This window comes from Chitinophaga sp. (assembly GCF_039596135.1).
Classification (GTDB): Bacteria; Bacteroidota; Bacteroidia; order Chitinophagales; family Chitinophagaceae; genus Chitinophaga.
Map to the genome: position 1 here is coordinate 1 of NZ_JBCNKH010000020.1, position 57,671 is coordinate 57,671.

Consider the following 57,671-nt stretch of genomic DNA (forward strand, 5'->3'; position numbering starts at 1 on the left):
GATTGCGCCCACCCTCGGGTTCCAATCATACGTATATCCCATCCTCGTCCATGGATAGTGCGCGCCTCCCGGCGCCAGCGGCTGAAAATAAGAAGATATAATATACCCGTTGAACCACGCCTTATACTCCTCCGACACACCTGCTGACAACACCGGACTCGCATGTGTCGTCGTCACATCCGGACTACCCGCAGGACGATACAGCTTCCCCGCAGGCACCCATACCTGTGCTATATATTTATTGCCATTCACCGGCGGTAATCCCAGCATCTGACTCAAACGTAACAACGTATCTGACGTAGGTGAAAAAGTATTCCCCAATCTGTACTTCATCTGGTTGGGTATAAAAAGCCACATCTCGCCCCAACTATTATTAATCGAATCTCCGGGAGGGAAACTATTAGGATACTTCATAAAAGTCGCCATCAGCAAATACTGCTGTCCGTTAATAGTTTTCCATTGTAATACCGGGTTGCCGGTGGTAATGGCCTGCAGCGTGTCGATTGTTTTGGTGGTGTCTGCAATCATCGCCTGGTTAATGGACCGGTTATATACTTTGTCCAGCGGCTCATTGCTACCATAACTATTCCGTGTGGTTTTACAGGCAATGGCCAATACAGCGATAAACATCAAATAGCGAAAGGTTTTCATATCAGGGGGTGTTTTGACAAAGTTAACATCCCTGAAATAGAATTGTTCACCCTGCCACATGTACATGTGGGCCAATAAGTTATGTACTACTATTAAAAAAGGCTGTCGTACCCGACAGCCCTTTTCTTTAGGATAAATATTTTAATATCGCAATCATATCCTCATCACCCAATCCCTCCTTCACAGCTCCATTCAGTGCCTCACTCAATGTCACGCCTGCCGGCGTATCCATTCCCTGCTCCCTCGCCAGCCTTATATCCTTCGCCAACAACTTCAGCGCAAACGCAGGTGCGTAATTCTCATTGATGATCCCTGGGGTCTTTATCCTGGTAATACCACTGCCTACTCCTCCTTCATTGATCAATGGCAACAATTTGTCAGGCCCTATACCATGTTTTTGCGCAAAGATCACTGCCTCTGCCAACCCCTGTACCGTAATACCCAAAAACGCATTGATAGCCAGTTTAGCATAGTTACCCGCACCATTGTCGCCCAGCAACGTAGCCGACTTACCCAAACTATCAAATACCGGCTTCGCCCTTTCAAAATCTGCCTCGGCACCACCCACTAAGATAATCAGCTGACGGTCTTCCGCTGGTTTTACACTACCCGATACAGGTGCATCCAGGTAACCAATCCCTTTCTCTTTGATACGGGCCGCCATTGCCTTCGTAGTATCCGGAGACACCGTACTCATATCAATCGCCAGCAATCCGGAAGGTAACGGCACCGCCAGGAACTGATCCCAGATCTCCTGCAATGCTGCATCGTCAGATACCATCGTGATCACACAATCTACATCCTTTACAAGTTCCGCAGGGGTAGCAACCACCTTCACACCTGTTTCTTTTGCAAATTCTTCGGCTTTAGATATAGTGCGGTTATATACCTGCACATCAAAGCCTGCCTTTACCAGGTTCCTCACCATAGGTTTCCCCATGTTGCCGAGTCCTGCCCATCCTATTTTCATAATTCCAGTTTAAAAAAATTGCCGCAAAAGTTTGCGGCATTAAGTTACTGAGCAATTTTCAATGCGGAAATATTTTCTTCTGGCAACTGATACACATTTCCTTTAAACCGATGCATTAAATTAGCCAGTTCAGCTACCACTGCATCTTTTATGTTGTTAAAACACTCCACGTTTCCCTCCTTCGCTTTTTCCAGTACAAAGTAAAATTGCTTTAAATTTCTAAAAGCCTGCAATAAGATCATTGAGACGTAAGGATCCCTGCCCTGGTGTAAATTGGAGATTTGCTTTGCGGTGAGTAGTGATGCTGCTTCCATTAACATCAACCGCAGATCGAAACAACTGTTCGTATCGCGATAATTTTCTGCCGCTATTCGCTCCTTTATCTGCTGTAACTCAATCATGGCATACACGTATAAAAAACAGCATTAATCCAATTTTCAAACCAGCGCTTATTTAGATATAATATTAACCAAATAACAAAGATTCGCAAAAAATAAAGACAATATTATATAGTTAATGGAGTAAATTTTCCACAAACTGAGGGGCATAAAAAAACGCCTTTGCCCTGAAAGCAAAAGCGTTTTTTATAACGGTCGCTAATAAATATTATTTCAAATAAGAACGCAGGAACCACGCCCACTCCTCATGCTCTTTCAACACCCCGGTCAGGAAATCTGCTGAACCCGTATCCTTATACTCTTCCTCCACCTTCTCAATATTCTTACGCACTTCACGAATCACCGTTTCATGGTCATCCAGCAGGTTCTTAATCTGTGTTTTCTGGTCATTCGTATAATCCCCTTCCTGCAGATTAGCCAGTTTCAGATAATCTGCCAAACGGCCTTCGGCATAATGCCCAATCTTACGTACACGCTCCGCTACCTCATCAATCGTTTCTGCCAGCTCAGTGTACAGTCTTTCATACAACTTATGCAGCTCCATAAAACTAGGACTCTCAATATTCCAGTGGTAATTGCGGGTCTTCGCAAATAACACCTGTTCATCTGCCAGTAATTGATTCAAGATAAGGGCAACAGCTTTTGTGTTCTTTTCGCTGATTCCAATATTAGCTTTCATATGAAAATTGTTTATAATTTACTTAATCTTTAATTTTTCCAGCATTGCGGTAGACAAAGGATCTGCCGAAGGACCATAACCCGATACCAGTACCCCCTTTACCCCATTCGTAGATTCAATGGCGTATACCGCTGCCTCGTCCGAAGGATCCGTATTCCCCTCATACCTGTACACATCTACTATACTGAAATCATCCACATGAATCTTCCCCTGCGACGATACGATATAATTGTCCTCAAGATTAAAATCAACGGTAAAACCTCTTTTTCTCAAAGCGGCAATAGCATTGGAAACAGTATCGTAGTGCAATTGGTGTTCCATAAATTACATATTTAATAATAAAGTGAGCGAACAACCTTTCTTAGGAACAGGGGATATTATCAGACAGTACGCTATATTAAGCATTTTTGTCCAAATACAGAAGGCCGCTCCTTGACAGAAACGGCCAATTGTAATCAAGCTCCACTGTATGAATAAAGGAAGGAATGAACATTTTTTTAATCAAACAAAGCTAACTCCCTTACCACCTGCTGTCAATTGACAAAACATATTATCTGTTGTACTTTTCGTGGGTCCACCCTAATTTCTTATCTTTATTTACCACCCCACCAATAAATCCATCTCTTTTATTACCTTCCAAATCCCTCAAAGATGGAAACACCCTACATCGACCTCCATTGCCATCCTGCTTTGAAACCCTTTGGCAAGAGCTTTAGCGTATCGCCTACCCGCAGGAACAGCCCCGATTCTTCAAAACCCAATAGCCTTTGGTATTATGATCCCCCCTCATTGACCGATAAGCTACTGAACTACATCGGGGGACTGACTAAATTCTCACAAGCCAATGCCACTGCCCTCGGTTATGGCAATGTCCTCATTGTATGTACGTCCCTGTATCCACTGGAAAAATGGTTTGTGAACAACAAACTCGGCTCCGGCAGCCTCTCTGACGTAATCAATGATTTTGCCCTCGGCATCGGCAAAGAACGTATCAATTTCATTCAGCAGATCACCGACTACTATGCCGACCTGGAAGATGAATATGACTTTTACCGCCAGTTACACAACACCGTGATCCAGGGCAAATACCGCTATGTACTCGTAAAAAACTACACCGACATCGAATACTGGCAATCCCTCAACGACGGTATCACCACCATTTGCTTTCTGCTTACTATCGAAGGACTACATACACTCAATACAGGATTGGAAACTGATCCCAATCCTGACGAAGTACTCGCCCACGCCGCCAAATTGAAACAATGGGAATTCAAACCCTTCTTTGTCACCTTCGCTCATCACTTCTGGAACCACCTGTGCGGGCACGCCAAAAGCCTTAGTGGTATTATTGCTGACGCCACCGACCAAAGTAAAGGACTCAATACCGGCTTCACTGATTTAGGATGGGAAGTACTCAAAACCTTGTTAGACAACTCAGACAACAAACGCATACTCATCGACATCAAACATATGAGTGCACGCTCCCGTAGTGAATATATCAACTACTTAAAATCAGGAAACGAACGCATCCCCCTCATCATGAGCCATGCCGCCGCCAATGGCCTGCGCTCTATGAACGAACCTGTAGTAGACATCCTGGAAACAGGGTATAAATTACTACAGGAAGACATCAACTTCTACGACGATGAAATATACTACCTCGCACAGACCGACGGCATCATCGGCCTACAACTCGATGAACGCCGCATAGCCAGCACTGCCACACTACACGACACACCTCATTCCTTATTCCGGAATAAAATCATGCATTACCGCTCTGCGCTACTCTGGAACCAGGTACAGCACATTGCAGAACTACTCAATGCCCGTGGTCTGTTCGCGTGGAACAATATCGCTATCGGTAGTGACTTCGATGGTATCATCAATCCATTAAATGCATTCTGGACAGCAGAAGAAATTCCTTTTCTCGCAGACTATCTTGAAAGACATGCGTATAATTATATGCAGGGCAGGGGTCGCACAGTGTTACAAACTTACAATCAGATTTCTCCACACGAAATCATTACCCGCATTTTTTCAGATAATGCACTGCGATTTATAAAGACTTATTTTTAATAAAATCCCCCTTAGACCGGTTAAGAAACACAAGGTTTAATCTTAACCGGCAACTTTTTTTTAGTGTAAAAAAGCCCTTTTAATTTACCGCAACAATTCCATCCTTCACCGACAAAACTCGCTTCCCATCACGATTGTAGATACATTTACATAAGCGACCAACGCAAATATTTAATTAAACATCGTGCCATGGAAAGAAAAATCTTCTTAAAAAACACCCTCGCTGCTTTAGGTTTAGCAGCCGTTGCCCCACTGGCAGTATCGTCCTGCGGAAAGGATACCGATACAACCACCAGTACAGACGGCACTACCACCGACAGTACCTCCACTGGTAGTACCACTACCTCCTGCACTGTTACTGACACTGAAACAGCAGGACCATATCCTACCAAAAGCCCATCTTCCTATGTAAGAAGTAACATTGTTGATGGACAATCCGGTGTGCCACTCACCGTGAAAATCACCATCGCCAACACCAATAACAGTTGTGCTGCACTCTCCGGTGCACTGGTAGATATATGGCATTGTACCGCTGTAGGCTACTACTCTGAATATGTAGTAAACCCCGGTGGTGGCTATTCCAGCGTAGACTATACCTCTTCTCACTTTCTGAGAGGACGACAGACAACCAACTCCAGCGGATTAGTTACTTTCACAAGTATCTTCCCAGGCTGGTATTCAAGCAGGGCGCCACACATTCATGTGCATGTGTACAATAGCAGCGGTACCTCTCTGCTCATCACACAGATTGCTTTCCCAACTGATGTATGTAACACGGTATACACCACTGCTACTGACTACAAAGATCACGGTACCCAGGACACCGCAAATTCAGCTGATTCAGTATTTAAAGACTCCCTGGATAGTGAACTCGCTACCGTAACAGGTAGTGTATCGGCCGGCTATACACTGACGCACACTATCTACGTTGCAGCATAAATTCATAGTGAGGGTCGCTACACCAGCGGCCCTCATAACTACAGTAACAATGAAGACCATTCGCCTCATATATCGCAAACTCATCGATGCATCCAGCACCAAACCATGGGACCAGCTACTGTTCGAAGGTTCATGGTATGAATACCTGCTGCAGGCACAAACATTCAATCCTGAAAAGAAATACAACACTTTCGCTGAACTCATGGCCAATGTACCAAATGCAGACCGGATTCACTTTCTCGTTACACCTGCAATCATTGGCTACCTCAAACAACTGAATGGCAAAGTACCTGATATCACCAACAGCATTGGCAAAACATTTTTACCATTCAGAAATTTCAAGTTCGAAATCGTCAACTCCGATATCACAAATAAGAACAAACACCAGGTAGCTGTGAACTTCATTTCCGAACCACTCATCTGGCACGATACCATCGGCAATCAGCTGCTGGTCACTATTAACAACGAACCGGAGAATGGTGAAACACTCACAGAGATGTTCACCCTGCAACCATTCCTGAGCATTTATTCTATTCAATCATGATACCACAATCAAAAGGAAAAATGTACCTGTCTGATGAACGCGGCTACAACGAAATGCCGTGGTTCCGTACATACAATACATTCAACTTCGGCAGGTATTTCAATGAACACAAACAACCATTTGGTGCACTGTATGTACTGAACGAAGATGTATTGGCTGGTGGCAAAGGCTTTCGTATGGAAGTAGAAACCCCTTCTGATATTATCCTGCTACCAATAGTGGGTACCATCACGTTCTCTACTGACGGTGGGCATAGAGGTCTGCTGGAAGCCGGTCAGGTACAGGTCTTACACCTCACACCCGGTCATGCATTCGAAGTACGTAATCCATACGAAAATGACTTAGTGAAGTTCCTGCAACTGTGGATCAAAACCCCGGTGGCAACGTCAGCTACATTGACCACTTTCGATCTCAGCCACAAAGATCAGCTGAACACATTAGTCAGTAACGACACCTATACATTGTCTATTGGAAAATTCAATGGCAGGGCAGAAGGCGTATATCAACTAAAAGATAAGCAGAAAGGTGTATTCGTATTTAATATAGAAGGGGCTTTTGAAGTGCAGTACAGGTTGCTGCATAATGGCGATGGCCTGGGATTGTGGGAAGTAGAGGAGGTAGAAATGGAGGCATTATCCAGCGATGCCATCATTCTACTGCTGGAAATCGCTATGTAAAAAAAGCCCCGGGTAATCAGTCCGGGGCCGCATTTTCATCACTCTTCCAATTTACCATCTTTAATAAGGAGGCCTTGTTTACGCATACCTATTTCCTACCCTATAGCATTAGAAGAATGTTATCACTAAGATAAAATATTGTTTATCACTGACTGATGATGCGGATCAGCAGGGACTGTGATAGTCGTAAGGTGCTAAAAAAATATATATACGAAACCCATGAATAGTGTTCTGGCAGGACTAGCAGGCATATCATGGAGTATCTGGTATGCAAAATAGCTCGCGAATAAACCTACACTCAAAATAGCAATAATGTCACCATGAAAGCGCGCGCGGGTATTATATTTTGGCACAGTCGTACCATCAGGCATTCTCCTGAAAGCAGTGACCAGGTAAAGTCCAATTGCAAAGGCTGCAAATGTGTGTATGAAAGCCATCAAATATCCACCAATGATCAGCGCAAGACCGGCCTTTTTCATTACTTTCAATTCCTGTACCCTTTCTTCCTCCATCACCTTCAGGTCTGAAGTGTTCAATGAAATACCTCTTTCCGCCAATAGTTTCTTTGCAAGCGCATAATCAAATTCCCCCCACTCATCCTTCTTCTTCACTAAGTCCAGCAATTCCTGGTCTGTAAACGACAACAGGTAATAGTCATCCTCTACCTCCAGTGTATTGAGGTCTACTGCAGCTTCCAGTACTGCATTGGCAGCCAGAAATTTGTCTTGCGGGATTTTGACGAAATATTGCTGGTTATTCAAAACACCAACGAATACAGTGTCGTAGGTGGCCTGACGTTCGTCCATAGAATTAGGGATGCCGTTTTTCGATAATAAGGCCTGCATAGCAACAGCCTCTTCACGTGACTCGAAAATCCGGTAGGTTTGATACGCTGTCATAGTACAGCAAAAATAATACTTTATTTTAATTGATCCTTTCCCGCTCTTCCTTTGCACCACTCTCCTTATGGCTCTGCTTCCCTCCACCAAATGCCCTGAAATAAGTGAGTTTCATCACAGGAAAATAACTGGACTCCGCACTATACACCACATTTGTTTTTAAATCATGCGCTTCTTCCGTCAACTTGCCAAAAGAAAACGGAATATGCATGTTGGCCAATATATCTTCCACCGCAAATTGTAAAGTACCCTTACCGATCTCTTTTTTCACGCCCACATTCGCTTCCCAAAAACTACCCACCTTCTTGGACCCATCATAAGAAGGGCCCCAATAAAAACCAGACAATTCCCCTGACCATCCCTTTTGAAACTTAAACTGCTCACTGAAATTCAAACTCCCCGTAAAGTACCCTTTCTCCGCCGGCTTACGTGTATAAACCAGTTTAAACTGCCGGTAAGCCGCCAGCAAGCTGTAATTCATACTCCACCAGTCAGTCACCTGCACCGGTATACTCGCCTGAAACACCAGGTTATTTTGCCACAACATATTCTGCGAAGACACAATCAACACAGTACTATCCGGCGTCTCAGTCATCTGCCAGCGCACTATAGGATGATCATCCCTGCTGGCCAGGAGCGAAAATGAATACCCTTTATAATTGTAACCTATTTTAAAAATATTCGTAATCGTAGGTATCAATGAAGGATTACCCGATGCATAAGAATTAGGTCCTGTATAAGATTTAAAAGAAGCCAGGTCTGTATAAGCGGGCCTGGTGATACGCTTATTATAAGTCAGAAACAATTCATGCCCACCGGGAAATGATTTATTAAAAGCAATGGCCGGAAACAATTTTCCCATCTTGCGCTCAGTGGTCAACCGTGTATCAGCATATTCATACCTGCTGCCTACAGTCAGTGCTGTAGCGGAATCCATCTGCCATTTAAGAGAAGCATACCCGGCCCCGATCACTTCTCTCATCACACCATCATCTGCTGCATCCTTTCCGGTTACATATTCACCTTCTACCAGGCTCTTAATACCCGATGCGCTCTGGGTACGATTATAACTACCCTTCACACCCGCTTCAAATTTCAATTTATCATTGAGCTGCTTTTTATAATCCAGCGTCATCACACCTACCTGTATCAAAGTATGTGCATAACCTTCCTGTACAGGTGCAAACAAGGTATCATTATTCCCTATCTCTTCTCCTTTTAAATTTACAAATGAATTCAGGGCTTTGCTGGGGCGGTCCATAGTATATCGCAGGTAATCCAGACTTAGATTCAGGTGCTTTCCCTCCACATAGAAATCAGCAATCATATTTTTCCATTTCATGTATTCATTTACATCTACATGATTGTATAATATAGAATCCGGCAATACATTGAACATCCCACTATTGATATTATGAAAATGCGTATGACTATATCCATATAGCAGGCTAGCCCCCATATGCCTGGAATCAAATCCCACCCGGGCTGTATGACTGTTTTCCACAGGCTGCATCACACCTGTTACATCAGAATAGGTCAGCCCGCCATACAAAGGTTCCTGAGCAGTACCAACGGCATGCCAGTCTGCATTACTCCTGTTATGATTATAGCTGTAAGATCCATACCATTTGTTATATCCCATTTGCACACTTGTACCTGCTTTCTCACCCCAGCCATAACCAGCAGTGGCGCTGACACTTCCATTCAACCCTATACTACTATTCTTCTTTAAAACAATATTGATGATCCCCCCATCGCCCTCTGCATCATAGCTCACTCCCGGTGTAGTGAGCAGTTCAATCTTTTCCACATCATCGGCCCGCATGCCCCTCAGTAGTTCCACTACCTGTGTAACAGGCATACGCAATAGTTTCCCATTCAGCATTACCATTACACCACTCTTTCCATTCATGGAGATACTATTATTTCTATGATCAATGATGATACCCGGTGCACGTTCCAATACTTCCAATGCCGCGCTGCCTTTGGACAGTATGCTACTTTCCACATTCACTACCATCCCCTGTTCCTGTTGTTGATAAAGCGGCTTAGTACCACGCACCACTACTTCCCCCAACTGCCGACGACTGGTTTGCAATACCTGTACGCCTATATTTTTAGCCCCATTCAAAGGTATATGCAGCACCTCGTACCCAATAGCATTTACCCTGAGCACATACTGGCCCACCGGCACATCCGCGATCTGAAAACTGCCCTGTTCATCAGCGACTGCTCCCTTAAAAATACTGCTGTCTGCAGCTTTTAATAAAATGACATTTGCAAAAGGAACCGGCGCCCCTTGCACATCCTGTAGTTTGCCACTGACCTGCGCCACGGCTGGCGAGCAAATTGCGATGATATAGGAAATTAGAAAAAGGCGTTTCATAATGCATGTTTTCAACAAAAGAATTTAAATTCCTTTCCCTGGAAAAAAGCATATGACCACCCGTCGTAAATAATTGATGAAATACCCCACACCCGTTTATATACAACCAGGTGCATTTGACCATTTATCCGGGTCATTTCATATAATTATATCATCCACCACATAGTATTGTTGTAAATTAGGAACATGGAAAAACATTGGTTATTTCGTTACAAGCTCTACCACCTGCCATTCTGGGTCATGTATCACTATGCCTGGTGGGTAGTGTCTTATGGCGATCCGCTGAGAGCTGCCAATACTATCCTGTTCACACCTTCTGCCGTAGAATTTGCCTTCTATGTCGTGTTTCAGGCAGTAGCGGTGTACTTCAACCTGTATTACCTCATTCCTCAATTCCTCCAGAAAGGGAAATACCAGGCTTATATAGGCTACCTGTTGCTCACACTGGTGGCAGCCACCCTCTGTATAGTAGGTGGATATTATCTGATTCCAACCCCGGATGATCTCTGCTTCTTTGGATTTGTAGGCAAAGCCCTGCCAGGTACCATCGCAAGTATGACCCTGGCTATGAGTATCAAACTGGCCAAACACTGGATGCAGACAAAGGAACGTCAGCAATTATTAGAAAAAGAAAAACTGGAAACAGAGCTGAGATTTCTGCGCAATCAGTTCAATCCACATTTCCTGTTCAATAGCATTAATTCTATTTTCTTCCTGATCCATAAAAACCCGGATGTTGCCAGCGCCTCACTGGCTAAATTCTCAGAGTTACTGCGCCACCAATTGTACGAATGCAATGATCACCACATTCCACTCGACAAAGAAATTTCCTTCCTGGAAAACTTTATAGAACTGGAAAAATTAAGGCAGAATAAAAGCACACGCATCCAGGTACATTTCACTAACAACCCTGTTTCGCATCTTTCTATTGCACCTTTTATACTGATGACATTTATTGAAAATGCCTTCAAGCATGTATCAGGTCAGGATGCTAACTGGATTAATATTCACCTGGAAACAGAAGGAGAACAATTGCTATTCACTGTCAGCAATAGCACAACTGACAAGGAATATAGTCAATATAGCGGCATAGGGTTGCAGAATGTAAAAAGAAGACTGGATCTGTTATATCCAGGCCAATATACGCTCATCATCATACCAAACACAGATAACTTCACCATCCAGCTACAGCTCAATGCTGACGCCTATAATGCAACGGAGACACTCCCACTTGCAATTTAAACGGCCTGTTTAGAAGCAGCACTAATATATCCCCATCCACAAATACAGGAATTACAGGACAAAGTGGCTGTTGCCGCCGGCCCGGTCGTATACGCAAAAGAGGGACCAACACCCACGAAAACCGCGCCTGCAAAAGTTTCTATTCAAGGAATGATCCCTTTTTACAGGGTAAGACCTGCCTTATAGTGTATGCCTGCAAAAGCAGTAATCTTTATCCCAAAGCCTGCTGCAGGCAACTCCCCCTCCTGAAAAAGACCGCTTTTGCCGAAGGCAGAAGCGGTTTTTTCGCAAAATCTATTATCTTGTTGACATTTAAAACCAACAAGATATGAGGGTATTGATGCTCCTGTTATGTTTAAACTGTTTTCAACTATCTGCGCAACAAAAGAACTTCCCCATCACCAGCTACGGTGCCAAAGGTGATGGCCATACCGACAACACCTCCGCTATCCAGGAAGCGATCGACAAAGCAGCTGCTGCCGGCGGCGGTACTGTAGTCGTACCAGCCGGTAAATTCGTAACCGGCGTCATCGCATTGAAATCCGGGGTTACCCTCCACCTGGCTCCCAACGCCTTCCTCCTCGCTACCACCAGCCGTAAAGACTATGGTCCTGACAAAGCATCTGCCCTGATCGTTGCAGACAACCAGCACAACATCGGTATCACCGGAAAAGGAACGATCGATGGACAGGGAGAACTATTGCTGAAAGACATTTTTGACATGCTGAAAAAGGGCACGCTGAAAGACAAAGAATGGCAGCGCTACAATGAATGGGGACAAATGCGACCTGAAGAAAACAACCGCCCCATGCTGATTGCCTTCAAAAATTGCCAGCATGTAACAGTAAAAAATGTCACTATTTTAAATGGCCTCTGCTGGATACAGGACTATCTGAGTTGTACAGACATGGTCTTCGACAGCATTAAAGTGATCAGCAATACCTTCCTGAATAATGACGGGATCGACCTGGTGGATTGTAAAAATGTAAAGCTCACCAACAGCAGCTTTGACGTAGCAGATGATGGTATCTGCCTGAAATCGCACGATACCGCGGGACTTTGTGAGAACATCTACATCGCCAATTGTAAAGTACGATCCAGCGCCAGCGGGTTCAAAATGGGCACTGCCTCCTGGGGTGGATTTAAAAACATTACTGTAAAAAATATCTATGTATACAACACCTTCCGTTCTGCAATCGCGATTGAGACAGTAGATGGTGGCATTGTGGAAAACATTGATATCAGCAATATCACAGCAAAAAATACCGGAAACGCGATCTTCCTTCGCCTGGGCAAGCGCCAGGCACGCCGTGAACCAGGTACCCTCAGCAAGGTGCGTATTGCCAATGTAAAGGCAGAAATACCGGCTACCAAACCAGATGCCGGGTATAATATGGAAGGGCCAAGGGAATTATTCGAGCACAATACCTTCCCGGCAGGTATCTATGGCATTCCCGGACACAATATCCAGGATGTAACTTTGGAAAATATAGATATTACCTATGCGGAAAAATCCAGGATGGCGGTCGCAAATATCAATGTAGATTCATTACACCATATTCCGGAGGCTATCAGCGACTATCCTGAATTCTCTATGTTCAGGGAATTGCCGGCATGGGGTTTTTATGTGAGGCATGCCGATGGCATTACTTTCAAAAATGTAAAACTGAGCTATACAGGAGCGGAGTTCCGTACAGCTTGCATATTTGATGATGTAAATGGATTGAAATTAGAGAAAGTGAAGATTAACAAAGCAGCTTCTAAGCCGCTGATCATATTAAATAATGTAAAGGACGCGGTATTGGATGACCCAACCCTGACCAAATACTAAAAAGAGGGCGTACACCCTCTTTTTTATATAATAAATTCCTGTAATCGTTGTCTCGTCACCGTCTGGTTCCCCCAATAAAAAGCATCTATCTCATTTAACCTGGCCATAGAAGCATCTGATTGCCCCGCCAGCCAACTCACAAATTCCTCTTTGGAGGGGAATACCTGCACCTTGTCGTCCATCATTCCATCCCACAAACCACCATAATAATAAGCCCCACCCCGGTATTCCAATCCCATGCCGCAATAATCCCGGTGCCCAAATCCAAAACTCATTGTCTGCAACCGATCCGCCACCTGTGCGGCCAGTTCCACCCCGTAGGTGTCTGTCCTGCTCTCCAACAGGCGCCGCCAGTTTTGCTGCTGGGCCTTCGCCTCCTGGTCCCGTTGCCTTTGCACCTGCTGCGTTTCCAGTTGAAGGCGACCCTTGCTTACCTGCTTATACACAAACTGGTCCATGACCAGGTCAGCTTGTACGATTAATCCCCCCAGTTCCGGCTCCTGAAATACATACTTAGATACCAGGGAGTTAAGTTTCTTATCTGTCGGCCATATCAACACCGGCTTTCCGTCAGTTCTGATCCCATTCATGGATAATAATGCCGGCGCCTGAAATCTGATACTTCCGCGAACACAATGATATTTCTCCAGTATTACCCGGAGCTGAAGGTCTATGGCTAATTGTAATTCTTCTCTGGACGTCATTAGGATAGCTTTACGAACTAGCCGACAATTTACATTTTCTCAAATTAAAATGATTATCAATCAGTTTTTCTTTTTATTAAGAAAATTTATAAACAAAAACGCTTCTACCCAAAGGCAGAAGCGTTTTTGTTTTATTTGTGGATGGCAGGAGTGACCATTTGTCAGTGACCATCCGGTTCAAAATCCAAGGAAACGGAGTTCATACAAAACCGCTTTCCGGTAGGTGGAGGACCATCGTCAAAAATGTGGCCTAAATGTGAGTTACACCTTGCACATTCCACTTCGATGCGTTGCATCCCGTAGGAGTTATCTTCTTTATAGATCACACTGTTAGGACGGTCTGCTTCAAAGAAACTTGGCCAACCGCAGCTGCTGGCGAACTTGGCGTTTGAGCGGAAGAGCTTATTCCCGCAAACGGCGCAGTAGTAAGTACCTTTGGTATCTGCATCCCAGTATTTACCGGTGAAAGCCCTTTCAGTAGCCTGTTCTCTGGCCACGGCATATAAATCCGCCGGCAGGATCTTCTTCCATTCGGCATTGCTAACGTTCAAATGGGTCGTGTCTGTGCGCGAGTAGTATGGGTTATGCATATCTGATTTGTTTTTACTTTGCTGAGCGCGGCCGGTACAACTGAAAAGCATACAGAGCAGCACACTCAGGTATAATGCGTTTCTCATTATTATAGTATTATACTTATAGTAACGAAATTCGGACCAAATAAGATTGCATGACATTTTAGCGAAAAAGCATTTTCACAAAAGTTTATGAAATGGGAAAAATTAAGGTTTCATAGAGCTGCCTCCCTTCATAATTGATCACCTTTACATTCAGTTTATCCTTTGCAACGGAAAAGTACATGAACCCATAATCTGCTGCCTGAAAACGGCTATAAGGCAATCCATCCTTTACAGGAGTAACTTCAGAACCGGCACCGGAGATGAGGTGATGGGTGACTCCATTGCTTTTCAGGTGTTGGAGAGAATGATCATGACCTGAAAGGTATATATTCACTTTATGCTTTTCTAAAGTTTCCTCCAGCACTTTACGAATACCCAACGTATCATAATTGGCAGTACGTGGGCCAGCAGTGTACATCGGATGATGACCTACTACTATCTTCCACCGCACATCTTTGTCAGCAGTAGCCAGGGTTTGGTTAATCCATTCCAGTTGTTTCTCCGGGTGCTGCCCTTTTACATGCGGCCCATATTCAGGGTTGTCATAGAACGCTGGCAGCATGGGGTTGGTATCTATAAAGAGTATCAATACCTTGCCGTCTTTGCCTAAAGAGAACTCTTTGGAATAATAACGTGCCGGCATCTTCCAGCGACGGCTGATGTTGGTGTATCGTACCTGGGCATCAGGGTCAGACTTATAATCATGATTGCCCAGGATCGGGTACCAGTCCCATTGAAGCGAAAAATCTGTATAGACGTTTTCAAAAGAATAGTGGAACAAAGGATCATGCTCACTAATGACCCCGGCGGGGTAGAAGTTATCACCTGTGGAAATAATAAACTGATTGGGGTGTTCGGTTGCCCACTTACCCATCTGGCGGGCTACGTGCAACTGATGATCGGCACCATTTCGGCCCCAGTCGCCAATAGCGAGGAATTGTAAAGGGTAGGGGTCTTCTGATCTGGTTGGTTCTGCGTAAGCGCTTAAAGACGAAAGCACTGAAGTACTTAATACACTAAAAGCTGTCTGTTTAAAAAACGTTCTTCTTTTCATACTAAAAATTTGCCGCAGGCCATATGGCCTGCGGCATTCACAAATCAATATCCTGTGTTCTGCACTAAATTTCCATTCAACACCATCTCAGTAGCCGGAATCGGGAACAATCTTCTGAAAGTACCTTCTCCTCCTGTCTTAAAACCCCACGCACCTTCCCACTTACCAAAACGGATCAGGTCATTCCTTCTCCAACCTTCCCACGCCAGCTCACGACCTCTCTCATCCAATATATCCTGCAGCGAGAGCGATGTCACTGTCGGTGCACTCACCCTGGCACGTACTTTATTAAACAACTCTACCGCTGTAGTAGTACTACCTCCATTCCGCAACAATGCTTCCGCCTGCATCAGGTATACATCCGCCAGTCGCAATACAGGAATATCATTATTCTGATAACGGCTCACGGCATTCGGATCAGGATAAAACTTGACAGACCTTGCACCACAGGAAACACCATTCACCTCTGCGCCCACATTCATCGTCGCTGCATCTGTCAATGTAATTTCACGGGTCAGGTTCAGCTGATAACTACCATTCTTTACCGCATTGCCTGCAAAATCATATTGCAGACCTGATAGCCAGGTAGTATCCCTCGCATCCCCTTCCAGGCTAAACAGATCAAAGAACTCTGGCGAAGTACACATGGCATTGCTAGGACTGAAATTAAGCCCATATTTGGCCTTCAATGTACTATGCAGGGTATAACGGGTAAAATAATTTCCCTGTGCTTTATTAGCATCAAATACCGCGACAAAGATGGTTTCATTGTTCGCTGTATTATCTGGTCTGAACAAATCCATATAACTCTTTTCCAGCGACAAACCTGATTCGCTCATAATCTTATTCCCATAAGTGATCGCATCATCATACCTTGCCGTACCGGTATAATATTCTGCATTCAGGTACAACTTCTGCAGCAATGCATAGGCCATCCACAAAGTAGGACGTCCATAATATTCCAGTGTCACAGTAGCAGGCGCACCCAATCCCGGCACCGCCGCCAGCAATTCACTTTCGATATAGTTAAATACTTCTGCGCGGGTAGACTGGGTAGGACTTTCTGTACTACCATAAGTGGTGATCGGCACATTGCCATACAGGTCCATCATATAAAAGTAAAACAATGCACGCATGGTACGGATCTCTGCCGTAAACTGGGTACGCAGTGCGCTGGAATCTGCTTTAGACAACAGGTTCAATACCCTGTTACACTCAGAGACACCACTATATCCCCAGTTCCATGGTGCATCCAGGTCAGAAGATGTCCAGGTATGTTTGTGCAGCTTGATGTAACTGCCATTGTCATAATAGCTACCATTCCTGTTTGGAATCATCGCCTCATCAGTAGACAATTCAATCACTCTCCAGAAGTCAACCGCAAAGGACTGACTTGACATCTTTTGGTATACAGAACCAGTCGCCGCCACATAGCCTTGCTGTGTATTTGGAATAGTGGTCAGTTGTGATTCAACAGGCACATCCAGGTTGGTACATCCTGCTGCTGCCATCAGCAGCGTGGCGGAAATAGCGATATATAATAATGCTTTCATTCTTCAGTGTAATTTTAAAATGTAACATTCAATCCCAGCAGGAACGTACGGGTTTTAGGATAGTAACTACGGTTGTCAATACCAGGTGTCTGACCAGACACATTGATTTCCGGATCTATACCTTTGTACTTTGTGATGATGAACAGGTTATTGCCTGTAGCATACACCCGCAGCTGATAGTTCTTCTTAGTAGCAAATGAATACCCCAATGTCGCATTGTCCAGTCGCAGGTAAGAACCACTCTCTACATAACGGCTGGAGATAAAATGATCCTTATCGTCCTTGATAGATTCAGATAATGTGCTTACGGGCACATTGGTGGTATTGGCATAAATAGGTGCATTCATATCAGCACGGGTGGCATTCAGGATCTGGTTGCCATATACCCCGCGTACAAAGATGTTGAGGTCAAACTGGCCATAGCGGAAGGTATTGTTCCAGCCATAGATTAACTTAGGTTGTGCAGAACCAGTGACACGGAAATTGGTAAAAGCAGTACTATCTGTAGAAACCGTACCATCTGCAGCTACGAAAGTAGACTTACCATCTGCATTCTTCCCTGCATACTGCAGGGTATAGAAAGACCCTAATGGCTTTCCTGCTTTAATGACCTGGTAACCACTTATACCCGATTGTCCACGGGCACTGAATGCAGCCGTGTAAAACTGCGATGCACTAAACAGGTCGTTGGAGATAGAAGTAATTTTATTCACATTGTGTGCAAGGGTCACAGACGATGTCCAGCTGAACTTACCCGTCCTTACAGGTGTAGTGCTCAGCGCCAGTTCAATACCCTTATTACTCATGGCGCCTACATTTGCCGTCATGGTGCTGTAAGGATATTGTGTGGTAGATACGGTGTAATCACCAATCAGATCAGTGGTGCGCTTATCGTACACATCCACACTACCACTCAGTTTGTTATTGAACAATACGAAATCCACACCTACGTTCATGGTAGCAGTACGCTCCCATTTCAGATCGGGGTTATCATTCTGTATAGGCGTCAGGGAATTGATCCATTCACCATTGTAATAGAAGTAAGAAGAACCACTACCATAAATCAAACGGGAAGTATAGGCATTGAAACCGGTAGAGTTGCCCACCACACCATAACCAGCACGCACCTTCAGTACATTCACAAAATTCACGCCCTTCATAAAGCGTTCATTGTGGATATTCCAACCCACAGATGCAGAGGGGAAATATCCCCAGCGATTATTCGTACCAAATGCAGAAGAACCATCACGACGCAAAGACCCCTGGAACAGGAAGCGACCATCATAATCATAAAAGGCCCTGCCGTAAAAAGAAATCAATCTTAAGGTAGATACATAGATATCTCCATAATTCACAGTGGTACCATTTCCTTGACCCAGGTTATTCCACTTCAGGTCATCAGATACAAAGTCATAACCACTCACCTGGTAACCATCGCCATTACGATCTTCCTGCCAGCTATAACCACCCAGCAATTTAATGCCGTGCTTATCGAATCTTCTTTCATAAGTAGCAAATGATTCCAGTACTTTTTTAGTATTTGACACATTGGTACGCTGCGCATATCCTGTATACTCCTGTGCCAGCATAGAAGAACTGTTATAATACAGATCTGTATCATTGCGCTGTTTCTGATAAGAAACAGACGTCGTAAAGTCCAGTCCTTTCAGGATATTCACAGTCGCAATACCATTTACCAACAGGATATTTGACTTACTGTGAATGGTATTATCATTGATCAATGCCACCGGGTTGTAATAGCCACCGGTACCAGTGGTACGGGTTCTGTCTTCATAATAACTACCATCAGCATTTTTTACGGGTACAGTAGGCATATAAGTCAGCATGTTGCTTAGCACCTGGCTGGGAATCTGTTTACCATTAGTAATACTGTTGGTCACATTCATATCCAGTTTCAGGCGATCGTTAAAAGCGCGGTGCTGCACATTGGTACGAATCACCAGGCGATCCATAGCAGAGCCCTTGATAATACCTTCATTGTTCAGGTAGTTCACACTCACGCCATAAGTAGAGTGCTGATTGCTACCGCTAAAAGCCAGATTATGATTGTGAGAGAAACCGGTACGGGTTACTTCTTTCTGCCAGTCAGTATTGCTCACACCATCATCATTGATCGCATCGATCGCCACATTATTTGCAGCCAGGTAAGAACGCAGCTGGGGAGCAGAAGCCATTTTAATGGTATTGGAAATTCTTTCTACCGCACCATAGGTACTATAAGAAAGGTGTGACTGACCGGCGCGCACCTTGCGGGTAGTAATGATGATTACACCATTTGCCGCGCGGGAACCGTAAATAGAAGTAGACACCGCATCTTTTAATACTTCCATGCTTTCAATATCGCCGGGAGCTACACTATAAATAGATGCACCCGGTACACCATCAATCACATAAAAGGGTTCATAGGCATCTGTGCCCGATCTGAAAGAAGATGGACCACGCAAAATCACCGCTGCATTTTCATTTGGGTTGCCACTTCTTGAAATATTTAAGCCTGCTACTTTACCTTGCAGCATCTGCACGGGATCGCTATATACACCTACGTTGAAATCTTCTTTCTTCACAGTGGTCACCGCACCCACCATTTCGCTACGGCTTCTGCTACCATAACCAATTACCACTACGTCGCTGAGCTGACCATTGTTTTCCTGCATCTTGAATGCTAGAGACAACTGGTCATTGGGCTTCACGCTATAGCGTTCGCTTACATGCGTGGTATAGCCAATGTAACTCGCTTTGATCACATACCCGGTATCAGCAGGTACTTTTGAAAAGCGGAATAATCCAATAGAATCTGTGCGCGTTACTTTGGAAAATGAAGAAGCATTACGGGTCAGGATGACGGTAGCACCGGGCAGGGGTTCTCCCTTTTCCGTTCTGATCAAACCTTTGATGTCCCCCGTTTGGGCAAAAACTTTTAAATGCAGCAATACGGCAAATAAGAGCAGCACCGCATGTTGCGGAAACGATCTTTTTCCTCTAAATGTCATGTTATTCTGTATTTATGTATGATCCTGTTATCGGGTGATGTTGTACCCTGTAGCTGTTTTTTCGAGTTTTAATCCATTCACCAGTGTAATGACAGAGAGCAAATCTTCTACACTGTCAGTGTCGGCATATGTACCGGAGAATTTCATATTCTTCAACTGTTGCTCGTCGAAGGTGATACTGGTATGATAATAACTTTGTAAAGTAAGGAACACATTTTTCAGTGGTTCCTGGTGAAACACTTGTCCCCTGGTCTCATTAGCGGCAATTGCTGCAGGTGCGGTTTTCAGTGCAGGCAGCTTGTTATCAGTTACAACCGCTTTCTCCTGCCGAGTGTTAAATACCAGTTGCTGTCCGGGCTGCAGGTATACTGGTTTAAAAGTGGTGCTGGCCTTTTTCACCACTACTTTACCAGTGATCAGCTGTACGTGTACTTCGCCTTTTAAAGCAGTAATACGGAAGGATGTACCCAATGCAGTCGTGGTCAGTCCGCCGGCTTCCACAGTAAAGGGCCTGTCTTTATCTTTCGCTACATCAAAGAAGGCCTTACCTTCCAGGTTGATATAACGTTGCCGACGATCGAAGTGTAATACATGCGATAATTTACTACCTGAAGAGAGTACGACTGTAGTACCATCCTCCAGCTGGTAAGTCTGATCATGTTTTTTGTCGTTACTGATCACAGTATACCTGGTGGTAGTTGTGTCTGCCAGGGTAGCCTGTAAGCGCTGTTGTTGCTGCTGTGGTTTCCACAGGAGCACGCTTCCGCCTATTATTCCTATGATAGCAGCTGCAGCAGCTATTCTGCGGAAATAATAGATTTTCGGTTTACGCTTTGTGTGTTGAGAAATGTATTGCCACATGGCCGCATCTGTTTCTTCAGGGATGCGTTGCCGGGCGACAAAATCCTCCCACTCAGGTGTGCTGATCAGGTCTTCCGGGTGTTCAGCAAACCACGCAGCGAGCATTTCCGCTTCTTCCGGACTACAATTGTTGGTAATAAAACGTGCAACCTGTTCGCTGGTGATCTTCATTTGAACTGTTTCTAACTACTATTCGTTTGTAAAATGGGAATACCCTGGCGCTTAATAATTTGTTAACATTAGGAGGAAGAGAATGAGTGCTTTGCGCAGCACACTCAGTATCCGGGAGATATGGTATTCAACTGTTTTTGGGGAAATAGACAACTGTTGTGCTATTTCATTATAGGTCTTTCCTTCCTCCCGGCTCAGGCGAAATACGAGCTGGCCCTGTTCCGGCATAGCACTGAGGATTTTTTCAATCGCGATGCGGGTTTCGCGTGCCTGGTACTGGTTATTGACACTATCTTCAGATTCGCTGGTTTCCACGACGCCCATGCGTTTTTTCTCGACAGCTAGTTTGCGCAACTCATCGATCATGAGTGAACGGGCAATGCGGAAAATCTGTACATCTATATTAATAACAGGATTGAGGGTGTCGCGGTGGGTCCAGACCTTTACAAAGGTCTTTTGTACAACTTCCTGTGCCAGGTACGCTGATTTCGTCCTGCCCAGCAGGAGGTAATACAGCTTATCCTTATACTCTTCATAAACAGACGCAAAGGCTTTTTCATTACCCTCCCTAATGTCTGCTACGGTATAACGTTGGCACATAGTGATGGAAAGGAGTTTTAGAAAAAGCAAAAGTATAAAAAGAAGTAGCGCGGGTATATTAAGGTAATATTATCAAATTTTAGAGGTAGCCACCGTGTAGCTTTTGTCTCACCTCTTCAGGGATCGGATTGCCAGCTAATGAAAAGAGTCCCTTCTTCTTATTATAAATGTCAGGATGAACGAAAGTAATCTGGTTATTGCCAAAATAAAACATACCGCCTTTTACATCTTTGAGAAATGCAGGTAATGCCGTCAGACAATTATCAGATGCAGTAAAAGAGACAAACTGAGGGATGGTAATGGCCTCAGGCAGTGAACTTATTTTATTATTCCTGGCATTGCACTCCACCATCACAGGTGAAAATAAAGCAGGATCTAGTTCCCTCAATTGGTTATAGCTGATGTCGAGTTTGACAATGTGCATCTTTCCTTTGCTGAATTGCAGACTGGAAAGCTGGTTATTGGAGAGGTTTACATACCCCCATCTGGTTTCATATGGATATGCCGCTATAGTAGTCAATTCATTATGCTGCATCTCTACAGATTCCAGTTCAAGTTTGAACAGAGAATAGGGAAACTCTTTAATTTTATTATTCCTCAGATCAATCTTTTTCAATGCAGGAAAAACATCCAGCCGGTCCGGCATTGCTGAAAGGTCATTTTCGGAAATGGCTAATTTAACCAGCTGTTGCATATGAAAGATACCAGCAGGGAAACCGGTGATATTATTACTTCTTAGAATCAGTTCTTTTAAACCAGTCAGGTTTTGCAATCCCTGCCAATGGGTTGAATGAACATCTAATAAAATTAATTCCTCCAGGTTGACCAGTTTATCAAGGGTATCAGCGGGCAGGTATGACTTACCATAAATGCCGAGGCGTTTTAATTTTGTCAGTTTACCGATGGATGCCGGCAATGAAACCCTGTCGATTTTTTCTAATTTATATGCCTCTTTAAAATGGAAACTAATATGTAGTTTTTCCAGTGAGCTAAGTGAGCCGATATTTTCCGGGATATGGTGATCATAGCTAATGCTATACAAATCCAGTGTAGTGAGGTAGGGCAGCCTGTTGCATACCTTCTCAATATTTACCTTTGTATAACTGAACACCCAGTGATTAAACCGGGAGAACAATGCCACCGCAGGATGCAGATCATCACAACTAGTAAATGATAATTTAAAAGTATGCGCTTTACTTTGTGAAATAGTAAGCGCCATCAGCATAAAAATTTCCCTGTCTATATCCGGGTGTGTTGCTATCTGCTGTAACTTTTCACTATCTACGGTAAAGTGGTTCAATAGTGCATTACCAAACTTTCTGGCATGAGAGAAAAAGGCTTTCGGTGCAATTCTGGAAAATTCTCCTCTCGCCCATATGCGAACATTCCTGTCAGGGTGTGTACGCATCACTGCTGCCAATGCAGAATGCACCGCCTTACTGGTATAGGTGACATAGGCAATATCAAAAACTCCTGTAATCCATTTTTGAAGAATATCCAACTCCTGCTCCTGTGTATAAGCATCAGCCAGCAACATTTTCTTCTCAAATAAATGGTCGATGGTGATCACCGGCACCTTATTGAGTAAAAATCGTACAGCCTCATCAAAACGCGTTCTGGCACTGATAACGGCGATTACATCTTTCTCATGAATATCTCTTGTATAAGAAACCTTCATATCCCGAAAATGCCAGGTCCGGAAATTGGTATATTGTGTTTTGATTAGCCTTACCTCGCGCAGTGGCATGATTAAATTCGGCAGCCATCTGTTCAACTCTGCCATGAGCTGATAGTCCAGTGCAAATAATATCTGCAGGTCCAGGTCTGTCAAATCCAATCCTTTCACCTTTTCTCTGAACAGGTCTAAGCGGTTATTATCCCAGTTTTCCAGGTGCACATGTTTGGTCAATGCAACAGCAAACCAGCAATCATGAATCCATTTTTCAGAAAAGAATGTCAGGGTGTCCAGCTTGTCGAACGCAATCATGTTAGCCGCAGAAATGGAGATCTTGTTGTACTGGTAAGCGGTATTTAAATTCAATCGTTTCAATGCAGGGAGCGCATTCACGATATCAGCGACCAGATCGATCTGGTTCGGGGATGAATAGATATCTTCGAATTTAATATCCAGTTCTGCCAGGTTGGGAAAATCAATCAGGGTATGTGCGGTAATAGGGGTAGTAGAGGCATATACTTTTAAATAGGTAAGGGCGGGGAGCAGACCTAAGCTTCTTAAAATTTTATCAGCATCCAGTCCGGGTTTATAGATGTAGATCTTTTCTACTTGTTTGAAGGCAGAGAGGTCAGACAAATCAGTATCGGCCTCGATGAAGAGTGTGTCCAGCATAGGTTAAAAATTTAAGGGAGTTCCAGCGGACTGAAACTCCCAACTATTTATCGCGTTAATTTTACAGTACCCTGTTCCCGCACGACTTTTCCATAATAATCATTCCCCACTGCCATCCAGATATAAATCCCTTCCGGTACTTTCTTTCCTTTACTATTCGTACCATCCCACGCTACTTCACCTTTCTTTGATTTCTGGTACACCTGGTTGCCCATACTATCTAAAATATCAAATGAAGTAATTGTCTTTATTGTCTTTGCATACACCTGCAACAGGTCGTTCTGTTTATCTCCATTCGGCGAAAACTCTTCCTGCACCATAAACGCTTTTGGATTCGCCACACTCACTCTCAGCGTATCGGTAGTGATACAACCATTCATCTGCGTCATCTTAATATAATAAGTCTCCGGTGCTTTCAGTATAGCTTTGGGGTCACTCACCTTTGTATCCGTCAGACCATTATTCGGCATCCACTCATAAGTCGCCGCTTCCAGCTTTCTAGCATTCAGCTGCACTGGTTTCCCGGGCTCTGCTTTTACAGCCGGTAGGGCCTTTGCTGCCATTGGTTCCTTAATCGTCACATCATGAATACTCGTTCCACCCATTGATGGACAAGCCTGCGGCGTAGCCGTCAGCACCACGGTGTACGTGCCTACTTTGGCATAGGTAAAGCTCGCACTGTTATTCTCACTACTCTGCCCATCGCCGCTATGCCAGTTATAATCTATTGGCCCTGTAGCCTTCGTTTTGTTGGTAAAATAAACAGAAGTACCTGTACACCCACTGGCATAAGCAAAATCTACTACCGGTGGCAATACCTGTGTCATGGTCACAATATTCGAAGTATTGGAACATCCATTCACATCCACTGCTATTGCTTTGTAATCTCCGGGTGCTGTTACATCCAGCGAGCTTCCTTTTCCAATAATAGAGTCATTCCGCATCCATGTATATGCATATTTTCCTGACGCACTCAAAGGTAATGGCTTCGTTCCGCACACTACAGTTCCTTTATCTGCTTTGATCGACGCTGCCGGCAATTTATTCACTGTCAGCAGCCCATTCACATAAGTAATATCATAATTCTCTGCAGCTGCCCCCGATGGTATCAACGTATTTGTGGCATCTGCTCTCACTGTGGGGAGACTGGTCAATACACTATCTGACTCATCGTACACCCAGCCTTTATAGCTCACTGTAAAGGTTGGATCTGGCATACCATAGCATTTTGTAAAGCTTTGCGCTGTGATGGTCAATGGCGCCTTGTCAATTATCAGTTTCTCTACTGTACTATCGGTAATAATATCTACTTCCCCCGCCTTCATGATCTGTACCATCCATTTGTGATCTTCCTGGTATACCCTTGCAACACTGGTATCTGAAGATGTCACCAGGATAGTATCGCTGAAATTCAATGAAAAGTCCGGATCCCCATATTTTTTCTGGCCATATCCATTTAAACAAATGAAACACAATACAATGAGTAATCGATTCATATTAAAAATTGCTATACTTTGAAACAAAGATAGCACTCCGACTCATTTATCAAAAATGCCCCGCCAATTCAGCCCCTGTCTTGCCTGGCTAACGATGTACTCTTTTGTACCGTACCTTATAATTCCGTTCCCAGAACTTAAACCAGGCCTTATTTTTAGGATAACTTCTATGAGAAGTAGCATTATTACAAACAATCGCAACCAGCAATAATATCAATACCCCGGTCAGCACCGGACTTAATACATACAAATAGCCCAACGACTTTACCTTGGCAGTACCAATATTCGCGATCAGGGCAGTGGCCCCTCCTGGTGGATGCAAAGTTTTCGTAATCTGCATCATTACAATTGCGAGCGCCACAGACAATGCAGCTGTGAACCATATTTCTCCCGGCACCAGTTTATAAATCGTAACGCCTACGATCGCACTTATTACATGGCCACCGATCAGGTTACGGGGTTGTGCCAGCGGACTATTGATAATTCCGTATACCAATACTGCTGAGGCACCAAAGGAGCCAATTAAAAAGAGATTGTCAGAAGCTGGCAAAAAACTACTATTCAGCAAGCCAATAGCCCCTATTCCCAAAAATGCGCCTATGAATGTCCAGATATGTTCTTTAAGGTCGATCAGTGTTTCGTGGTAAATGATCAGACCGGCCCTGCGCATGTGCCGGCGTAATTTTCGATGTATCATTGCGCCGCAAAAATAATCATTTACTTTATTGTAATCAAGGTTTCAAACGTGAACGCATATCTCACATTTCTATGTGAGATCCCACACATGTATGTGATACTACTTTCAAATCAACAAACAGCTACAATCCTCTACCACGGCTACTTTAAAAAGACATGTCAGCATCGCAACATCCGGCAGCAAGTGCTCAGTAAAAAAAATTTAAACAATAATGAATCACAGCTTGTTTTTGTAGATGCGAAAGTATTTACCATTTTAAAAACACCCTAATCATGAGTACAGCAACCCTCAAAGCAAGCAAATGGAGTAAGACCTCTCCACTATCCGCCCTTGACGTTATTCGTATCGAATGCGGTATTGACGAAGAATTCAGAAAGAAATTTATTGCAGACCCAGCCGGCGTATTAAAAGCACATGGCATTGATGTACCAGCTGATGTAAAGATCAATGTAGTGCAGGATACACCCAGCACTTACAACATCACGATTCCTGCTTTCCGCGGAAATGATTTATCTGCTGCATCACTGAAATCAGCAGCAGCTGATAGCAGCGGCACTACATGGTGTACTACATGTACAGCTACATCACCAATCTGCATTGGTTCTGTAGCATCATTGACTTGTGCATAACGCCTTTACAAACCGGGTAGCAATACCCGGTCTTTTTTTTCCCCTTTATCCGAAAACCCATTATCATGAGTGCTGTTATTGAGCAAAAGGCAGTGTACGATCTTAGCCTTGCATCCCGTATCAATAGTGAACCCGTTATCCCTGAGCTAACTGAACCACTCTGCCAGCAGGCAGCTACTTTATTACAAAACCAGCTACAGTCAAAAGGAATAAATATCCAACCAGGTGTATTCAATAACCTGGTAGATTGGTATGGAAAGATAATTGCCAGGTTGACAAACAACCTGCTTATCCAGCGTTATTCCAGTTTCTTCCTGGCTGTATATCCCTTCTGGCGGCCAAAGAATACGGAACCAGGAGATTGTGAGCCAGGTGCCTCCAGGGAAAAACTGGATGAATACATTATATGGGAAAGTGAACAAAATCTATTCTCCGGCAATGAAAATTACCCGGAGTTAACCCGCCTGCTTACACTCACACAACAGAACTGGCTGACAGTTATTGATGAACTCTTTGACAGGCTACAACTACACCGCGCAGATGGCATACCTGCATTGGAGCAATTAACAGCGATTCATTTCGGAATTTCCGACCCGCATGATCACGGGAGAACAGCCGCGATATTAGAGTTTGAAGATGTGAAGATGGTGTATAAACCCCGTTCGCTGGATGGTGAATATGGATGGAATTATATACTGGATTACTTAATGGAGAAGGGATTAAATTATGATTTTTTCTTACCGGCGGTATTAAATTTCGATGGGTATGGATTCATGGAATTTGTAGAACCATCTACTTGTCATCACAATCATGAAATAGCTGGCTGTTATGAAAAGTATGGAGCCATCCTGGCCATTGCACATGCTTTTGGCACATACGATTTGCACCATGAAAATATCATCGTGCAGGGTGATAGTCCGGTGGTGATAGATGCTGAGCCATTATTCAGGTGCCTGCTCACGAATTCTGAAAGTGGTGAAAAACGTTTAAAACTGGACCGCAATATATCACTGGAAGATATTGAGTCCAGTGAATCTGTGATGGATATTGGCATGCTGCCACATACCATTTTGAGTCAGTTGGATAAGGATGGTAATAAACATGTGGAGTTTATATCAGGGGCCTTGCATGCATTCGGGAGCGAGCCGATGAAAGAGTTTGTATTTTGTGGAAGGGGATCTGATAATGTACAATTATTGGAGAAATGGTTTACTGCAGCTACCATTCCTAACCTACCTTCATTGAATGGGGAGCCGCAATTACCCAAAGATTATTTAGCGGAAATTGAAAAAGGGTTCCGTACGGCACACCAGTTTTTGTTAAAATACAGGCAGGAGATTTTGTATAAAGATAAATTGCTGGATCAGTTGCGCCAGTTGAACTTAAGGCTACTTTTAAGGCCAACGGTGCATTATGGACTGGTGTTTATACGCAGCATCAGTTTGCAATTGCTCAAATCATATGAGCAGCGTAAGCAAAAAATACTGGAAGACCTGAGAATCTTAGGCAGATTAAGGATAGATGCCATTGACAATATTGAAGTACAGGAAGCAGCAGGAATACTAAATGGTGATATTCCCCGTTTCGATGTACTGGCGGGTGGGTCGAGTGCTTATGATACTACACTGCTATACTCTCCTGTTGAGATGGCGAAACAACGGTTTGAGCGCATCAGTGAAAAAGAACTGGAACTGCAAATTGTAACCATTAAAGAAAAGATATCAGAGCGATCACAAAAAGGGCAACCTGCATTTGCGATCATCGAGTCGATTGTGAATGCAACGATCTGGAAGAATGATGTTCCATTCTGGGCGTATACAGCCTATGCACCAGGCTTTGGCTGCACCATGGTTCATGCTGATCCGGAGGCGCTGTATGATGGTGTGTTAGGTACAGCAGTAGCTATAGCAGAAGCAGGTAAATTAGCCAATAATCAATCGTGGATGGATCTTGCATTGAAAGCGATTCGTCCGCTTTCTACTCCCATCAGTGTAAACAGGGGTGGCGGTCTGGCCAGGGGGCTGGGTGGGGTAATCTACGGCATTCTCAGGATAGCAGAAGCCACGAATACCCCGGAAAACATTCAGCTCGCCAAATCAATTGCCATCAAATACTACAAAGCTGTATTTGCAAAAGAAGAGTTGGACGAGATACTGCATGGGCGTGCCGGGTTTCTGTTAGCGATGATCGCCTTGTATAAAAGGCAACCAGATGCCCTGCTGGAAACAATTATAGAAGAAACTGCGCAAACATTAATTAGCCGGTCTGTCTCTCATGCAAGGGGCACCTGCTGGAAAGTATTGGATGGGCATTCCTTACCCAATATCAGTCATGGTACTGCAGGCATGGCTATGGCACTGGCGCGCTGGTATGAATTGTCCGGCGATGTAAAGGCTAAAAATGTATTACTGGGCGCCATGGAATACGACAATTCATTCTGGGATGCTACAGAAAGCGGCTGGATAGATGCGCGGGTGGCAGGGCTACAGGAAGATCAGAAAACAACCTGGACATGGTGTAATGGTCGTAGTGGAGGTTTGCTGTCCCGGCTGGCTGTATCACAGGCCATAGGCACGCCATTCATTGATGATTATTCACATCATGCATTATGTGCCCCGCATACAGACATTTTACACGAAGCGGCACCGGGCTTATGTTGTGGCACAGCGGGGGCATTAGATACTTTGTTAAAGATCAATGAATATTATCCTTCCGAAAAATTGCAGGCACATATTGCGCAGGCGAGCCGTTTAATTACTTCACATACACCTGATAGTCATTATTCCAATTTAATGCCTGCATTGTTCACAGGTAGTGCCGGATTGGCTTTTGCAATGATGCGGGGGATGCATCCTGAGAGGGTGGAGTCTATGCTTTGGTTTGGGTAAGGTGATCGGGAGGATGAGGAATTACATTATTAAACACCAATATGAACAAGGCTGGGGAGCAAAACTAATTTCTCTCTTAGCGGCCGACTTGAAGAAGGCATTTCCTTCTGTCAAAGGGTTTTTTTCCAGAAATTTGCTGTACATGAAGCAATTTGCAGAGGTATACCCAATAGATATATTGCAGACTTACAACCAGCTGGAAGAGGAATTAAGTAAAGAGAATAGTTCATCTTACGATTGGAAAAACAAATTAATGTCAATTGAAAAACAGTCAGTTATAATTACGCAGCAGGTTGCTGCGCAATTAGGGAAGAAAATATTTTTACGATTACGACCTTCTCTAATTGTGCAACAGGTTGTTGCACAATTTGCATAATTCCTACTCCTATTCACACTCCCTCCAACCTAAATTTCTCAAATGCATCAATCAATAAGATATTCAATTGCTCTCAATAATTTTCACATCCCACGGCACTAAACTCACCGTGCTTTTTTGATTCACGGCCTTCCCTGACAACAAGTCTTTTCCTGTTTCAAAAGGATAAGTCAATGTTTGCTGAGTATCTGAGTAATTGAACAAATAATGGATGGTTCGGCCGGTTACATTCTTACCTGTCTTTGTAATTATCGGGAAATGTAGTTCATGTGCTACACCAGCTTCTTTTGCACAATTCTCCATGATCTTTTCGCACAAGGCATTGCCCGGCATAAATGCAATGTAAGTTGCAGTACCCTTACCATATTGATTACGTGTCACCGCTGCATATTGCCGCCATTGTGCATGGTCATAATACGCGAGTACTTTAGCTGTAATAGGTGTCACTAATTCCATCCAGTATTTGATCTCATTATCCTTTGCACCAAATGGATCACCTTTCAAACCTACATGCTCAGGCACTACAAACTGGCTGTAGTAATTACCAGTAACCACATTGATCACACCAGGCTGTGGCGTATAACGCACCTGCACATTTTCGTTAGAGAAGCCACTTTTGAATGTATAGACAATATGTCCGCCATTCTCAACATATTTATTAAGTCGTTGTAAAAGCTCGTCAGAAGCAGCATACAGCGCAGGCACCACAATCAGCTTATACTGATCCAGGTTTTGATTGGAAGGATCAATAAAATCAACCCCGATATTCATACGATACAATGCATCATAAAATGGACGCATAATATCATTATATTTTTCAGGGCCAAAACTAAAGGCATTGAAAGCAGTATTGGCTTCATTACTAAAGAATATAGCCACTTCGTTCTTTTTGCTAAGATGCTGCAAATCCTTACTAAGCCTGTCAAAATCTGCCCCGATCGTGATCGCTTCATTGTAAGTAGGATTAGGTGCAAAGTCATGACTCAACAACCCTTTCCAATAAGTCTCCGCACTATTATGAATAGAAGCCCAATGCCAGTAACTCACCATATCTGCACCACTGGCCAGATGACTGAACGCCTGTAACCTTAACTGACCCGGATAAGGTGTCCAGTTCGCAAAACCCTGTGCCTCTGTTTCCATCACAAGGTAATTCTGTCCCCCTTTCATAGAACGGGCCAGGTCGCCACCTAATGAAATCTCAACCCCTGTCAACTGCTGCTGACTGGGATGATAAATATCTATACCTGCAATATCCAATGCCCTGGCGGCAGCAAAGTGATCTACTTCGTCCTGTATACCATAAGAATACCCTTTCCAGCTCAGATCAAAGTTCTGTGTAATAAACTGATCCGGGCGTTTGTATTCTCTCACAATCTTCGCCTGCCATGCCAGGAACTCCGTCACCAGTCGCCGCTGGAACTTTGCAAACTCCGCCTTCACACTGGCATTTACAGAACCATTCACAGATGGAAAGTCATCCCACGAGCTAATACGGTTACTCCAATAGTTCAACCCAAAGGCATTATTCACACTATCAAGGGTGATGAACTTCTTTTGCAGGTATTCCACAAAAGCCTTTTGTACATTCGGACCTGCCGTATTATAGGCTTTCGTTTCGTTATCCACCTGGTACCCGATAATGGCAGGATGATCTTTCACATGCTCCATTATTTTCCGGATAATGCGCTCTGCATAATAGCGGTAATGTGGATTGGTAATATCCATATTCTGCCTGGCGCCAAACTGATTTTGGCCATACGGGGTAGTGGCCAGTACATCAGGATACTTCTTCACCAGCCATGCCGGTACAGCATAGGTAGGTGTACCAACGATCACACTGATGCCTGCTTTGTGCATGGCATCGAGTACCCGATCGATATGCGTAAAGTTGTACACGCTATCAGTAGGTTCTTCAGTGGCCCAGGTCGATTCTGCTATACGCACCACGTTGATATGTGCAGCCTTCATCATAGCAATATCCTTATCCAGCCGGTCGTAAGGCATATATTCATCATAATACGCTACGCCGTAGAGCAACTTATCCCTTACCTGTGCAAATGAAGTAATGGCAGAAATGCAACATGCAGTTAACAATAGTTTTTTCATAACACCAGCATTTAAAATTGAAGGACGCTTCCGAATCCCATCTTGGCGAAAAGTACAAGGCATAGGTCACAGACTTGCTTCACACCGAATCAATAATAAGGCATTTTAAGATAACTACAAATTCCGCTTAATATCCGAAACTGATCTTCGTCAGTATATTCATAAATTGAGACTGATCTTCGTCAGGATCTGCGTTGATGGGAAAAAGTACCTTTGCATGCCCGTCATGCCAACGGGACACACACATATGGACACAGAACTATTATCGCCTGCTGGCTCGTTTGAGGCCATGCAGGCTGCTATCAATGCCGGTGCAAACGCCATTTATTTTGGTGTAGAACAACTCAACATGCGCAGCCGATCCTCCGGCGGATTTACCATCAGTGACATTGCAGCAATAAGTGAACGTTGCCATGCAGCAGGCGTAAAATGTTATATTACGCTGAATACCGTGATGTATGAATATGACATGCAGCTACTGCAGGCGATACTGAAAGCAGTCAAAGAAAACAACGTGGATGCGGTGATTGCGTCTGACTTTGCCGTGATTCAGTCATGTGCTGTGATGGGCATTCCTTTGCACATTTCCACACAGGCGAATGTAAGTAACCTGGAATCGGTACAATTCTTCGCCCGCTTTGCTGATACGATTGTACTGGCGCGTGAACTAACCCTGAAGCAGATTGCTTTTATCTGTAACGAGATCAAACGTAAACAGATCAAAGGTCCTAACGGCGAACTGGTAAAGATTGAGATCTTTGTACATGGTGCCCTGTGCATGGCTATTTCTGGCAAATGCTATTTAAGTCTGCACAGCCAAAATGCTTCTGCCAATCGTGGTGCATGTTTGCAAAACTGCCGCCGCAAATATAAAGTATCAGATGCGGAAACAGGAGAGTCACTGGAAATAGACAATGAATACATTATGTCTCCGCAAGACCTGTGTACCATCAATATACTCGACGAGGTATTACAATCAGGAGTCACCGTACTGAAGATAGAAGGCCGCAGCAAAGGTGCGGATTATGTACATACCGTAACTACCTGTTATCGCGAAGCGATTACTGCTATACAGCAAGGCACTTACAATGCCACCATGATTGAAGACTGGATGGCGCGCTTGTCAACTGTGTATAACCGTGGGTTCTGGGAAGGCTACTACCTGGGCCGGGAAATGGGGCAGTGGACAAACAAGCCGGATTCAATCGCTACCGAAAAGAAAATTTATGCGGGTAAAGGTGTGCGTTTTTATCCCCAGATCAAAGTAGGGGAGTTCTTTATAGAGAAAGGTACCTTACAGCAGGGAGATGAATTGTTATTGACCGGTAATGCCTTTGGAATGGAGAAGATCAGTTTTGATACGGTACTGGTGAATGGTGAGAAAAAGGATAGGGCGGTAAAGGGCGATAGCATTACATTCCCGTTCCCACATAAGGTGACAACTACAGATAAATTATATAAACTAATAAATGCCTAAGATCATACATTATAGAGATAAATGTATCGGTTGCAGTATTTGTTTTGAGATGCAACCGGAGTTGTGGCGGATGAGCCGTAAAGACGGTAAAGCGGTGTTGCTGGGTGCAGAGGAGAAGCGGGAGACGCATGTACTGTTGGTGAATAACCTGCTCCTGCAGGAAGCAAAAAGTGTAGCAGAGGCTTGTCCTGTGAAAATTATCAAAGCAGTTGGTTGATCAGTATTGTCCTATCTGCACACTGGTTGGGTTTTTCAAATTTCCAGCTGTACCAGTCATTTTTAATCTGCCGGTTTTACTATCCCTTTTAAATACAACAATATTGCCGCTTACTACATTGGCGACGATCAAAAATCTACCTGCAGCATCTATAGTAAAATTCCTTGGATGCTGGCCATAAGTAGACTGGTAGCCGATAAAATGTAGTCTGCCATCTTTGGCAATAGCATAGATAGCAATATTGTTTTCCTTGCCGCGGTTGGCGGCATACAAAAAGCGTCCATCGGGTGATACATGAATATCAGAGCTCTCATAACCTGGTTTCTCATTCCCCTGGTGGGCGCTTATTCTTTGCATACTATCCAGTTTACCATTGTTATATTTATACACACTGATGTAACCGGCCATTTCTTCTGTACAATAGGCGAATTGCCCGTTGGGATGAAATGCAAGATGGCGGGGTCCACTACCAGGCACGGTATGATGGGTAACTATTCCAGATAGGTTTAATGGTTTATCTTTTGTACTATCAAAAGGATAACCTCTTATAATATCTGCTCCCAGATCAGGGAAATAAACATACCTGCCATCGCTGGAAAAGATCGCTGCGTGAACATGTGACTTGTCCTGTCTTTCGGGATCAATACTTTTTTCAGTATAACTGATATGCTGTACGGCAGGAGCGATGCTACCATCATTATTGATGGGATACACAGCCACACTGCCTTCTGTATAATTTGCATTGACCAGCCATTTCCCATTTGGATACACATTTACATACACCGGGTTTTCACCACCGCTGGGTTGGCTGTTGATAAAGGTGAGTGTCTTTTGAACCGGATCAAATGCAAATGCGCTCACGCTACCGGCACCGGGTGTTTTGCTTTCTGTACATGCATATAATACGCGCCCATTAGGCGAGAGTGTAATAAAAGATGGATTAGCAATACCTGTATAGCTAAGTACGGAATCCAACTTCCCTGTGGTCGTATCCAGCTGGAATACATAAATCCCTTTGGTATTCTTATCCCAATTGTACGAGCCGGTAAAGACGTAGGTATTTTGAGCAGCCAGGTTATTTGTTAAGAGAATGGCCAGTAGTAAGCATAAGTTTTTCATAATTGAAGGGCGTGTTAGTGCACACCCTTCAATTTACTATAAAAATCGCTCATCAAGTTCTCCCCACCAATTTTTAACTGGTAAGCGCTGGATATAGGACACTTCCCCCACTGAGTAATAGCATAATTTTCATCTAATATCCATTTTGTTCCAGATTTCGTTACCTTAGTACAAGCACGTTTGTTCGAATTCCATTATATCAGCATTTATTTTAGGGACAACTAACCAAAATCAACAGATCAGTAAAGGACATAATAGATTTAAAAACAAGATTGTCATTAAATCTTCCATATTTATGAAGACAGCCATAGACACCTAGAAGGTACTATCCATAGGATGTTTAAACAATTTTCAACCGGTTGCAGGGGCAACCGATATATTTAGTATTGTTCTCAAAGAAACCATTGCCTCAAAATATAATCTTTATAACCATGAAAAGCAGTACAATTCTGGCCGGGATCAAGTATGCCTTTTTCTTTCTATTTCTGTATACCGCTTTTAATAAGCTGATGGCTTATGATTACTACCTGTACGATCTCAAAAGATCACCGGTTTTAGGCAATTATGCAACCATCCTTGCCGTACTGGTACCCGCCGCAGAGTTGCTGGTAGCAGGACTCTTACTACCGGAAAAAACCACTAAAGGAGGTTTGCTGGGTTCATTAACCCTTATGGTACTCTTTACCTTTTATGTAGGATATGTAGTTTTTTTTGCTGCCACCAGGCCCTGTACCTGTGGCGGAATAATCCGTAATCTGACATGGCCACAGCATCTTGTTTTTAACCTTGTTTTTTTAATGCTTTCCATTGCAGGTCTCTATTTACAAGGCAAGTCTGAAACTTCAACATACAAGTATACGGGGGACGCCGAAAAACCTCTAGAGTAGGCACTATTATCCATCTTTAATTAATCCTTATGAAAAAGAAAAAGTTACTAATCGCATTGCTTCTTATGATCAGTGCTGCTGGCGCAGCTAAGGCTACCAAAGCGAGAGATTTTATTGGGTATATCAATTACGGCGGGGCCTACGTACAAGTTTATGTACCCTTCGACTGTCCATTTACAGGGTGGGGATGTACCTACACCTATTGGAACGGCGTTAGTTACCAGGTTTATCTTCAGTCCGGATTACAATTCTACCCGGTAAGGCCATAACCGAAAAATATCCAGGAACTGATTCAAAAAGTTCCTGGATATTAATATCCTTCATTCTGTAACAGGTTGGGAGCCCGTTTTATTTCTTCAGCAGGAATAGGCCACAACTGCTTTGTCGCATTCCAGCTTTCTCCACCCCTGTCAGCAGTTACAGTAGCCATTACGGAATTGACATTTCCAGTCCGTTTCAGGTCAAACCAGTAGTGACACTGTTCTGTAAACAACTCCACCTGCCGTTCCTTCAATATGGCATTTATTAAGGCATCCTTATCCAAATTACCGCCAGGCATTGCAGGCAGCCCCGCCCTGTGTTTAATCTTATTTAGATCTGCAAGTGCCTCGGATAATTTACCAAGATGTGCGCTACACTCAGCCCGTACCAGGTATATTTCAGCCAATCTGAATATCATTGAATACTCTTGCAGATCTTCACCAAAACTTATCTTAAACTTATATGGGTAATAATAGGTAACGGCTGAAGGCGAAGCACTCCGGTCTATATACGAACCTATCCAATGCTTCTTTCTCTGATCGCTATTCTCAAAAGATCTGAACAAAGACCTGCTTATGGCCTGCTGCTTCCCATTCTTTGGTGGTTGGTTTAATATAAATTCATTGCCCTCAGTAGTGTTGATCTTGCTAACATTGGGCGTACTGGCCATCAATTGCCAGATGGCTTCCTTGCTATTCTTTAAAAATACCTGGTCAAGTGGTACAAGTGTATAGGTCTCATTCATCGCAATGATGGCACTGGCCTGCTGTTCGGCCTCCTCATATCTTCCAAGGTAAAGATAAACCCTGGCTAACAATGCGGATACAGTAGCTTTATTAGGGCGGGTACGTTCATTACTAATCGTCTTACTATCAGTTCCTACATATTCGTCCCCAAGATCTTTTTGGGCTGCCAGCAAATCTGAAATAATTTGCTGATAAACTTCACTCATTGGAGCCCGGGAAAGTAATGCATTTACCTTAGCATCCGTCGTGGTAGGCACCGGTATATCCCCAAATAAATTCACCAGGTAAAAATACCAGTAAGCCCTGATAAAAAGCGCTTCAGCCATCAACTGCTTTCTTATAACCGTATCCAGGCTTCCAGAGTTGTAACATCCCCAATACACATCATTGGCATCACGAATGTATGAATAACAGGCATTCCACAAATTGGTTATGTACAGATTATTTGGAGAGATCTTGTTCCAATAAAGTTCCCATGCATTATCGTCCCAGGCCAGCTCCAATTCGTCGCTATAAAGTCCGGTAAAGCGAGCTAGTTTAGCAGGCGAAGCATCCTGACCAAACATAGCGCCATAAATATGATATAAGGACATCATGGCAGTCATATCATCTTCATAGGTTATCGTGGCTTCAACTTTTGAACCTGGACCACCCACGTCAAGAAATTTACGACATCCTGTACCCTCTAAAAACAAAAGTATTAAAATACAACATCGCATTTGGCGATAACTCATAGTTGCATAATTAAAATGATTACAAACTTATACGAAGTCCTAAAACAATAACCCGTTGCGGTGGTAGCCGGTAAGTAATATGAAAACGCTGGGTTTCAGGATCCATGCCTTTAAAGTGTGTCCAGGTAGCCAGGTTCTGTGCACTAAGGAAAAATCTTGCCGATTTAAGCCCCACATGTGCATTCCACGACTGGGGCAGGTCCCAGGAGATGAACACATTCTTAAGTCGTATAAATGAGGCATCAACAATACTGTTATCACTTTGCGTTTGTAAATTTGTGGCCTGTATTGCATTCATATCGCCCGCAGCATATCTCTGCACACTGGCTATATCTCCAACATTTTTCCACCTGGAATCATCAGACAAAGGTTGATTTCCTCCGGATGCGATGAACCTTCCCGGCATTTCCATGCTGGCAACGTAATATCCGGACTGCTTCACCAACTGAAGAAACATAGAAAATGTGAATCCCTTATAAGTAACTGTATTTCCCCACCCAGCATAAAATTTGGGGCCAATGAACCGGGGATATCTATCCTGCCCATCTATTTTCCCATCCTTATTTAAATCTGCAAATTCCGCAATTCCAGTAGCCGGATTGATTCCTTTAAACTGATAAACATACCGGATACTCAACGGTTGGCCAACAGCATAAATAGAAGAATATAGAGAAGACTCAATATTTGGATAGGATACTAACTTGTTATATGGAACAGTAAGATTAAAAGCGTTCTCCCACTGGAAGTTCTTTTTTTGAATTTGCTTTACGCCCAATTCCAATTCCAGTCCATTGTTCTGAATCACAGCGGGCAAATTTGCAGTAGTATATTTATATCCGGTCACAGCTGGCAAATCATATTTGACTAACTGGTTTTTTGTATGGTTCCGAAAATAATTTACGGCTATCGTATATTTTCTGTTGAACCGCAATTCAATACCTGCTGTCGATTTAATTAAAATTTCCCAATTGTATAGGTAATTGGTTAGCTGCGTACGTTCAAGCCCCTGAATTCCGCCATACCCTGTCGAAACTGTATAGGTATCATAAAATTGATAATCTGAAAACTGGTCATTGCCTGTTCTTCCAATGCTGCTGTAAATTTTCCCGAAGGTAAGAAAGGGGATATGCTGAAATACCGGCATTCTTGTAAAAAGCCATGCTATTGCTGCACTACCAAAATATTCAGTTCTCATCTTTTCGCTATACCTGCTGCTACCATCATTTCTACCGGTAAAATTCAGATAAAGCAAATCTTTGTAATTATAGCCTAAGCGGGCATAGACACCATTATAACGGTATAGGTTTTTATCTGTGCTGATACTCACATGGCCCGCCAGCGAAATATTGTCGGTAAGGGCATCGCTTTCAAAATCAGTGCCTACTATCATACTCTGATGCTGGTTGCTTTGCTGAAATGTAGTACCCATCAAAACATCAATGCAATGTGCATAATTTATTCTGAAGGTGTAATTGGCCTGGGGTTCCACAATCCAGGATTTAATAGCATTTACCCCCTCGCTATGCGAGCTGGTCGCTGAAAAAGTTCGTAAATCCGGGCTCATAGAACTGAGCGGAACTATTAAACACTCAGCCAGCTGTATATAGTTATACCCCAGGTTTGCACTGATTTTGAACCCGGGTAGCAATTCGTATGACAATTTGCAACTTCCCAGGAAGTGATTAAAAGCGGCACGATAACGCTGATGAAGTTCTCCATAAGGATTTTGAAATGTTGTATCCTCCCAGTTCAAATCTCCGGCGGCGGTGTATAAAGAAGGAGCATTGGGAGCGAGTAATATTTTAGATGTAATGTCGCTCACCGGAAGCCGGTTTTCATTATTCAGATAGTGTAAACCAATGTCCACATTTGCCCTTTTATCCTCAGAGGTATGAAGCAGGGTCATATCAGCAGATAATGTAGTGCTGGCAAAGTTGCCCGGGAACAATGCACTTTCGCGCCTATACACTCCACCAAGGCTAAACCGGGTTTGTGCATTCCCCGCAGTTAAACTGCCACTGGCATTTGTAATATTTGAATGCCCTCCAATAAATTTTTTCTGCCAGTCAGTATTTCTCGTGGTATCCCATTTCGTCAGGTCGTAATCACTACTATCTAGTTTCTGGTCGTCGTTGTTCAATGCCTGATGTCTCATTGCCAGGTACTGTTGTGTATTCATGAGTTTCAGTCCCCTGGTAATTCTTCCCTGCCCGGAATATACGGACATACTCAACGTTGATTTACCTGGAGTTGGCCTTTTAGTTCTGATCAGCACTACACCATTAGCACCCCTACAGCCATAAATAGCCGAAGCGTCTGCATCCTTTAAAACCTCTATACTTTCTATATCTTCAGGCTGAGGCAGTTGCATGGAGCTCAAATTGCCTGCTGCATTGGCCAGCTGGTTAAGTACTGACATCGTCAACGGAACACCATCTACAATATATAAGGGAGCAGTGCCATTAGATAAACTGTTTATGCCTTCTATACTGATATCTACAGCAGCACCGCTAACCCCGGATTCCTGGTTAATATTAACCCCCGTAATCCTGCCCGCTAATGCCTGTAACGGGTCACCAACAGGCTGCCGCTCAATTTCATCAGCAAACAGGGTTCCTACATTGCCTGTATTGACTTCCTTATTCACATTGTAGTAGCCCTTGTTGATATCAACGGGTCGCAATTGTTGCTCTTTTGAAGACAAAGTACAACGAAGAAAATTACGCTCATTGCATGTAAACTCCCTGGTCTTATAACCCATGTAGCTAATTGTAAACGTATCCTGCTTAGTCACCTTTAGGAGCAGAAATCGCCCTCCAATATCTGTAATATAGCCCTTCTCCCGACCTTTGATAAAAATGGTAGCCCCGGCTAGTGGCCTGTTTTCAGCATCTACAACAATACCTTTTAAGTCATGTACGGTAGCAGTTTTACCAGCAGGATCCTTGTATTTGATTTGCACATATTTGCCATTGATTTCGAACAAATAATTATCATTGAGGATCTTTTTTAAAACTATTTCTAATGGCATTGAAAAAACAGTCAGCGTAATTGGTCCTATTGTATTGGTAATACCGGCCTGAATGGTAAAATTGATACCTGTTTGATCGTGCAGGATTTGCGATATATCATGCAAGCTCTGTCCGTGCACATCCAGGTCAACCCGTTGGGCATTTAATCGATTACTACCTATTAGAAAAAACAAAAAAAGAAGTTGATAAAATTTCATATAGCGGGGGGATTGTTTCTTTACATAAAAAATCCCTCATCAACTTACTAGCCCAGCATGTGGCCATTTGTTAATGAGGGATGAAGGTGTAAGGAGAAAGAGGTACTATTCTACAGTAATGACATTATTATTCAATACTAATTTTACCCCGGTAGATTGCGTAATTTCTTTTAATAGATTCGGCAGCGTTTCGTACTTGCCATATACTGCATCGAGGGTAACAGCAGTCACCCGGCTGGAATCAATATCTACCTTATACCACCTACCTAGTTGTTTAAGTACATTTTTTAATGGAGTTTGATTAAAAACAAATGCTTCCTTCCAGGATGTAGCACTGCCAGGGTCTACCTCTTTCACTTCAAACCCCTTGGGGCCTAGTGTAGCCTGGAATCCTGGTTTTAATAATACTTCCTGGCTATGGCTGCCGGTAGTAGTTATCTTTACGGCACCTTCCAGCAGCGTAGTGCTGACAGGCTCACCATCATAACTGCTTATATTAAAATGAGTACCTAGTACCTGCACTTTTTGTCCCCTGCTATGAACAATAAAAGGTCGCTTTTTATCCGGGCTTACTTCAAAGTAGGCTTCGCCCTCGAGGAAGACTTCTCTTTGCTTTCCTGCAAAACTTCTGGCATACCTCAGACTACTTGCACCATTGAGATAAACTACCGTATTGTCAGGTAATGTTAATTTAAAATCGTTGTCCCGATGGCTGATGGTCGTATCCATGGTAGCAGCTATGGCAGCATTGTTGACTTTAGTAGGGGGCTTGTAGTATAACAGCACTCCTACTGCAATGGCTGCAGCAGCAACAGCAGCGGCTACAGAGCGGCCAATGATGCGGGTTTTATGCCTATGCACGGGCATCTGCTTTCCCCTTTCAGCAATCAGTCTTTCCCAATCATCAGACATTGCATGGACGTTCATTGAAAAGGGCTCTGCATAGTCCGTTTCTTTGACAACTTTATTGAACCAGGCGTTTACGAGTTCCTCTTCCTGCTCGGTGCATTGCTGGGCGGCATACCTGAAGAGTAAATTTTCTGCATCTTGTGGGGTCATCGTTGAGGTTTTTTGGTTGTTATTAGGATATGTAAATTAAGTCTGCTCCCGGTCCTTCTTGCTAACGAATGCCAGAATAGAACCATAGATCAGTTTTGACGCATGCTTTAATAACTCAATAAGATCACGGCCAGTTAAGCTTCCGGGGTGGATTAAAATAATGCTGCTGATTATAATAAGGAGGCCGGGAAGTAAGGTCATGATAAAAATGTAGTGGTACCAGTTAAACTGCCCATTTACCATCATGGTTACCATATAAGTGGTAGTAAACATTACACTCATCCAGAAGATCCCTCTTGTCCATAAATTTCTCATAGAATATTTTTGATTTTGCGATGTTATCAGGCAATTTTATGTATAGCAGTGGCATACCACCCAATAAACGGTTGGTGATTTTTGTGGTTAATAAATAATTGAATTGGTATTTTGCCGCTATGACTTGCTATTCACGATGCACACAACTATATAACAAGAAAAAAGAGGGTATGGGGTAAAGGCTAGGAAAAAAAACTAAAAAATTTATTTAATTGCAATAAGAACTGTACGAAATAAAGGGTCAAAATTAGTTTTAGCATAGAACGAAGGAACTTATTTCCATAGTAGATTTGCTTTTTAACCGTTTCCTCTGAAATATCCAGCTCGGCGGCAATTTGGTGCCGTTTTAGAAACCGTTTTCTGCTCATTAAGAATATTTGTTTCATCTTATCTGGCATTTGATCTATCCCTTTCTGGATAAGCTCCTGGAGTTCTTCCAGGATAAGATCTGCATCTGTTGGTTCGGATAATTCGTTCACATGTGCTGCTAAGCTGTTAAAGCACTCATCTTTTCTCTTATCCCTGATCAGGTAGTTAATCACTTTCCGTCGGATGATTTGAAATAAATAGCTTTCAAGATTAAATTCCGCATCCGGTTCTTTTTTGATTTGATACAGTGAAATGAAGGTTTCCTGTACCAGGTCATCGACAAAAATGTTGTTATTGCGGGTCATTTTTAAAGCGAATGCCCTTATACGTGCCCAGTAACGTTGATATAATTCTTTAAAAGCGGCATCGTTGGAACTATTGATCATATTCAATAGTTCAGCATCTGAGAGTTTGGTATATGCTACCATTGGTTGGATAGTTTTGGTGTTTAACAAAATGCGGCAAAGCTAATGTGATTTATTCTAAAATGACACGGAAAATGTCTTTCTTTAACCGGAGATTAACATTTGCTATTGGAGAATTCGATTGCAAAGCAATCGCAAAAGAAGCACGTTCACATTTGACCTCCCATTTTGTCAATAGAGAAAAAAACGTCAAACTGACAACAATTATATACTTTCATTTAGCCGTTTTATTTACCTTTAAACCCATTATATGATAACTCCCTCTTGAAGCATTGCAGTAAACGATGGCTTTCAAATTGTACCTGAAAAGTTAACTTGTATTTAATAACAGCTTTGTTAACATGAATCCACTATTTAGATTAACATTAATCCTATTCCCGTTATTTATTCCTAAACCCGCTATTTGTCAAAATATTACCGGACAAATAACAAATAAAGAACATAAAAAAATTGAGTTTGCTACAATTAATTTATACAAAGATACTTCTCTGATCGCCACAACAATTACTGATAGTACAGGCGGATATATATTTAATGGCGTACCTGATGGAATTAAAAGAATGCAGGTATCTTCCATAGGTTATAGCAATCAGGAAATAACCTTTGGTAATCACCGGGATACAGTAATCAATCTGCAGCTAATCGAAGAAAAAAATTTAAAAGAAATTGTAGTCAACAGCAAGAAAAAACTCATAGAAAAAAAGGGAGACAGACTGGTATTCAATGTAGAGAACAGCATTATGGCGTCAAGCATGGATGCTTTTACAGCACTACAAAATACACCCGGTGTCATCATTACAGAAAACGCTATACGCCTGATCGGCAAGGGAAGTGTCAGCCTGATGATAGACGAAAAAATAAACCACCTACCCACTGATGCCTTAATCAATTTCCTGAAAAACTTACCGGCATCCGATATAGCAAAAATTGAAATCATTGCAAATCCTCCTGCACAATACGAAGCTCAGGGCAATTACGGCCTGATCAACATTGTTATGAAGAAAAGCGTCCGGCTTGGATACAATGGTGACGTGTATGCAAAATGTAAGCAAACAGCCTATCCTATGTACAAAACAGGCACTTCCTTTTATTATGACAAAGCTAAAACCAAGGTGAATGCAGGTGTGAACTGGGGAGATGGATCTTATAAACAATCTATAACAAATACTGTTAACTACCCTTTTTAAAATTGGGTATCAGAAGAACCACAGCGGCAATATAACCGCCAGATATCAGGCACTTTTGATGTAGAACAACAACTATCCAGGAAAAGCAAAATCAGTCTCGATTATAATGGGTTTTATCAAATACCTGATTTGTTACAAAATACAACATTAACAATTTTAAATTCCAGCGACCAGGTTGACTCATCACTTATATCAAACAATAAAACAAAACAACGGATAAACAACCAGTCCATTAATACACAATACACTTATTTTTTTGATTCTATTGGAAGAAAGAAAATGGTTTTGACAGCTGATTACATTTACTACACTGCCAAGAAGAATTTACCATTTTCAAGCACTACCAAAGATGCCAATGGAGCTGTTATTTCTGACCCTAATGAAAGATCTTTATCCAATGGTATTCAATCCTGTAATATTGGAACATTAAATACGCTTTTCATTTTCCCAATCAAAAATGGAGAATTAAATTATGGTGCAAAATTTAGTTTCACCGGCAACAAAGATGATGTTTCCTACTCCAATTGGATAAATGATGCATGGCAGATTGATTCAACTCAAACGAATATATTTTATTACAGGGAAAATACGCAGGCAGCCTTTGCCAGCTATAGAAACAGTTATAAAAAGTGGGATTATCAGATTGGAGTACGCGGGGAATATACACAATTGAAGGGGGGATACGATAAAACTTTCTCACAACTCAATACTTCTTATTTTAAACTCTACCCTACGGCATATTTAAGCTACAGACTGAATGATGATAACAGTTTTTCCATCAATTATGGCAAACGAATTGACCGCCCCGCTTACTTTCAGTTAAATCCTTTTCGCTGGCTGATTAGCAAATATACTTATGTGATTGGTAATTCCACCTTGCAACCCAGCTATGTTCATAATTTTGAATTATCTCATAATTATAAAGGCGTTTTAAATACAAGCATTTTCTTTAGTAAGGAGAAAGAGGGAATTACACAATTGAACATAGTAGACACAGAGGATTATTATCAATTTATAACAATAAAAAATGCATATAATAAAGACATTATCGGTCTGAATGTCTTTTATTTCCTGGACAAAATAAAGAATATAGAAAGTTCCATCCAGGGATCTCTGACGTACCAAAAAAGTAAAATGTTTGTTAGCGGCACAATACCACAATCAGAGGGTTGGAATTATTATTTCTCCATAAATAACCAGATATACATCAATAAAAATAAAACAATCCTGGGCAGTTGTAATTTCTCTTACAATTCATCAAACGTTGATAACATTTATCATTATCAGTCCTATTCCCAATTTGATGTTGGCCTACGTTTTATCCTGTTCAATAAAAAGGTATCCCCGGATGTAAGCGGCAGCGATCTATTTAAAACCAACATTGTTAAATCCACCAGCCTGATTAACGGCATAGCTCAATCCAAGAGTTATGATGCCGGTGTCAGGAGCCTAAACATAGGTGTTCGTTACAAATTCGGCAATTATAAGCTGAGAAAAAATGATAAGGGTTCAGGAGCTGAAGATGAAAAGAACAGACTGAAATAATTTATGCATAAATCGTTCGAGGATGGCTAAAAACGTTAAATGGCTGAATAACCATTTGTCTTGCAAATTTGATTATTCAACCATTTAAATTAAAATTAAAAAATAAAAATCCAGCCTCGCATTCAGATATGTTATTTAACAACATCTTCTAATAACCTTAAAGGCTATCTGGTTTTTCAACTTTCACTATTCTACAATCATAGATCCCTTCAAGAGAATTGTTCCATAATATTTCGGAACTACCTGGTACTACAACTCCAAGTATTTTATAACAAGAACCCTCGAACATAAACGTATCAGTAATTCCAGCAGGCTTGCCATCCAAAAACTTTATTGTCGCAATAGTACCAATTCGAGAATAGTTATCCTTTTTTAATATTATCGCCTTACGCATACTGTTATATTATGGTCAAATTTATCAATTGCTATTTTCCAACTTTTTAGTCCAAGTTTCTCTTGCCCTTATAATCTCATCCATTTCTTTCTTAGACCATTTTTCATCTTTACCAATCTTCAATAAAATATTTTGTGCTTCCACTTCCATAAGATATGGATTACTTGTAAAATAATCTTTCCCATATTTAAGAAGCTGTTCATGGTGCAATATTTCTTCTGCTATTTCTCGTCTTCTAGGATTTGCTCCCAAAATCATAATGCCTTGACCCTCTGTTTGAGCCATATATGCAGCTTTAGCCTTTCCTTCTAAATATCTTATAGCGTCTGGCCCTTCCCAAACATGCAACCCAAGAACATGTATTTGGCTATTAGTTCCCAAAAGTTTTTTAGCAAATCGGGGTACTTTAAGCAGAGTCTGTCTTGCATAGCCCCCCAATTTATTAGATGAACTCCCTGGACTAATATCGTCAGGTCCTGGATTTAACGCTCCAGCAGTAAATGTTATTCCCTCGGCAACCAGCATTTGGTTTTGCGGCAGACTTCCCCACAATGCTATTCTCCAAAAACCACTTTCGGCCATCAAACCTACTGTGGGTGCTGCAACAACACCTATTACCACTGTCCCTGCTGCTATAAATCCTCTCCTGGCATTTGCACTTCCTCCGGTAGCAGCACCATTGGATGGCAAATATGCTCCCGAAGGAATAGGATGCCTAATTGCATCTGAAGCCAAAGACTCATACATCTGTCCTCTGAACATTTGTATATGTCGGACATCACCACCATCTAAATCTATTCCCTCAATTGGTGTATTACTTGCAAACTGATATGGCGTTAATTCCGGATAAGATTTCCTCAAAGGATCCACACTCAAAAACTTCCCAACACTCGGATCATAAATCCTTATCCTATAATCCTGCCGATTCCCATCTTCCTTAACCTCAATATCACTCTCCTTACCATTAACCCATAACAATATCCGCTCGCGTAGATTCACCCCGACAGAGACCTACTGCCTGCACACTTTTCTACTCATACCTTAAGGTATAGTTTTTCTTTCATCTGTTATTCATTTGAAAGGAAAAATAACACTACGTCGATGGGATAGTGGATGCGTTACTGATGCTCAAGTCATAATCAACAATATAAAGTTGAAGACTATTCAATAATAAGAAAGCCAGATTATTTATTGACCTGACTCCTTATTAATCTTGACAGAATTACACCTGTAATACTACCCTATAATCCAATTCTTCACTCAAGTATCTTCAATACGGTAATATTAATTGCAAACAGTACCACAGTTATGACACTAACTATCTTGACAATAGAAACAACTTTTACTATCCTTCTCAGTTCCGAATCATTAGGATTACTATCTAATAATGTTTTGTAATCAATATCTTTTATTATCCATAATACACCGAAAGTTGTCATATAATCGAATGCTGTAATCCATTCGACCCTACTTTTTTGATCCATCTATTGTAAATGGTCTTCTTATTAAGGATTAATATTTGAAGCGATCCAAAAAGAATGAATCCCAATGCTTTTAATAAAGCAATCAATATTTCAACCATCTCTATCCTGATTACTTTGTTAATATTTCTGTAGTAGTACCAAAAGATACTTTAATTTCAATTCCGATTAATAAAGATAAAAATCCGAATAACACCTAGCAGACCAGAAGATCTCAAACTTCTGGAGAAGATAAAAAAGCCATTATGATCTCATTGATACATAAATCAGAAATACTAAATCCCGTAAGGCGTATTCATAATAATAAAGGCTAACCTATTGTGTGAGGTCGGCCCTTATTATTATGAATTCATTAATATTTCATTATAACAAAATCACTGGTATAATTTAAAAGAAATGAATAAATATTTTGATTGTCCATTTTATTGTATTGTTGAGATACATTAATAGTTAAATCTGAATATCCATACCTGAAGTCTAAATTAATAACATGGTTATTGAAATACAATTTAAAAACATCATTTCTTTTTTCTCGAATTTTTATAATTAATTTATTGTCAGTATAAATCATTGATTCATAATTTCCATTATTACTCCTATTAGATATAATATCTGAACAGAACAACTTTTCATTCCGCGCTATTTTGATTGTATCCTTATCAAAAAAACCAAAGAAATAAATTCGGACTTCATAGTTTGCTCTGTAATCAAGCTCCGTCTTTCTTCGAAGGGAATCCTCCCTTATTTCAATGTGAATTGAATCTTTTTTTTCAGAACTCTGAGAATATGCATGTTTAACAAAAATTGATGTCAAAATCAATGTAAGTATAAATTTCATATCATTTTTTTTGTTCAAAATTTACTACTTTATTAAGCCACTCAGCTTGCCCTTTAGTAATATTCTTAACATCACTAAGCTTTTTCGGTGGTATCGCTGTATTCTCACCAGTATTCATCATGTTATTTCTTATTACTTCATCCGGGACATCAGATCTAATTGGCTGTTTTTTATCATCGAGCAACTGCTTTCCATTTTGATCAACTAAATATTGGGCTATATCTTTTATTCTTTCCGCAAAAGGATGGCTTAATCTAGCTCCATGACCCAATTCATGATTCACAATGGCACTTAAAGTCTCCGTCGTCTCTTTACTAAAAGAAATAATTTTTGTAACTGTATTAATCTTGTCAATCGCATATATGCCTATCTCAATTTCTCCTGTTTGAGTATTAGAATTGTTATGCCCGGCGATAATTGGTCTACCACTAGAGTATTCAGCTTGGTTTTTCGCTCGTGAATCGACAAAGTTAAGCACTAGTGATTTTCGCTTCTCTGTTTCAATTTCTTCTTGTTTTATAGTGGTATACTCATAATGAACATTGTAAATGATGTTAGGATCTGCAGTAGCTTGTAATGCACTAGCCATTCTTTGTTCCGCAACACTAAAAATCGTTTTGACATCTTCATTTGTAAGTTCACCTTGATAAACTTTAACTGAAACATTATAATTAATACTTGTTACTCCAGTTGCTGCATCAAACTCTTTAGTAGTTGACCACTCTTTTCCATCAAAATCAATTCCATCAATCGGTCTGTTACTCGCAAACTGATAAGGTGTCAACTCAGGGTATTTATTAGTCAACGGATCCACACTCAAAAACTTCCCAACCCTCGGATCATAAATTCTCATTCCATAATCCTGCTGATTCCCATCTCCCTTCACCTCATTATCATTCTCCTTACCATTAAACCCATACCTATACCCACCACTACTATAACTCCTATCCGGCTGAATCATACCAAATGGATAATAATCATTCGCACTCATCACCAACGCCGTATTATCCGCCTTCAACTCATCACTCACCGTAGCCAGCACATTCCCTAAATGATTAGACAACTCATACTGCTTCTTATTAGTAGTACTCCACAATGTAGCTGTGCCACTCGCACCCGAAGATACATTCAAATCAGGATACCATGAACCTAAACGACTGGTACCATACAATTGTTGTTCTTTCCAATAAACATTACCATCACCATCCTTATTGCCATAAACCGCCAGCACATTCCCAGTTGCATCTCTCACATACCAGGTCTTATCTACCTGTGTACCATGCGTATATACCTTACTCACTCTGTTACCATCTGCATCATACTTATACTCAAGTGTACTTCCATCACTTTTGGTAATCTTCTTAATCTTCCCATACACCGTCCAGGCAATATTCGAAACACCACCCTGCACATCACTCACCATATTCCCAATCTGATCATAACCATAATTATTACCAGACTGAGACTTCAAATCCGCTGTACCATAATCATTAGATGTAACAGCATCGGTTATCTGTGTCAACCTATTATTTGTCAGATTACCAGATGCATCCTTATTATACCCATAAGTCAGTTGATCCATCGCTACCCCCTTACCATTCGCACCACTACCATTCCTATTATAACTCAGGATATTACCATTGCCATCATAAGTCACATCTTCCTGATACGCCGTTCCAGCTGTAGCAGCATCCCATGAAGTAGCTCCAGGCGTCAACGGATGCTGACGCATCGCCTTCATACGGTTCAACTGATCATACTTGTAGCTATACCCGACTGTATTGCCAAACTGAGCGGAAGCAACTGTCATACGGCTAACATTACCGTTATACAGGTTATGTCCTGTTGCTGTTGTTGCAGGAGTCCCCCAGGTTAATGGCAGGAAACTTTGATTAGCAATCGCCCAATAATCAGCATTAAAATAGTCCAAAGTATATCCAAACACGTCAGGCGCTACCACACTATGATCTCCACCTGCCAGACCATCATTACCCATATCATTTTCTCTGCTCAGGTACTGACTGTTCACTCCTTTTACCCAGCCCTGTAAGGTATAAGCATAATCCGTACCCTGCACTAACTGCTTATTACCTAATTCACTACGTGACAAAGGACCATGCAGATAATAATTATAATGCACATCCGTCTTAGGATTCTCAATCTCCCATCCATCAGTGCTCAACCCTCTGATACCTGTCAGAGATTTCACTACCCTGTTATCCGCATCATACTCATATCCATAATAGAACTGGTCCGTCGTGGTATTATCATTATTCAGGTGCTGATAGCGCAATTTATTTACTTTACCTGATGCCAGGTCATAATTGTATTCTATCTGTTTTGTGCCAAGTCCATCAATCTGTTGCCACAGGGTCTTCACCATACCTATCTGATCATAACTATAATAAGTCATCTGCGGACTTGACGATCCATCCTGGTAAGATTTTGCAGATACCCGCTTACGCAGGTTTTCCTGTGTATAACCAAATCCATCATATTGCTTGTCATAATAAGTATGCATCATCTGGCTATTCGTACCAGAAGCAGCAAACGCTGTCATGGCAGCTGCAGGCACAAATGCAATACTTGCATCAATCGCGTTCCCACCGCTCTTCTCACCCACTTCAACTATACGGTTTTGCTCATCATAGGAAGTATAAGAATACCTGCTACCAGTTTTTTGCTCGGCATTCTGTGCCATGGAGACACGTCCCAGGTAATCATACCAGTTCTGTAATATACCTCCATCTGGTGACACCTGTACTGTAGGTCCATTCAATGAGTGATATGCATAACTGGTGGTCAGCGTATGCGCTGGATAAATAGGTGTAATAGTTGTCTCCGCCAGACCAGAACCTGCACTACCCGCACCACTTGTCGGCGTGTTATATTTAAACCAATAATCCATCTTTGTTACATCAGCCGCCGCCATACAAGCATCCATTGCATTTGCTGCAATTTCCGCTTCCGTCAGCAATCTGCTGTACAGACGCATATGTTTTATATTGGCTAAATTCTGTGGTAATACCGGTGCACTCGCACCACTTGTCAAATCCCAGCCACAACCGCCAGGTGTTGCATTCGTTACGACAGGACATTTCACACCATTCACATAAATGGTCAGGTTACTGTTAGCCAGTCCATTTCCCTGCACAACAACATGCGTCCATTGTCCCAACGGCAGAATAGCCTGCATATCAGCATCTGTGTGATAAGATTGTGTCACATCAACCGTACCTCCAGTCACCGTCATACTATATAAGTCAAGATGTACATAACGTCCATCCAGACACAAGTTAACCAGGTATTTATTGCTACCGGAAGTTGTTAAGAACTGCGCAGATCCCGTATTCGCACTATACGTCCAGAATTCTATCGCACTATTGGTACCCAATGCAATCAGGTTCGTTAATGCGGTCATTCCTGCATCCACACTTGAGTTACTGCTCGGACCATTATAAGTACATACCTGATCTCCGTTTATTCTAGCCCTGTCAATCTGACTAAATAAACTTTCACTTACCAGATGTACACCCTCTGGCGGTACCGTACGCACCAGGTTACCAGCCTGATCATAATAATACAATGTATGATGATAAATCTGTTGCGTACTGTTCATCTTCACCGTTGGTTTTACACTACCGCAATACGCGATGTAATCTTTACGGAAGACACGTTTTACTTCATCTATATATTCTTTGTACAACACATAACCTGTAGCCGCAGCTGTATTGATCTGCTGTACCATACATGCATATGGATCTTCTGTCACGGTAGGATAAGCCACCTTATTCACCAATACCGCATTTATATCAGTAGCTACTCTTGCTTTATAGTCTACATAGTCATCATAAGTCAGGGTAAAGCCCCAGCGCTGATTCATATAGTTAGTAAAGACCTCTGGGTAGTTAGCATCGGTTTCGTCTACAGCTCCCCCCATCTCCGTATTAAAGTCGCTTACTGCTGGCGTATAATCCCAGTAATTAGCTTCCGCTTTTGCATACCCATCAAAGAATACCGGTAGCTTTATGTTCTTACTCAATAAGAAACGACAGTTGCCACATCCATTCATCAGGGTGATCAGGTCTGCTTTTGACAGGTTCATTGCATCACCAAAATGGCCCTGTAGCCAGGTATAGAAGGCATCATCATCACCTGCTGCCGTATTGGAGGCAGTCTTTAAAGAAGATATTCTATTACAGATCGCAAAATTAGTCTTACTAACAATCTTCTCTGAAGCCTGCATCTCTACATTATAAGGATATGGCGCATCTATCAGCCATGGGTTACAGATCATGCTGAAGGTGCTCAGACCAAGAATACCCTTTATCGCATCCTTAAAGGAAGCATACCCGCCTACAAGTACGTTATTAGGTGTGGTACTGGCTCCATAAGGGTGAGAAGTATCCGCACCTGCCGCACAGATTTCAATCAGCGCCGCTTTTAATGTTGCCTTCCTGGCAAGATAGGTAGCGTTACTATTCAGACAGGCATCCAGTTTCGTCATCCAGTCATCAGCCATCGTCTCACAATTGGAATGTACCATCAACGCCAACTGTGTATTGAGACTATCTGTCAAAGCTGCTGCATCAGTAGGAATATTCATGCTGCTGCCAAAAGCAACGTTTGTAATACGGGATATTTTATACCGGTATGCCTCGTCGCAGGTACTGGCTGCGGCTACAGTTGTTGCTGAGGTACTTTCTGTCGTTGTTGCTGCAACCCGTGCCGTATTCTCTATCACCACAGCATCACACTGGTTCCTTTCATAACCATAATCTGTCAAACTTAAATTATAAGGATTTTCAGGTGACCAGGTACCATAAGTGTTATTCGCATCAATTCTTATGGCGCCATATTTTGTATCACCAGTACCATTGACTTTTGCTCTTACCACCACATATGTGTATTTCCCTGCAGGAATTGCGTCAGGACCAACATAAGTAATTCCTATAGATTTAGGGTTATCCTGACCATTATTAATAATGGTAAACCAGCTCTCCTTCCAATTGCCACAATCCCATTTAGTGTCACCATTATTACCCGCATTACTATTGCTATTATTACAAATCACATTTGAAATACGAATCGCATTTACAGGCGCATGCGTTTCCATACAAAACGTACGTTCATTCTGCCCAACTTCAAACGTTACTCCTGTTACTCTCTCCGTACCCGCACTCACATACTCTGCAGGATAATAAAACTGTATAGTTGTAGCTGACGCCAAACCAGCTCCATTATACCTTACCTTATACCCATATTTTCCTGAAGCACAACTCAGGTCCGCATCCTCAACAATATCAAAGTCGCTCGTCTTTGCACAGGTACTAAACGCAAAACCAATAGAATCGCCAATAGGACAAGCACTGTTACAGAACCTAGCAGTACGTATCTCCTGGTAATACCGCTGTTTTAGGTCCAAATAAAGGTCACGATAGGTACGGAATTCTACATCCGGAAGACGACAGCTCTCAACCGGCGTACAGTGTGTCCAGTTATCACTCGTTAATGAACCCTGATTTACGCTATTCGTATTTCCATTACCATCAGCACAATACACCACATAATCTACATAGTCCCGCAGGTTTTTATTGAACAGCGGATTATCAGAGCTGGTGCCTGAAATACCCGCTATCGTAGTATATTGCTGCAGGTCAGCAATCACTCGGTCTCTATAATCCGGCGCCCACGTTTTAAAGAATGGGTCATTGTCCACCAGCCAGTTTGGATCTGTACGACTATACACCACACCCGGCAGGATCAGATTCAGATTCGTAACCCCCTGCGCAACATTCTTTAAGCGCTCATCCCAATCCTTCGCTCCTCCATAAGACTCACAGAATAGCAATGCACAATACTCAGGATGATACTGCAGGAAAGCTGTATCCCATTCGGGCTTCCAGTATTTCACCAGCATCTCCAGGGTGAAATTCGCATCATTGGCAGACATCGTCACGCCATCGCCCAACTCTACCAGGTTCTTCTGATAAGTTGCATCTGAAATGTTGCTAATTACAGGAAAAACTGTACGCCAGTTATTATACAGTACATTTATACTCTTTTCCAGCGGAGCATATGATGCATCAAATAATGCATACTGTCCCTGCGGACTCACATCCTGCAACATCACATGCTTCAGATCGTCACAGGTAGAAGCACCACAACTTATCTGCAAACCTTTACACTTTTGCAATAACGCATCATATTGCAACCCGGCCCAATCTGTTATAGAATCTTTCTTTGGCAGCAACATAGCATCCTTTGTCAACTCCGTTACTATCCGGTTAACGAAGTCAGTTTTAGCACCTAGGGCTGTCAGACAGGTAGAGCAATCATTGAAACAGGAATTTAAATCCTGGTCATTTAATACAGGATATACGAAACTCCATTGACTACGCAGGTCACTATTCTTACTTACATAATCATTGGTATAATTATCAATAGCCGTTTGTGATAAGCTCAGTGTAAAGGTGATATTATAAGGTCCTACCTTCTCAAAATTAGTAGTAGGAATAGAACCGGTGCTAACCGTGTTCTTGCTACAATCACTTGTCAGGCTACCCACAGGAATAGGACTATCATTATGATACAATACCATGTTACAGTCATCCGTTATCTGTATATCCAGTTCATAGTAACAGTTACTACAAATTTTCACACTGGTACTCTCATACGTCTTTATCAGCTGCGCTATATTATATGTTATTTCCACAGGACCAGGTACTGCATTCAGGTAAGTCTTCACTGCCGACATGGATAATCTGGAAGCATCAAACTTAAACTGGCTGGAGTCTAAAATGATAGCCGTCACCGCATGTGTTGCAGGTTTGCCTGTCAGCTCATCCATTCCCTCAGGAGCGCCACCAGTCAGTGCACTAGCAATCACCTTCCCGGATGCATTGGAATAGGCGATAGCAATCTGTCCATTCCCGTCTACCGTCATCGTTTTCAGGTAATGGCTGGCAAAACCGACATCACTCCCAAATAATCTGTCCAGCTCCCATTGGTCAGGGGTACCATAATAGGTTCTTACAGCCTTGCTGGTCGTCTGGTCTGGTCCTGGCTGGAATAAGGCACCTACACCTCCCTGTACACTTACACGTCCGGTATTATCTGCAGTATACCTGGTCACAGAGAAAGGATATCCAGCCGCACCAGGTGTAAACCGGTTTACAGACTTATTATCGAGATTATAGAAAACGTTATTGGAAGAATAATACTGGCCTGGGCCACCAACCGTTACCGTAGCTTCAGCGTTGTCCACATCTTCGTAACCGGTTGAATCCATAGGCGCTGGTGTACCTATACAATCTGTATTGTTATATACATAGGTATAATCATAGGTATTACCATCGGTGGCAGGGTGCATCCCTTTATAATATTTAAGGGAGTTATTATTCACCGGCGCCGGCATTGTAGTGAGAATAGGACGACCAAACTCATCATACAATGTCTCCTGTACAATTGCCTTCTTCTCCGTATTGCTCAGGGTTACTGCCTGCCGCTCGCGTAAAGAACCATCCAGAAAATGAATGACTTCTTTGCGCTTACCATCTTCTGCATATGAAGCGCTATAGGTCCAGTTAAAATTTGACTGGTTACCAGCTGACGGCGCAAATATGGCGCCGACATATGTATTCCCATCCTGATCTACCAGATCATAGTTCCAGTCCCCTTCTATTCGGAAACCTTCAGCATCATAATGGACGGGGCGAACACGTATTAATAAGTAGGAGTTATAATTTGTTTGGGTGATATCATAATATTCCTGTTGTACCGTTACACGGGTGGCATTGTTTTTAAACATCTTCTGCACCATTGGTACAGTATATCCCATATAATTCTCATTCAACTCTCTGCCATAATCAGTACCATTATATATATATGTCCATTCAAGATCATATTCCTGCGCACCATCTACCTTGTTCCATATCAATGACGCCTGGTAGGCAGTCGATGTATTAGGCCCCATTTTGACATGCGTCACGATCGGAGTGGATGCTATAGCATAAGAGCGTTCTACAATCACCTGACCTGTCAGGCGAAAAGCCGCAGGCAATGGATTTCCCAGCTGTTCACTGGTAAAATCCTCAATGGTAATCCTTACTTTGTATGAGTTTTCGAAGTGATAATCCGCAGATGATTGATAACTTGCTCCTGTAGCAGGATCATAAGTTACTTTCAGCTTAATATTATCTGTAACACCCGGGTCTGCCTGATTAGGCTGTGACCAGTATTCAACTTTGAACTTTATTTCTGCAGTAAACGCCTGGGTGATCTTATTCACCTCATCTTTATCCAGACTCAGGGTAATGATATCCGTCACCTTTCGGTTATTAATCTTACTCCAGTCAGTACCTGGATCTTCAAATTTTTCATCCTTTACAATCAGAACGTCACCTTGCTTTATCTGCCCTTTCAGTTCATTCTGATAGGTTTCAATACCCGGTCCGGCAGCGGCACAGGTCATGATCCCCGTAAACAGAGAGATAAATAATATGGTGATCAGCCGAACAGGATAGCAAACAATCTTTGGCATAGGCCGGTATAAATGATAACTAAATAATGTTTTATCCTTTATTAAAGAATCTAGCGGCATAAACATATTCTTTAATCGTTTTTCGATAACAGCCGACTACTGCTGTTGATATCTGATAATTTCATAGTTGTCAAGAGCAGAGGTAATCACTCCATTACGGACATGGATATATTTATCCATCTGTAACAGCGATGTCCTGGCTGTTCCCATCTGCCAACTGTTTATTTTCATGACAACCAGTTTATCCTTTGTCTGATCTGTAGCCCGGAATGGGTCCGTCATCCGCATATCCGTCTGCCGGATCATACCGGTGCTGTCAAATGTTACATTGTATTCCCTGCAGCTGACATGCGTGTTATTAAACAGTGTGATCTTTGAGAC

Annotated in this window: 44 protein-coding genes (1 of these 44 running past the window's edge); 15 read left to right on the plus strand and 29 right to left on the minus strand. The window is 42.4% G+C overall.

Going from position 1 to position 57,671, the window contains the following annotated elements:
* The 5 genes from ABDW16_RS13925 to ABDW16_RS13945 form a co-directional block, all read right to left on the minus strand.
* On the minus strand, positions 1-651 hold a 651-nt coding region (locus ABDW16_RS13925), incomplete at its 3' end, for a hypothetical protein (RefSeq protein WP_343670496.1).
* 127 nt (positions 652-778) lie between these two features.
* Entirely contained in the window at positions 779-1,621 is an 843-nt protein-coding gene (locus ABDW16_RS13930) for an NAD(P)-dependent oxidoreductase (RefSeq protein ID WP_343670497.1), read from the minus strand.
* A 44-nt stretch (positions 1,622-1,665) separates the two neighbouring features.
* Positions 1,666-2,022 carry a hypothetical protein gene (locus tag ABDW16_RS13935; RefSeq protein ID WP_343670499.1) on the minus strand — a complete coding sequence of 119 codons (357 nt, stop codon included), beginning with the start codon at positions 2,020-2,022 and terminating at the stop codon, positions 1,666-1,668.
* 205 nt (positions 2,023-2,227) lie between these two features.
* Positions 2,228-2,698, minus strand: coding sequence for a DNA starvation/stationary phase protection protein (locus ABDW16_RS13940; protein ID WP_343670500.1), 471 nt, complete (start codon positions 2,696-2,698; stop codon positions 2,228-2,230).
* A gap of 18 nt (positions 2,699-2,716) precedes the next feature.
* Complete coding sequence (locus tag ABDW16_RS13945) at positions 2,717-3,019, minus strand: hypothetical protein (RefSeq protein WP_343670501.1); 303 nt, start codon at positions 3,017-3,019, stop codon at positions 2,717-2,719.
* A gap of 330 nt (positions 3,020-3,349) precedes the next feature.
* Between ABDW16_RS13945 and ABDW16_RS13950 the strand changes: the two genes are divergently transcribed.
* The 4 genes from ABDW16_RS13950 to ABDW16_RS13965 all read left to right on the plus strand — a co-directional run bounded on the left by ABDW16_RS13950 (position 3,350) and on the right by ABDW16_RS13965 (position 6,934).
* Complete coding sequence (locus tag ABDW16_RS13950; RefSeq protein WP_343670502.1) at positions 3,350-4,774, plus strand: membrane dipeptidase; 1,425 nt, start codon at positions 3,350-3,352, stop codon at positions 4,772-4,774.
* A gap of 189 nt (positions 4,775-4,963) precedes the next feature.
* A complete protein-coding gene (locus ABDW16_RS13955) occupies positions 4,964-5,713 on the plus strand; it encodes an intradiol ring-cleavage dioxygenase (RefSeq protein ID WP_343670503.1) in 750 nt (249 codons plus the stop codon).
* Positions 5,714-5,762: 49 nt separating this feature from the next.
* Positions 5,763-6,257 (plus strand): hypothetical protein, encoded by a 495-nt coding sequence (locus ABDW16_RS13960; protein WP_343670504.1) that lies wholly within the window; start codon positions 5,763-5,765, stop codon positions 6,255-6,257.
* Positions 6,254-6,934 carry a pirin family protein gene (locus tag ABDW16_RS13965; RefSeq protein ID WP_343670505.1) on the plus strand — a complete coding sequence of 227 codons (681 nt, stop codon included), beginning with the start codon at positions 6,254-6,256 and terminating at the stop codon, positions 6,932-6,934. The genes ABDW16_RS13960 and ABDW16_RS13965 overlap by 4 nt, the downstream gene beginning before the upstream one ends.
* A gap of 194 nt (positions 6,935-7,128) precedes the next feature.
* Here the strand turns inward: ABDW16_RS13965 and ABDW16_RS13970 are convergent, their stop codons facing one another.
* Together ABDW16_RS13970 and ABDW16_RS13975 are read right to left on the minus strand one after the other, a co-directional pair.
* A complete protein-coding gene (locus tag ABDW16_RS13970) occupies positions 7,129-7,833 on the minus strand; it encodes a hypothetical protein (RefSeq protein ID WP_343670506.1) in 705 nt (234 codons plus the stop codon).
* A 25-nt stretch (positions 7,834-7,858) separates the two neighbouring features.
* Positions 7,859-10,219 (minus strand): outer membrane beta-barrel protein, encoded by a 2,361-nt coding sequence (locus ABDW16_RS13975; RefSeq protein WP_343670507.1) that lies wholly within the window; start codon positions 10,217-10,219, stop codon positions 7,859-7,861.
* 186 nt (positions 10,220-10,405) lie between these two features.
* Here ABDW16_RS13975 and ABDW16_RS13980 point away from each other — a divergent pair, with 186 nt between their 5' ends.
* Positions 10,406-11,461 carry a histidine kinase gene (locus ABDW16_RS13980; protein ID WP_343670508.1) on the plus strand — a complete coding sequence of 352 codons (1,056 nt, stop codon included), beginning with the start codon at positions 10,406-10,408 and terminating at the stop codon, positions 11,459-11,461.
* Between the two features lie 328 nt (positions 11,462-11,789).
* Positions 11,790-13,292 carry a glycoside hydrolase family 28 protein gene (locus ABDW16_RS13985; RefSeq protein ID WP_343670509.1) on the plus strand — a complete coding sequence of 501 codons (1,503 nt, stop codon included), beginning with the start codon at positions 11,790-11,792 and terminating at the stop codon, positions 13,290-13,292.
* A gap of 23 nt (positions 13,293-13,315) precedes the next feature.
* Here ABDW16_RS13985 and ABDW16_RS13990 read toward each other — a convergent pair whose 3' ends face one another.
* The 10 genes from ABDW16_RS13990 to ABDW16_RS14035 form a co-directional block, all read right to left on the minus strand.
* The gene (locus ABDW16_RS13990; RefSeq protein ID WP_343670510.1) at positions 13,316-13,996 is read right to left on the minus strand and encodes a hypothetical protein; all 681 of its coding nucleotides are present in this window, start codon (positions 13,994-13,996) and stop codon (positions 13,316-13,318) included.
* A 161-nt stretch (positions 13,997-14,157) separates the two neighbouring features.
* Positions 14,158-14,673 (minus strand): peptide-methionine (R)-S-oxide reductase MsrB, encoded by a 516-nt coding sequence (gene msrB, locus ABDW16_RS13995; RefSeq protein WP_343670511.1) that lies wholly within the window; start codon positions 14,671-14,673, stop codon positions 14,158-14,160.
* 85 nt (positions 14,674-14,758) lie between these two features.
* Positions 14,759-15,727 carry a tartrate-resistant acid phosphatase type 5 family protein gene (locus tag ABDW16_RS14000; protein WP_343670512.1) on the minus strand — a complete coding sequence of 323 codons (969 nt, stop codon included), beginning with the start codon at positions 15,725-15,727 and terminating at the stop codon, positions 14,759-14,761.
* A 44-nt stretch (positions 15,728-15,771) separates the two neighbouring features.
* Positions 15,772-17,280 carry a RagB/SusD family nutrient uptake outer membrane protein gene (locus tag ABDW16_RS14005; protein WP_343670513.1) on the minus strand — a complete coding sequence of 503 codons (1,509 nt, stop codon included), beginning with the start codon at positions 17,278-17,280 and terminating at the stop codon, positions 15,772-15,774.
* Positions 17,281-17,294: 14 nt separating this feature from the next.
* A complete protein-coding gene (locus ABDW16_RS14010; protein WP_343670514.1) occupies positions 17,295-20,291 on the minus strand; it encodes a SusC/RagA family TonB-linked outer membrane protein in 2,997 nt (998 codons plus the stop codon).
* A 27-nt stretch (positions 20,292-20,318) separates the two neighbouring features.
* Positions 20,319-21,323 carry a FecR domain-containing protein gene (locus ABDW16_RS14015; protein WP_343670515.1) on the minus strand — a complete coding sequence of 335 codons (1,005 nt, stop codon included), beginning with the start codon at positions 21,321-21,323 and terminating at the stop codon, positions 20,319-20,321.
* Positions 21,324-21,374: 51 nt separating this feature from the next.
* Positions 21,375-21,923: a sigma-70 family RNA polymerase sigma factor gene (locus ABDW16_RS14020; protein WP_343670516.1), complete on the minus strand. Its 549-nt coding sequence runs from the start codon at positions 21,921-21,923 to the stop codon at positions 21,375-21,377.
* Positions 21,924-22,002: 79 nt separating this feature from the next.
* Positions 22,003-24,270, minus strand: a complete 2,268-nt coding sequence (locus tag ABDW16_RS14025) for a hypothetical protein (RefSeq protein ID WP_343670517.1) — start codon at positions 24,268-24,270, stop codon at positions 22,003-22,005.
* A 47-nt stretch (positions 24,271-24,317) separates the two neighbouring features.
* Positions 24,318-25,766, minus strand: a complete 1,449-nt coding sequence (locus tag ABDW16_RS14030) for an MBG domain-containing protein (protein ID WP_343670518.1) — start codon at positions 25,764-25,766, stop codon at positions 24,318-24,320.
* A gap of 88 nt (positions 25,767-25,854) precedes the next feature.
* Positions 25,855-26,436, minus strand: coding sequence for an HPP family protein (locus tag ABDW16_RS14035; RefSeq protein ID WP_343670519.1), 582 nt, complete (start codon positions 26,434-26,436; stop codon positions 25,855-25,857).
* Between the two features lie 299 nt (positions 26,437-26,735).
* On the opposite strand from ABDW16_RS14035, the gene ABDW16_RS14040 reads away from it, so the two are divergent.
* The 3 genes from ABDW16_RS14040 (at position 26,736) to ABDW16_RS14050 (ending at position 30,356) form a co-directional block, all read left to right on the plus strand.
* Complete coding sequence (locus ABDW16_RS14040) at positions 26,736-27,092, plus strand: hypothetical protein (RefSeq protein WP_343670520.1); 357 nt, start codon at positions 26,736-26,738, stop codon at positions 27,090-27,092.
* Between the two features lie 65 nt (positions 27,093-27,157).
* Positions 27,158-29,980: a type 2 lanthipeptide synthetase LanM gene (gene lanM, locus ABDW16_RS14045; protein WP_343670521.1), complete on the plus strand. Its 2,823-nt coding sequence runs from the start codon at positions 27,158-27,160 to the stop codon at positions 29,978-29,980.
* A gap of 13 nt (positions 29,981-29,993) precedes the next feature.
* Positions 29,994-30,356 carry a DUF1016 N-terminal domain-containing protein gene (locus ABDW16_RS14050; protein WP_343670522.1) on the plus strand — a complete coding sequence of 121 codons (363 nt, stop codon included), beginning with the start codon at positions 29,994-29,996 and terminating at the stop codon, positions 30,354-30,356.
* Between the two features lie 63 nt (positions 30,357-30,419).
* On the opposite strand, the gene ABDW16_RS14055 is transcribed toward ABDW16_RS14050, so the two are convergent.
* Positions 30,420-32,465: a beta-galactosidase gene (locus tag ABDW16_RS14055; protein ID WP_343670523.1), complete on the minus strand. Its 2,046-nt coding sequence runs from the start codon at positions 32,463-32,465 to the stop codon at positions 30,420-30,422.
* A gap of 247 nt (positions 32,466-32,712) precedes the next feature.
* Between ABDW16_RS14055 and ABDW16_RS14060 the strand changes: the two genes are divergently transcribed.
* The gene (locus ABDW16_RS14060) at positions 32,713-33,942 is read left to right on the plus strand and encodes a peptidase U32 family protein (RefSeq protein WP_343670524.1); all 1,230 of its coding nucleotides are present in this window, start codon (positions 32,713-32,715) and stop codon (positions 33,940-33,942) included.
* Positions 33,935-34,159: a ferredoxin gene (locus ABDW16_RS14065; RefSeq protein ID WP_343670525.1), complete on the plus strand. Its 225-nt coding sequence runs from the start codon at positions 33,935-33,937 to the stop codon at positions 34,157-34,159. The genes ABDW16_RS14060 and ABDW16_RS14065 overlap by 8 nt, the downstream gene beginning before the upstream one ends.
* Here the strand turns inward: ABDW16_RS14065 and ABDW16_RS14070 are convergent, their stop codons facing one another.
* Positions 34,160-35,278, minus strand: a complete 1,119-nt coding sequence (locus ABDW16_RS14070; RefSeq protein ID WP_343670526.1) for a lactonase family protein — start codon at positions 35,276-35,278, stop codon at positions 34,160-34,162. It lies immediately after the preceding gene.
* 431 nt (positions 35,279-35,709) lie between these two features.
* Between ABDW16_RS14070 and ABDW16_RS14075 the strand changes: the two genes are divergently transcribed.
* Positions 35,710-36,165 (plus strand): MauE/DoxX family redox-associated membrane protein, encoded by a 456-nt coding sequence (locus tag ABDW16_RS14075; protein ID WP_343670527.1) that lies wholly within the window; start codon positions 35,710-35,712, stop codon positions 36,163-36,165.
* Positions 36,166-36,194: 29 nt separating this feature from the next.
* Positions 36,195-36,434 carry a DUF6520 family protein gene (locus ABDW16_RS14080; RefSeq protein WP_343670528.1) on the plus strand — a complete coding sequence of 80 codons (240 nt, stop codon included), beginning with the start codon at positions 36,195-36,197 and terminating at the stop codon, positions 36,432-36,434.
* 41 nt (positions 36,435-36,475) lie between these two features.
* Here ABDW16_RS14080 and ABDW16_RS14085 read toward each other — a convergent pair whose 3' ends face one another.
* The 5 genes from ABDW16_RS14085 to ABDW16_RS14105 all read right to left on the minus strand — a co-directional run bounded on the left by ABDW16_RS14085 (position 36,476) and on the right by ABDW16_RS14105 (position 43,306).
* Positions 36,476-37,828, minus strand: a complete 1,353-nt coding sequence (locus ABDW16_RS14085) for a RagB/SusD family nutrient uptake outer membrane protein (RefSeq protein ID WP_343670530.1) — start codon at positions 37,826-37,828, stop codon at positions 36,476-36,478.
* A gap of 97 nt (positions 37,829-37,925) precedes the next feature.
* On the minus strand, positions 37,926-41,111 hold the full coding sequence (locus tag ABDW16_RS14090; protein ID WP_343670531.1) for a SusC/RagA family TonB-linked outer membrane protein: 3,186 nt from the start codon (positions 41,109-41,111) through the stop codon (positions 37,926-37,928).
* 129 nt (positions 41,112-41,240) lie between these two features.
* Complete coding sequence (locus ABDW16_RS14095; RefSeq protein WP_343670533.1) at positions 41,241-42,194, minus strand: FecR domain-containing protein; 954 nt, start codon at positions 42,192-42,194, stop codon at positions 41,241-41,243.
* A gap of 36 nt (positions 42,195-42,230) precedes the next feature.
* Entirely contained in the window at positions 42,231-42,509 is a 279-nt protein-coding gene (locus ABDW16_RS14100; protein ID WP_343670535.1) for a hypothetical protein, read from the minus strand.
* Between the two features lie 182 nt (positions 42,510-42,691).
* On the minus strand, positions 42,692-43,306 hold the full coding sequence (locus ABDW16_RS14105) for a sigma-70 family RNA polymerase sigma factor (protein ID WP_343670536.1): 615 nt from the start codon (positions 43,304-43,306) through the stop codon (positions 42,692-42,694).
* Positions 43,307-43,644: 338 nt separating this feature from the next.
* On the opposite strand from ABDW16_RS14105, the gene ABDW16_RS14110 reads away from it, so the two are divergent.
* On the plus strand, positions 43,645-44,490 hold the full coding sequence (locus tag ABDW16_RS14110) for a carboxypeptidase regulatory-like domain-containing protein (protein WP_343670537.1): 846 nt from the start codon (positions 43,645-43,647) through the stop codon (positions 44,488-44,490).
* Between the two features lie 129 nt (positions 44,491-44,619).
* Positions 44,620-46,035: an outer membrane beta-barrel family protein gene (locus tag ABDW16_RS14115; RefSeq protein ID WP_343670539.1), complete on the plus strand. Its 1,416-nt coding sequence runs from the start codon at positions 44,620-44,622 to the stop codon at positions 46,033-46,035.
* Positions 46,036-46,192: 157 nt separating this feature from the next.
* On the opposite strand, the gene ABDW16_RS14120 is transcribed toward ABDW16_RS14115, so the two are convergent.
* The 5 genes from ABDW16_RS14120 to ABDW16_RS14140 all read right to left on the minus strand — a co-directional run.
* Complete coding sequence (locus tag ABDW16_RS14120; protein WP_343670541.1) at positions 46,193-46,429, minus strand: hypothetical protein; 237 nt, start codon at positions 46,427-46,429, stop codon at positions 46,193-46,195.
* A 24-nt stretch (positions 46,430-46,453) separates the two neighbouring features.
* Positions 46,454-47,407 (minus strand): RHS repeat-associated core domain-containing protein, encoded by a 954-nt coding sequence (locus tag ABDW16_RS14125; protein WP_343670542.1) that lies wholly within the window; start codon positions 47,405-47,407, stop codon positions 46,454-46,456.
* A gap of 855 nt (positions 47,408-48,262) precedes the next feature.
* The gene (locus ABDW16_RS14130) at positions 48,263-48,748 is read right to left on the minus strand and encodes a hypothetical protein (RefSeq protein WP_343670543.1); all 486 of its coding nucleotides are present in this window, start codon (positions 48,746-48,748) and stop codon (positions 48,263-48,265) included.
* Position 48,749: 1 nt separating this feature from the next.
* Positions 48,750-57,290, minus strand: coding sequence for an RHS repeat-associated core domain-containing protein (locus ABDW16_RS14135; protein ID WP_343670545.1), 8,541 nt, complete (start codon positions 57,288-57,290; stop codon positions 48,750-48,752).
* Positions 57,291-57,386: 96 nt separating this feature from the next.
* Positions 57,387-57,671 carry the 3' end of a hypothetical protein gene (locus tag ABDW16_RS14140; RefSeq protein WP_343670547.1) on the minus strand. Its footprint extends 510 nt past the window's final position, so the window shows 285 of its 795 coding nt (coding positions 511-795); the start codon falls outside the window, past its right edge; it ends in the stop codon at positions 57,387-57,389.

What these genes read in the sequence shown, in the direction of transcription:
- ABDW16_RS13930 (WP_343670497.1), bottom strand. Translation starts at nt 1,621, where the DNA reads ATGAAAATAGGATGGGCAGGACTCGGCAACATGGGGAAACCTATGGTG.
- ABDW16_RS13935 (WP_343670499.1), bottom strand. Translation starts at nt 2,022, where the DNA reads ATGATTGAGTTACAGCAGATAAAGGAGCGAATAGCGGCAGAAAATTAT.
- ABDW16_RS13940 (WP_343670500.1), bottom strand. Translation starts at nt 2,698, where the DNA reads ATGAAAGCTAATATTGGAATCAGCGAAAAGAACACAAAAGCTGTTGCC.
- ABDW16_RS13945 (WP_343670501.1), bottom strand. Translation starts at nt 3,019, where the DNA reads ATGGAACACCAATTGCACTACGATACTGTTTCCAATGCTATTGCCGCT.
- ABDW16_RS13950 (WP_343670502.1), top strand. Translation starts at nt 3,350, where the DNA reads ATGGAAACACCCTACATCGACCTCCATTGCCATCCTGCTTTGAAACCC.
- ABDW16_RS13955 (WP_343670503.1), top strand. Translation starts at nt 4,964, where the DNA reads ATGGAAAGAAAAATCTTCTTAAAAAACACCCTCGCTGCTTTAGGTTTA.
- ABDW16_RS13960 (WP_343670504.1), top strand. Translation starts at nt 5,763, where the DNA reads ATGAAGACCATTCGCCTCATATATCGCAAACTCATCGATGCATCCAGC.
- ABDW16_RS13965 (WP_343670505.1), top strand. Translation starts at nt 6,254, where the DNA reads ATGATACCACAATCAAAAGGAAAAATGTACCTGTCTGATGAACGCGGC.
- ABDW16_RS13970 (WP_343670506.1), bottom strand. Translation starts at nt 7,833, where the DNA reads ATGACAGCGTATCAAACCTACCGGATTTTCGAGTCACGTGAAGAGGCT.
- ABDW16_RS13975 (WP_343670507.1), bottom strand. Translation starts at nt 10,219, where the DNA reads ATGAAACGCCTTTTTCTAATTTCCTATATCATCGCAATTTGCTCGCCA.
- ABDW16_RS13980 (WP_343670508.1), top strand. Translation starts at nt 10,406, where the DNA reads ATGGAAAAACATTGGTTATTTCGTTACAAGCTCTACCACCTGCCATTC.
- ABDW16_RS13985 (WP_343670509.1), top strand. Translation starts at nt 11,790, where the DNA reads ATGAGGGTATTGATGCTCCTGTTATGTTTAAACTGTTTTCAACTATCT.
- ABDW16_RS13990 (WP_343670510.1), bottom strand. Translation starts at nt 13,996, where the DNA reads ATGACGTCCAGAGAAGAATTACAATTAGCCATAGACCTTCAGCTCCGG.
- msrB (WP_343670511.1), bottom strand. Translation starts at nt 14,673, where the DNA reads ATGAGAAACGCATTATACCTGAGTGTGCTGCTCTGTATGCTTTTCAGT.
- ABDW16_RS14000 (WP_343670512.1), bottom strand. Translation starts at nt 15,727, where the DNA reads ATGAAAAGAAGAACGTTTTTTAAACAGACAGCTTTTAGTGTATTAAGT.
- ABDW16_RS14005 (WP_343670513.1), bottom strand. Translation starts at nt 17,280, where the DNA reads ATGAAAGCATTATTATATATCGCTATTTCCGCCACGCTGCTGATGGCA.
- ABDW16_RS14010 (WP_343670514.1), bottom strand. Translation starts at nt 20,291, where the DNA reads ATGACATTTAGAGGAAAAAGATCGTTTCCGCAACATGCGGTGCTGCTC.
- ABDW16_RS14015 (WP_343670515.1), bottom strand. Translation starts at nt 21,323, where the DNA reads ATGAAGATCACCAGCGAACAGGTTGCACGTTTTATTACCAACAATTGT.
- ABDW16_RS14020 (WP_343670516.1), bottom strand. Translation starts at nt 21,923, where the DNA reads ATGTGCCAACGTTATACCGTAGCAGACATTAGGGAGGGTAATGAAAAA.
- ABDW16_RS14025 (WP_343670517.1), bottom strand. Translation starts at nt 24,270, where the DNA reads ATGCTGGACACACTCTTCATCGAGGCCGATACTGATTTGTCTGACCTC.
- ABDW16_RS14030 (WP_343670518.1), bottom strand. Translation starts at nt 25,766, where the DNA reads ATGAATCGATTACTCATTGTATTGTGTTTCATTTGTTTAAATGGATAT.
- ABDW16_RS14035 (WP_343670519.1), bottom strand. Translation starts at nt 26,436, where the DNA reads ATGCGCAGGGCCGGTCTGATCATTTACCACGAAACACTGATCGACCTT.
- ABDW16_RS14040 (WP_343670520.1), top strand. Translation starts at nt 26,736, where the DNA reads ATGAGTACAGCAACCCTCAAAGCAAGCAAATGGAGTAAGACCTCTCCA.
- lanM (WP_343670521.1), top strand. Translation starts at nt 27,158, where the DNA reads ATGAGTGCTGTTATTGAGCAAAAGGCAGTGTACGATCTTAGCCTTGCA.
- ABDW16_RS14050 (WP_343670522.1), top strand. Translation starts at nt 29,994, where the DNA reads ATGAGGAATTACATTATTAAACACCAATATGAACAAGGCTGGGGAGCA.
- ABDW16_RS14055 (WP_343670523.1), bottom strand. Translation starts at nt 32,465, where the DNA reads ATGAAAAAACTATTGTTAACTGCATGTTGCATTTCTGCCATTACTTCA.
- ABDW16_RS14060 (WP_343670524.1), top strand. Translation starts at nt 32,713, where the DNA reads ATGGACACAGAACTATTATCGCCTGCTGGCTCGTTTGAGGCCATGCAG.
- ABDW16_RS14065 (WP_343670525.1), top strand. Translation starts at nt 33,935, where the DNA reads ATGCCTAAGATCATACATTATAGAGATAAATGTATCGGTTGCAGTATT.
- ABDW16_RS14070 (WP_343670526.1), bottom strand. Translation starts at nt 35,278, where the DNA reads ATGAAAAACTTATGCTTACTACTGGCCATTCTCTTAACAAATAACCTG.
- ABDW16_RS14075 (WP_343670527.1), top strand. Translation starts at nt 35,710, where the DNA reads ATGAAAAGCAGTACAATTCTGGCCGGGATCAAGTATGCCTTTTTCTTT.
- ABDW16_RS14080 (WP_343670528.1), top strand. Translation starts at nt 36,195, where the DNA reads ATGAAAAAGAAAAAGTTACTAATCGCATTGCTTCTTATGATCAGTGCT.
- ABDW16_RS14095 (WP_343670533.1), bottom strand. Translation starts at nt 42,194, where the DNA reads ATGACCCCACAAGATGCAGAAAATTTACTCTTCAGGTATGCCGCCCAG.
- ABDW16_RS14100 (WP_343670535.1), bottom strand. Translation starts at nt 42,509, where the DNA reads ATGAGAAATTTATGGACAAGAGGGATCTTCTGGATGAGTGTAATGTTT.
- ABDW16_RS14105 (WP_343670536.1), bottom strand. Translation starts at nt 43,306, where the DNA reads ATGGTAGCATATACCAAACTCTCAGATGCTGAACTATTGAATATGATC.
- ABDW16_RS14110 (WP_343670537.1), top strand. Translation starts at nt 43,645, where the DNA reads ATGAATCCACTATTTAGATTAACATTAATCCTATTCCCGTTATTTATT.
- ABDW16_RS14120 (WP_343670541.1), bottom strand. Translation starts at nt 46,429, where the DNA reads ATGCGTAAGGCGATAATATTAAAAAAGGATAACTATTCTCGAATTGGT.
- ABDW16_RS14130 (WP_343670543.1), bottom strand. Translation starts at nt 48,748, where the DNA reads ATGAAATTTATACTTACATTGATTTTGACATCAATTTTTGTTAAACAT.
- ABDW16_RS14135 (WP_343670545.1), bottom strand. Translation starts at nt 57,290, where the DNA reads ATGCCAAAGATTGTTTGCTATCCTGTTCGGCTGATCACCATATTATTT.